The 41,746-nt window shown below is 41.1% G+C and carries 40 protein-coding genes and 2 pseudogenes; 16 read left to right on the top strand and 26 right to left on the bottom strand.

The features are described from left to right. Positions 1 to 130 precede the first annotated feature (130 nt). The 14 genes and pseudogenes from ACEYW6_RS28745 to ACEYW6_RS28680 all read right to left on the bottom strand — a co-directional run bounded on the left by ACEYW6_RS28745 (position 131) and on the right by ACEYW6_RS28680 (position 12,483). A complete protein-coding gene (locus tag ACEYW6_RS28745) occupies positions 131 to 493 on the bottom strand; it encodes an Inorganic pyrophosphatase (RefSeq protein WP_412982431.1) in 363 nt (120 codons plus the stop codon). Between the two features lie 43 nt (positions 494 to 536). Further along, entirely contained in the window at positions 537 to 1,211 is a 675-nt protein-coding gene (locus ACEYW6_RS28740) for an HAD family hydrolase (protein ID WP_412982430.1), read from the bottom strand. Between the two features lie 77 nt (positions 1,212 to 1,288). Beyond that, positions 1,289 to 1,531, bottom strand: coding sequence for a DUF1932 domain-containing protein (locus ACEYW6_RS28735; protein WP_412982434.1), 243 nt, complete (start codon positions 1,529 to 1,531; stop codon positions 1,289 to 1,291). Between the two features lie 430 nt (positions 1,532 to 1,961). After that, the gene (locus tag ACEYW6_RS28730) at positions 1,962 to 2,846 is read right to left on the bottom strand and encodes an ABC transporter permease (protein ID WP_412982429.1); all 885 of its coding nucleotides are present in this window, start codon (positions 2,844 to 2,846) and stop codon (positions 1,962 to 1,964) included. Positions 2,847 to 2,857: 11 nt separating this feature from the next. After that, a pseudogene (locus tag ACEYW6_RS28725) lies at positions 2,858 to 3,643 on the bottom strand (ABC transporter ATP-binding protein). Between the two features lie 186 nt (positions 3,644 to 3,829). Beyond that, positions 3,830 to 4,870 (bottom strand): ABC transporter substrate-binding protein, encoded by a 1,041-nt coding sequence (locus ACEYW6_RS28720; RefSeq protein WP_412982428.1) that lies wholly within the window; start codon positions 4,868 to 4,870, stop codon positions 3,830 to 3,832. A gap of 370 nt (positions 4,871 to 5,240) precedes the next feature. Continuing rightward, the gene (locus tag ACEYW6_RS28715) at positions 5,241 to 6,182 is read right to left on the bottom strand and encodes an ABC transporter substrate-binding protein (protein ID WP_412982427.1); all 942 of its coding nucleotides are present in this window, start codon (positions 6,180 to 6,182) and stop codon (positions 5,241 to 5,243) included. A 282-nt stretch (positions 6,183 to 6,464) separates the two neighbouring features. Further along, the gene (locus ACEYW6_RS28710) at positions 6,465 to 7,229 is read right to left on the bottom strand and encodes a methyltransferase domain-containing protein (protein WP_412982426.1); all 765 of its coding nucleotides are present in this window, start codon (positions 7,227 to 7,229) and stop codon (positions 6,465 to 6,467) included. 97 nt (positions 7,230 to 7,326) lie between these two features. Then, positions 7,327 to 7,764, bottom strand: coding sequence for an NUDIX hydrolase (locus ACEYW6_RS28705; protein ID WP_412982425.1), 438 nt, complete (start codon positions 7,762 to 7,764; stop codon positions 7,327 to 7,329). Then, positions 7,745 to 8,416 (bottom strand): HAD family hydrolase, encoded by a 672-nt coding sequence (locus tag ACEYW6_RS28700; RefSeq protein ID WP_412982424.1) that lies wholly within the window; start codon positions 8,414 to 8,416, stop codon positions 7,745 to 7,747. Before ACEYW6_RS28700 ends, ACEYW6_RS28705 begins: the two co-directional genes overlap by 20 nt. Before the next feature lie 231 nt (positions 8,417 to 8,647). Then, positions 8,648 to 9,601 (bottom strand): DMT family transporter, encoded by a 954-nt coding sequence (locus tag ACEYW6_RS28695; protein WP_412982423.1) that lies wholly within the window; start codon positions 9,599 to 9,601, stop codon positions 8,648 to 8,650. Between the two features lie 290 nt (positions 9,602 to 9,891). Continuing rightward, positions 9,892 to 10,806 (bottom strand): TauD/TfdA dioxygenase family protein, encoded by a 915-nt coding sequence (locus tag ACEYW6_RS28690; protein ID WP_412982422.1) that lies wholly within the window; start codon positions 10,804 to 10,806, stop codon positions 9,892 to 9,894. A gap of 69 nt (positions 10,807 to 10,875) precedes the next feature. After that, complete coding sequence (locus tag ACEYW6_RS28685) at positions 10,876 to 11,763, bottom strand: CmcJ/NvfI family oxidoreductase (protein WP_412982421.1); 888 nt, start codon at positions 11,761 to 11,763, stop codon at positions 10,876 to 10,878. A 48-nt stretch (positions 11,764 to 11,811) separates the two neighbouring features. Further along, positions 11,812 to 12,483, bottom strand: a complete 672-nt coding sequence (locus tag ACEYW6_RS28680) for a glutathione S-transferase family protein (RefSeq protein ID WP_412982420.1) — start codon at positions 12,481 to 12,483, stop codon at positions 11,812 to 11,814. 272 nt (positions 12,484 to 12,755) lie between these two features. On the opposite strand from ACEYW6_RS28680, the gene ACEYW6_RS28675 reads away from it, so the two are divergent. From ACEYW6_RS28675 to ACEYW6_RS28665, 3 genes are all read left to right on the top strand, one after another. Further along, positions 12,756 to 13,505, top strand: coding sequence for an aspartate/glutamate racemase family protein (locus ACEYW6_RS28675; protein ID WP_412982419.1), 750 nt, complete (start codon positions 12,756 to 12,758; stop codon positions 13,503 to 13,505). 68 nt (positions 13,506 to 13,573) lie between these two features. Beyond that, complete coding sequence (locus tag ACEYW6_RS28670; protein WP_412982418.1) at positions 13,574 to 14,206, top strand: HAD family hydrolase; 633 nt, start codon at positions 13,574 to 13,576, stop codon at positions 14,204 to 14,206. A 55-nt stretch (positions 14,207 to 14,261) separates the two neighbouring features. After that, a complete protein-coding gene (locus ACEYW6_RS28665; RefSeq protein ID WP_412982417.1) occupies positions 14,262 to 14,492 on the top strand; it encodes a hypothetical protein in 231 nt (76 codons plus the stop codon). A 79-nt stretch (positions 14,493 to 14,571) separates the two neighbouring features. Here the strand turns inward: ACEYW6_RS28665 and ACEYW6_RS28660 are convergent, their stop codons facing one another. From ACEYW6_RS28660 to ACEYW6_RS28630, 7 genes and pseudogenes are all read right to left on the bottom strand, one after another. Further along, complete coding sequence (locus ACEYW6_RS28660) at positions 14,572 to 15,840, bottom strand: MFS transporter (protein WP_412982416.1); 1,269 nt, start codon at positions 15,838 to 15,840, stop codon at positions 14,572 to 14,574. 157 nt (positions 15,841 to 15,997) lie between these two features. Further along, positions 15,998 to 17,611, bottom strand: coding sequence for an FAD-dependent oxidoreductase (locus ACEYW6_RS28655; protein ID WP_412982415.1), 1,614 nt, complete (start codon positions 17,609 to 17,611; stop codon positions 15,998 to 16,000). Between the two features lie 84 nt (positions 17,612 to 17,695). After that, positions 17,696 to 18,742 (bottom strand): ABC transporter substrate-binding protein, encoded by a 1,047-nt coding sequence (locus tag ACEYW6_RS28650; protein WP_412982414.1) that lies wholly within the window; start codon positions 18,740 to 18,742, stop codon positions 17,696 to 17,698. A gap of 53 nt (positions 18,743 to 18,795) precedes the next feature. After that, positions 18,796 to 19,194 carry a ferredoxin family protein gene (locus tag ACEYW6_RS28645; RefSeq protein WP_190893605.1) on the bottom strand — a complete coding sequence of 133 codons (399 nt, stop codon included), beginning with the start codon at positions 19,192 to 19,194 and terminating at the stop codon, positions 18,796 to 18,798. Next, positions 19,191 to 20,819: pseudogene (locus tag ACEYW6_RS28640) on the bottom strand (FAD-dependent oxidoreductase). The gene ACEYW6_RS28645 and the pseudogene ACEYW6_RS28640 overlap by 4 nt, the downstream one beginning before the upstream one ends. 289 nt (positions 20,820 to 21,108) lie before the next feature. Next, complete coding sequence (locus ACEYW6_RS28635; RefSeq protein ID WP_412982413.1) at positions 21,109 to 21,270, bottom strand: transposase; 162 nt, start codon at positions 21,268 to 21,270, stop codon at positions 21,109 to 21,111. Between the two features lie 166 nt (positions 21,271 to 21,436). Further along, the gene (locus ACEYW6_RS28630) at positions 21,437 to 21,826 is read right to left on the bottom strand and encodes a hypothetical protein (protein ID WP_412982412.1); all 390 of its coding nucleotides are present in this window, start codon (positions 21,824 to 21,826) and stop codon (positions 21,437 to 21,439) included. Positions 21,827 to 22,052: 226 nt separating this feature from the next. On the opposite strand from ACEYW6_RS28630, the gene ACEYW6_RS28625 reads away from it, so the two are divergent. The 4 genes from ACEYW6_RS28625 to ACEYW6_RS28610 all read left to right on the top strand — a co-directional run bounded on the left by ACEYW6_RS28625 (position 22,053) and on the right by ACEYW6_RS28610 (position 26,115). After that, the gene (locus ACEYW6_RS28625) at positions 22,053 to 22,709 is read left to right on the top strand and encodes a class I SAM-dependent methyltransferase family protein (protein ID WP_412982411.1); all 657 of its coding nucleotides are present in this window, start codon (positions 22,053 to 22,055) and stop codon (positions 22,707 to 22,709) included. Between the two features lie 3 nt (positions 22,710 to 22,712). Beyond that, entirely contained in the window at positions 22,713 to 23,936 is a 1,224-nt protein-coding gene (locus tag ACEYW6_RS28620) for a glutathione S-transferase family protein (RefSeq protein ID WP_412982410.1), read from the top strand. A gap of 115 nt (positions 23,937 to 24,051) precedes the next feature. After that, positions 24,052 to 25,761, top strand: coding sequence for an FAD-binding protein (locus tag ACEYW6_RS28615; protein ID WP_412982409.1), 1,710 nt, complete (start codon positions 24,052 to 24,054; stop codon positions 25,759 to 25,761). 12 nt (positions 25,762 to 25,773) lie between these two features. Further along, positions 25,774 to 26,115, top strand: a complete 342-nt coding sequence (locus tag ACEYW6_RS28610) for a 4Fe-4S binding protein (protein WP_412982408.1) — start codon at positions 25,774 to 25,776, stop codon at positions 26,113 to 26,115. Between the two features lie 10 nt (positions 26,116 to 26,125). On the opposite strand, the gene ACEYW6_RS28605 is transcribed toward ACEYW6_RS28610, so the two are convergent. Beyond that, a complete protein-coding gene (locus ACEYW6_RS28605) occupies positions 26,126 to 27,139 on the bottom strand; it encodes an isopenicillin N synthase family dioxygenase (protein ID WP_412982407.1) in 1,014 nt (337 codons plus the stop codon). 299 nt (positions 27,140 to 27,438) lie between these two features. Here ACEYW6_RS28605 and ACEYW6_RS28600 point away from each other — a divergent pair, with 299 nt between their 5' ends. The 3 genes from ACEYW6_RS28600 to ACEYW6_RS28590 all read left to right on the top strand — a co-directional run bounded on the left by ACEYW6_RS28600 (position 27,439) and on the right by ACEYW6_RS28590 (position 30,427). Beyond that, positions 27,439 to 28,476, top strand: a complete 1,038-nt coding sequence (locus tag ACEYW6_RS28600; protein WP_412982406.1) for an NADP(H)-dependent aldo-keto reductase — start codon at positions 27,439 to 27,441, stop codon at positions 28,474 to 28,476. A gap of 83 nt (positions 28,477 to 28,559) precedes the next feature. Beyond that, on the top strand, positions 28,560 to 29,681 hold the full coding sequence (locus ACEYW6_RS28595) for an aryl-sulfate sulfotransferase (RefSeq protein ID WP_412982405.1): 1,122 nt from the start codon (positions 28,560 to 28,562) through the stop codon (positions 29,679 to 29,681). Between the two features lie 80 nt (positions 29,682 to 29,761). Next, positions 29,762 to 30,427 (top strand): glutathione S-transferase family protein, encoded by a 666-nt coding sequence (locus ACEYW6_RS28590; protein WP_412982404.1) that lies wholly within the window; start codon positions 29,762 to 29,764, stop codon positions 30,425 to 30,427. A gap of 158 nt (positions 30,428 to 30,585) precedes the next feature. Here ACEYW6_RS28590 and ACEYW6_RS28585 read toward each other — a convergent pair whose 3' ends face one another. Further along, complete coding sequence (locus ACEYW6_RS28585; RefSeq protein WP_412982433.1) at positions 30,586 to 30,990, bottom strand: four-helix bundle copper-binding protein; 405 nt, start codon at positions 30,988 to 30,990, stop codon at positions 30,586 to 30,588. Positions 30,991 to 32,291: 1,301 nt separating this feature from the next. Here ACEYW6_RS28585 and ACEYW6_RS28580 point away from each other — a divergent pair. The 6 genes from ACEYW6_RS28580 (at position 32,292) to ACEYW6_RS28555 (ending at position 37,857) form a co-directional block, all read left to right on the top strand. Beyond that, positions 32,292 to 32,573, top strand: a complete 282-nt coding sequence (locus ACEYW6_RS28580) for a hypothetical protein (protein ID WP_412982432.1) — start codon at positions 32,292 to 32,294, stop codon at positions 32,571 to 32,573. 174 nt (positions 32,574 to 32,747) lie between these two features. After that, positions 32,748 to 34,493 (top strand): vanadium-dependent haloperoxidase, encoded by a 1,746-nt coding sequence (locus tag ACEYW6_RS28575; protein WP_412982403.1) that lies wholly within the window; start codon positions 32,748 to 32,750, stop codon positions 34,491 to 34,493. Positions 34,494 to 34,539: 46 nt separating this feature from the next. Further along, complete coding sequence (locus tag ACEYW6_RS28570; RefSeq protein WP_412982402.1) at positions 34,540 to 35,643, top strand: aliphatic sulfonate ABC transporter substrate-binding protein; 1,104 nt, start codon at positions 34,540 to 34,542, stop codon at positions 35,641 to 35,643. Positions 35,644 to 35,704: 61 nt separating this feature from the next. Further along, the gene (locus ACEYW6_RS28565; RefSeq protein WP_412982401.1) at positions 35,705 to 36,568 is read left to right on the top strand and encodes a TauD/TfdA dioxygenase family protein; all 864 of its coding nucleotides are present in this window, start codon (positions 35,705 to 35,707) and stop codon (positions 36,566 to 36,568) included. A 243-nt stretch (positions 36,569 to 36,811) separates the two neighbouring features. Continuing rightward, positions 36,812 to 37,057 carry a hypothetical protein gene (locus tag ACEYW6_RS28560; RefSeq protein WP_412982400.1) on the top strand — a complete coding sequence of 82 codons (246 nt, stop codon included), beginning with the start codon at positions 36,812 to 36,814 and terminating at the stop codon, positions 37,055 to 37,057. Then, positions 37,054 to 37,857 (top strand): phosphate/phosphite/phosphonate ABC transporter substrate-binding protein, encoded by an 804-nt coding sequence (locus tag ACEYW6_RS28555; protein WP_412982399.1) that lies wholly within the window; start codon positions 37,054 to 37,056, stop codon positions 37,855 to 37,857. Before ACEYW6_RS28560 ends, ACEYW6_RS28555 begins: the two co-directional genes overlap by 4 nt. Before the next feature lie 72 nt (positions 37,858 to 37,929). Here ACEYW6_RS28555 and ACEYW6_RS28550 read toward each other — a convergent pair whose 3' ends face one another. The 3 genes from ACEYW6_RS28550 to ACEYW6_RS28540 all read right to left on the bottom strand — a co-directional run bounded on the left by ACEYW6_RS28550 (position 37,930) and on the right by ACEYW6_RS28540 (position 41,672). Next, entirely contained in the window at positions 37,930 to 38,454 is a 525-nt protein-coding gene (locus tag ACEYW6_RS28550; protein WP_412982398.1) for a hypothetical protein, read from the bottom strand. 114 nt (positions 38,455 to 38,568) lie between these two features. Further along, positions 38,569 to 40,464, bottom strand: a complete 1,896-nt coding sequence (locus tag ACEYW6_RS28545; RefSeq protein ID WP_412982397.1) for an AAA family ATPase — start codon at positions 40,462 to 40,464, stop codon at positions 38,569 to 38,571. A 23-nt stretch (positions 40,465 to 40,487) separates the two neighbouring features. Beyond that, the gene (locus tag ACEYW6_RS28540; protein ID WP_412982396.1) at positions 40,488 to 41,672 is read right to left on the bottom strand and encodes a GUN4 domain-containing protein; all 1,185 of its coding nucleotides are present in this window, start codon (positions 41,670 to 41,672) and stop codon (positions 40,488 to 40,490) included. Positions 41,673 to 41,746: the final 74 nt, after the last annotated feature.

The raw sequence follows: 41,746 nt of genomic DNA, 5'->3' as shown, positions 1-41,746 counted from the left end.
AAAAGGGCGGCTCATGGTTATTTTAATTTATCGAGTTTGTTTTCTCTATTATATGCAGCTTCATATAAAATTGGTATAAGCTCATAATTATTTACCTGTGTTGAAAATATTAATTGTTTGAATTTCAGACTCAAATCAAATTAGACTCAGCGCGAATTAATAATATTGCTGATTGAGAACCTGTATTGTGGATGTTCAAGATGCCTTGACTCTCACCAGATGTGCAGTCTAAAAGTATCTTGATTTCTGTATCACGCTTTTTTAAGTCCACGCTACAAATAATGGCAGTTACTTTTTTAGCAGATAAACTTCCGATCCAAACGTCAATATTAGCCATATCTCCAGCTTGAGTATCTTGTAAATATCCATAGTCCAAAGGGTAAATAAAAGATGGATATCTGGGGTGTGGGGTTCCTCTTGGACGCTCAATTTTGAGATTGCTAGTGGCTACTAGCCGATCTAGTTTGTGCCAGAATTCATTGCTGTCTGTCATTAGAATGCGAATAAAACATCAATAGCGATTAGATATCGTGCTTTTACTTTCCACTGTTAATAAAAGGTTGATTTTGCTGATCTAGCAGTTTTGGTAATAATTTCATGTCATTAAATACGACAGATGCACCAACTGCTCGTAATTTTTCTGGGTTAATCAGTTCTGCATAACCAAATACTGTCATACCTGCATCAACTCCAGCTCTGACACCTGTGGGTGTATCTTCAATAACTACACAATCCTTTGGGGAAAATCCCATTCTCTCGGCTGCATATAAAAATACATCGGGATATGGTTTGCTACGTGAGACTTCTGTAGCACTAAATATTTTTTCTGAAAAGTAAGGAAGCAAATCTGTTACAAATAAAGCTTTCTGTATCCACTTAGGGCTACTATTTGAAGCAACACAATAAGAAAGATTGAGCTTACTTAAAACATCATGTATTCCCTGCACTGGATGCACATCATTCATGAAAGCTTGCATGGTTCGTTCCTCAAATTCAGTAGCAAAGTTCTCTGGTGGAGATTTGCCAAGCAAATTTTTAACTATTTCTAAACAGCGGGTCGTTGATGTGCCAACAAAAATATCGAACACATCCTCTAAAGTTAGAAATAGTCCTATTTCCTTGAGCATTTCCAACAAAATAGTATTTGCGATTCGCTCACTATCTATCAAAACACCATCACAATCAAAAATAACTAAATTAAATTTGTTCATGAATTTAGTAAAAATTCAAAGTCAACAACAGTAAGGATTTTACTCATCTTGATCAAACCTGAATTAATTTACAAGCTTTAGTTTGGTGCAGTTTCGTCGGAAAGAATAGTAATGATGTCTCTCAATAGGCGATCGCGAAGCGTGTGCGAAGCACTCTCGCGTTCGCACTCTTCTGGTGTCTCCTTACCCAAAGAGGTATCTTTTACCAAGCGGTAAACATCAGCTGCGCCGTAAAAAATCCGCTCAGTCAGACCTAACTCTTTAAAGGTTTCAGCAATCTCTTCCATTTCTCCTATCCAACGATGTGCTTTTGGTGTAATGGATGGAGCGGCTTGTCGTCAGACATCGCCTGCCTCATGTCACCTGGATTTAAAATACCAACTGTTTGGATTTGCATGGGAAAATTTATTTTTACCTGTATTCAGCTTTTAATTGATTCGCTGATTTTGATGATTGAGTTATAAGACAAACTACGGTAGATTGATAAAATTACCGTATTTAGTCTAAGTAGGAACCTAGCATACATCATTCTCTAGAACAATACCTTTGCCAAAATTACTCAGATATTACCGATTTCTCCGCTTCTAAACTTTTGTTGTGCTGCTTTGGCTACGATTTGAGGCTGTAGTTGGAAGAGAAAAAGTTACCTTTAGTCATATAAGAAGTGCTGTTGTTACTGTTACCGAAAGAGGAGTTATGACTCAAGAACTATGGACAGAAGTTGATGCTAATTTTTTCCAGCATCAGTTGTCATAATTCCCCAGGGTTAGGCCGCCAGCGTAAAACGTAAGTTTCTAGAGTGCGAACACCCCAATCGAGGAAAACACTAATGACTGCTAAGACTACCAGTATTGCCCAAGCTTGATCAACGTTCAAAATTCCCTGTGCTGACATCAACAGATAGCCTAAACCCTGAGTTGAACCAACATACTCAGCTACAAGCGCCCCTACTAGAGCCATACCCAAACTAGTACGAATCCCCGCAATTACCCAACTGATCACCGAAGGTAGTACAACCATATACAACATCTGCCATCGATTAGCACCCATAACCTGAAAAGCAGAAATTAATTCGCGATCAATGCTTTGGAGTCCTTGATAGGTTGTAAAAAAAATGGGGAAAAAAGCACTCAAAGCTGCTAGGAAAACTTTAGAAACTAATCCAATCCCAAACCAGATAATAAAAAAGGGCGCTAGGGCAATACGAGGTAGAGAATTAAATACCTGGACGTAAGGAAGAGTTATCTTTGCCCCGCCTGGAGAATAAGCTAATATAATTCCCAGACTGATACCACCAGTCACCGCCAGAACCAGTCCACCCATCGCTTCTTGAAAGGTGACAAAAATATGTTGAAAGATACTACCGCTCAGGAATAGTTGCTTTAACTCTTGAACAATGTTACTTGGTTTACCTACAAGTGCTGGTTCAATAAACTTAGGAATATCAAATGCTCCAGTACCCAGTTCCCACACCAACAAAATTACGACGAGTGGTGTTAGCTGCACCGCTAGTTGTATTAAACGTTTTTGCCAGTTGGTTTTTTGGGGGTTAGCACTCGAAAGGTTAATCTTTTCATTAGTAGGAGAGAGAGCAGATTGCCCGATTGTTAAACTTTTATTGCGGATATTGCTCATGTTATTCTCTATTAAGTTTTAAAGAGTGCGAATCCTCGATCTTGCTGTTGCAATACCTGTGCGGTTAAATCTGACCACATCTCACGCTGGATTTTTTGAAATTGGGGATCTGTGCGAATTGCGATCGCAGAACGTTCTGTTGGTAAATCAATCTGAAATTCCTTGACAATTTTGCCAGGACGTAAACTCAATAAAAATACTCTTTGCGAAAGTGCGATCGCTTCATCGAGGTCGTGAGTTACCAAAATAAAGGTGCATCCCATATCGCGCCATATTCGTAGGAATTCATCCTGTAAAAGAGCGCGTGTTTGAGCATCAAGACTACTAAGAGGCTCATCAAGCAATACAACATCTGGTTCATAAATCAGCGTCCGAATTAGCAAAACGCGCTGCTGCATCCCGCCCGACAATTCTCTAGGAAAACTCTGCTCAAAACCATACAAGCCATATTTTGCCAACAGTGCTAAAGCCTTTTCCCTTCCTTAATTTCGCGCTACACCACGAATTTCCAAAGGAGCAGTGACATTATCTAGGACTGTCCGCCACGGTAGTAAGGTTTGCTTTTGAAATAAGTAGCCAATTTCTTTGATGCCACTATTATTAAAAGTGCCTTTGACATCTGTACCAGGACGAATTAACCCCGCAATCACATTGAGTAAAGTACTCTTACCGCAGCCACTTGGCCCAATCAGCGTGACAAATTCACCAGCATTGATAGTCAAGCTGATATCTTGTAATGCTTCAATTCGTTTACTCTTACTCCAATAAGAAATAGAGAGATTTTGGGTAGTGATCATAGGGGTTGACATAAGCAAAAATCCCAAGGGAAAATTAAACCCGAAAATTGCCAATTATCAATTACGTTTAAGGTGAATTAGATAATGAACCTGATTAAAAACAGAATATTTCAATTCATAGCAGCCATAATTACGAATTACGAATTACGAATTACGAATTACGAATTACGAATTACGAATTACGAATTAAGTTCTATGCCCTGCATACTTATCAAACACTGCTTGAGAGTAGGGAACTAATTTATTAATAATTCCCGCATCCATGAATACCTGCTGGTCTGCAAGATATGCTGCCTCACTAATAGAGGCATTTCTCGGAACTGATTGTTGCAATTCAGTCCTAAGACCGGTCAGAATCGCATCTAGATTAGCACCTTGAAAACGTTTTTCAACTGCATCTAGAATTTTTTCGGGTGAGGTTTGATGCATATATTCAAATGTGCGGTTTACTGCTGCAACCAATCTCTTAACGGCTTCAGGATTCTGAGAAGTAACACGCTCATGACTCAGCCAAGCACGGGTCATTGCTTCAGGAGCGCCAAAATATTTTTTATGAGTCTCCGGTTCTAGAGCATTAACCAATTGAAAAACTGTTCCTTCTTTGAGCAGTTTATGCAAGTCAGGCGCACCAGTCACAGCCGCATCTACCTGACCACTAGTGAGTAGTGTATATGTTGTAGCATTAGTACTTTGCACATATTCAACATCTTTTTCACTCAGTCCATGTTGACGTAAGTACTTAACTGATACTGCCCACCCCCAAGAGCCAATTTCACCGACCGAAAACTTTTTCCCCTTGAGGTCGTTAACTGTCTTAATTTGGGATTGCAAATTAGAACGTACTACTAAGGAAGTATCTACAAGATTGCGGCGATTGGCTACAACATTCAGAGGGACTCCCTTAAGCTGAGATAGATAGACGTGTAAAGGTGCTTGGGCAGAAAAATCGATTTCTCCGGCAATTAAGGCATCTCGCATTTTCCCACCACCTTGAAATTGAATCACTTCTGCACTTAAGCCTACTTCTTCGAAGTAACCCAAATCTTCTGGAATCCAAACATCAATGGAGTTAATCCCGCTTACTGCTCCCAGTTTGACTTTTATAGTTCTCTGAGTTCCTTGATCAGCGATAGATTGACTAATAGTGTTATTGTCACAAGAGATTGTAGTTAAAGCAGTTGTTAATCCTATAGAAGTGTATTTTAAAAAGTCTCTACGTGAAGGCATAGGTTTATTTCAGATATATCTGTTAAGAACTGCGTGTATACCAGAACGAATGAAAAAGGGAGTAGGGAGTAGCGTTTTTGGGGTTGCTGATTGATGGGATGAGTTTTGTTTTGTCCAAAGTCCAAAAAAAGATGTCTTATACCAATTCTGCAAATGAAAGCTACAGATAGAGACCTGAAAAACCAGATTAAATCTCAATACGCTTGGGTTAAGGGTTATTGGTGTAGATAATTGGTCTTTCAAGACGCGATAAATCGCGTCTCTACATCAGGATTTTGTTGCTCATTCTGAACTGTATTGCGTTATATCCGACTCTCTTAATTACGAATTACGAATTGGTATTACTCCCTACTCTCTATGTTCAATTCAGCTAAGAGATAGATAACGAAGCAACTCGGTTATTGACGATCTGCTCGAAAGTGGCATCAGGCTCTATCAGTCCCCAATTCACCATCCAGTTGTAGGTACGACGAAAGTCAGCTTCAGAGTATGGTGCCGGGTCGGCGTAGCGCAATCGGTTACGACGGAAATCTGAGGGTTCAAGGTGTACAACATCCTCTGCTACGTCGTCGATCAGATATTTCACATACTGGAGAGGGTCTTTTTGCAGGTCTTTCACGGCTCGACGGATTGCCCTATTGATCGCCTCGAATGTCTCTTCATCCAAATCGGGGCTACCAATCTCTAGACCTACATAGTGTGCCTCGGCGATAATTTTGTAGCCAAGTTTTTCGGCTACTGTAATCCACGGTTCCATGACGGCAACTGCATCAACAACTCCGTCACGCAAAGCGACAAAGCGGTTGAAACGCTTTCCTTGACCGCCACCATCAATATGTACCACTTTGATTTCTTCTTTAGGTAGGAAACCTTCTAGGGTTTGAATAGCGATGTAGTGTGAGCCGTGGTGAAAGTTAACGCCGACTGGTACGTTAGCTAGGTCTTGAGGGATATTGTAGGGTGAATCGGGTCGCACGATGATTGCTTGGCTGGCAATGGCAGCACGTTTGGCTACCACCTGACCACCGCGAGAACTGTCATAGGTGCGTCGCACCTGTCCCCACTCACAAGCACGGTAGAGGGTAGTTTCTCCCTGCTCAAATAGTGATTTGCCGCCGAAAGAGTTCACTTGGTGATGATCTTCAATCAGTTTAATATCGGGTGCGCGATCGCTAGAGTTGCGTTTAACGAACTCAATATCAATCCCCTCATCTGCAAAGTAGCCTTGATCGCGAGCTACGTAATACGGCAATGAGAACACAGTTCCACTGATCTCATTCTTGATCTTCTTGAGTGTTACAGAGTTACTCATGATCTGTGTTATTCCCTGAACAGGATGTAAATTTTATAAGTAATGTTTATTCTCCGGTATCTGCACGTATTTAGTCAAGATTAAAGTTGTTGAGGCGAGTTAGCGAGTCCGCGTACTCTGTAAGAGTTGCAAGCTACGCCTTTTAGCGTCTCGTAGAGAGCGTCACAGTCCGTCGTAGATATCGCTTCTGTGAATAATTCACCTGCGATCACCTACGGTGGACGGAATGCCATCGTCAACCCAAAATCAATTACGAATTACGAATTACGAATTACGAATTAATTAAATGCGTCCCCACATTAAAATACGTTTGTAAGGGAAAAAGAAAGGTTGCTCATCTTCCAATTTTTCAAATAACTTTTCCCTATACCGTTCTACAAATCGTTCATAAGTCTGGGTATCTAACCGGGACTCGTATGCCGTTAGTAGCGTACCACGATACCATTCCACTACGGATTCTCGTGACGGTAGAACATGACCATAAATCTGAAGTTTTACTTCCTGTTTAATAAACCCCAGACTATACAGTAGTTTGGCATAATTTACTGGAGTAAGCACTTCCAAGCGGCGCACATATCCCCCTAATTCTTGACCAAAATCCTTGGCTGTTTCAAGTGCTAACTGATGTACTGGTTCATCGTCCATCGTTGGAATTTGTACAGCTAGTTGTCCACCTGGACGTAACTTACGGCGTAATTTTTCAAATAAAGCTTCGTGTCTTATTAACCATTGCAAAGCAGCATTAGAAAAGACTAAATCAAACTCTCCTTCTCCTGGGTTATCCTCTATTTTTCCTTGCTCAAACCGTAGTCCATTACCTTCATATTGACGTGCTTTTTGCAGCATATTTTCAGAAGCATCTATTCCCAGAGTTTCTTGTGCTGCTAGTGTATCGTGCAGATATTTTGTTAACTTTCCCGTTCCAGATCCTAAATCTAGAACTCGTAAGTTTTCTTGCCGATGTACCATGTCTACCAAATCATAGAATGGGCGACTTCTTTGAGATTCAAATTGTTCATATAATTCTGGATTCCATTTATCTGGCATCTTGTCACTCTATCTCCTCAATATACAATGACATAAACCTGTCACAACCATATTTTTCTCCTTTTTGGATCGTTGGATTAGCAAATATAATTACCAGCTATTGATTAAATTTTAATTTGCCAAGCTTCTTTAAAGCTAAAAATAATGAGCTAATATGTAATGTCTGCAATAAAATACCGCTTTCAATTTCTTCTATAATCTTTTCTAAAAGCAACAGTAATACATTAATTTGTTCTGTATCATCCAAATTTAAATCAGCTATCTTTTCTACATCTGTTGCTAAAAAACAATGAGTAAGATTATTATGGTTTGCTGGATTGGGGGATAATATGCCAGTTTCCAGAAAATTATCGCTTGTGTAGCCTGTTTCTTCTAATAGCTCACGTTTGGTTGCTGCAATTGGTGATGAATCTTCTACTTCTACAGCACCGCTAGGTAATTCTAAAACTATTTTTTGCAGACCGTGGCGATATTGTTTGATTAAGACAATTTCCTCATTTGATTCTTTTGCTTTTCTAATTTTGGGATCTAACATAATCGTGAACAAGCAATTTGGGAATATCATCTGGAGAATGGGCAATCAAATCAGCACCATGAGTTTTTAATTCTTCCTCAGTTCCGTAGCCGTAAGTGACACCAATTGCAGTCACATGATTGTGCTTGGCTCCGATCATATCGTGTTTGCGATCGCCTACCATAACCGCATGAGAAGGTGAAAGCCTTTCTGTAGCTAAGATGTGATTAATTAAGTCACTTTTTGCACTCCGCGTACCATCAAGTTCACTACCGTAAACGTGATCAAAAAGTGAGGATAATCTAAAATGTTCAATGATGCGCGTAGCATAAATATGTGGTTTAGAAGTCGCAACAAAAATTGTATAGCCAGCAAAACAAATAGCATCTAATGTTTCTGGAATCTGCGGATAAAGGAAGTTTTCAAATAATCCGATCGTGGTAAAGCGGCTGCGATAAAGTGAAATGGCTTGCTCTAAAACTGTGTCATCTGAAGTCTTCAGTAGCAGCGAAAAACTGTCTTTGATTGGAGGGCCAATACACCAATCTAATTCATTAGCATCAGGTGGTTTATAACCGAGTTCAGATAAAGCAAACTGAATACAGCGAGTAATACCTGGCTTGGGATCTGTCAAAGTCCCATCTAAATCAAACAGAATAGCATAAGTAGACATATTTAATAATTCGTAATTCGTAATTCGTAATTCGTAATTAATAACATTTTTAATTACTCTCTATGCCTCTGCGCAACGGACATTTCCTTTTCCTGACGGAGACGCTGCGCATAGCTTGCCATAGGGGTAAAAATCGGAAAACCCGCCTATGGAAGTGTCCTGCTCTGCATGAAATCAAAAATTAAATACTTTACAAATTAATCACTAATTGACTCCTATTGTTGAGCAATTTTATGGGCTACGTCTACGTACAAAGCTTTCTCCACTCAACAGTGCAATTCCTAATGTGACAATACCAATCCCCAAGCTTTGAATCAGGTTTAAAGTTTCGCTAATTGTTGCCCATGCTACTAATGCTGTTAATGCTGGACTGCTTGCGCCGATGATAGAAGCCTTAGTTGCGCCAATCATGCGAATTCCCACATTATTGAAAGTGTGTCCCATGAAACTAACTAAACCAGAAAAAATACTGCCAATCCACAGGGGTGTCCAATCAAGTTGGGTGCTGGGAAGTGGCCAGAATAGTAAGCTTACAGCAGAGAGTAGTAAAGTGCAGGTAAAACTAATCCAGGTGAAGGGAACTGGATGAAATTTTTCTAAACATTTTTGGGCTAGGACTTTATAAAACGCATAAACAACTCCAGAACCAACGCTGGCGAAAATACCAGTAGTAATGGTGTCACTGCTGTAAGCAGCAGAAGATTGAGGAATTGTGAGTACGCCGCCCCCTAAAATAATTACCATTACTAGCCAACGGAAGAGTGTAAGACGTTCGCCAAAAAACCTCCAAGCAAGCAGCGCCGTAAACACGGGATAAGTAAAAAATAGAGTCATGGCAATTCCAGTAGGAATTAAGCCAATAGCAACGTAGAGTAACGCAATATACACAAACATCAATACTCCGCAGCCCAATGCTTGGAGCAAAACATCAGTGCGTTCGCGCCTGAATAAGTCTCGGAATTCTTTTCCAGCAGATGGATATAACTTGAATGCTAAAGATGCCATAAGTGGAACCACCAGTAGCATTCGCATGAACATCAGCAATAATGAGTTCTGCAAGTCCGGTTTAACGTATCCACCGAGTAGAAATAAACCCAGTACGAGATGTTCTGAAAACAAAACTCGCACAGTAACGTTATGAAACGATAAAACGAAAGCGGATAGAAGAACCGTCAGAATGCCCAATTTGCTAAAAGGTTTTTAAAGGACAACCCGATTGTATTGCTAAAACCACTGTTTTTTCTGGTACTGATTTTTCCGCTGTGTAGCAAATACTGAATATCTTTGTGTCTTAGTAAAAAAATCTTGAACCACAAAGACGAGGGCAGCCGTGTGGGAGGGTTCCTCGACTTGTAGACGCATAGCAGCTACTCTTTTCCTGACGGAGACGCTACGCGTAGCTGGCTTCCCCATAGGGGTACGAGTTCCCCGTAAGGAAGACTGCCCGTACAAAGATAAAAAGGTATTGATCGGTTCTAAACTAAAGCAGGTTCACGTCGGTTATATGCAGAAGAATCTCCCTTAATTGCCTCACTCTGCTTACCATCAATACCAACAGGAATATCACCCACAAGTGTGACTCGCTGAACGTGGCGAGGTTGATTGCCGTAGTCTGCGATCGCATAATGTTGAGTAGCGCGATTATCCCAGAAAGCCACATCGCCAACTTTCCAGCGCCACCGGACTGTGTTTTCAGGACGTGTGATGTAAGCTTGCAACAATTTCACGATTTCATCGGATTCATTCTGTGATAAACCACGCAGACGGCGCACAAACCCACCAATAAATAACCCACGTTCACCGGATTCAGGATGGACGCGGACAACTGGATGCAGGGTTTCGTATACAGTCGAGGTGAAAACAGCCCGATGCTCTAAGATTTCTTTTGGCAAGTCAATTGTAGCTGCTGCATAATCGTAAGCGTTGCTGTGTACTGCCCAGAGTTGGTCAGCAATATTACGCAGATGAGTTGGTAAATCTTCGTAGGCAGTTACGGAGTTTGCCCAAATCGTATCACCTCCTGATGGCGGGATGGCGATCGCCCGCAAAATAGAACCAAGAGGGGGACGATCTACAAATGTGACATCAGTGTGCCAAGTGTTGGCACGGCTCACAGTTTTGCCATAATTCAGGTCAAGAACTTCTGGGTTTTCTGGCAATGAGGGAACGGTAGGATGGGCTGTGGTGACTTCCCCAAAGCGACGGGCGAAGGCTACTTGTCCATTAGCGTCGAGGTTTTGTTCCCGGAAGAAGATGACTTTATGTTTGACTAAAGCTTTACGGATATCGCTGATGATTTCATTGCTAAGGTTACTGTTCAAGTCAACACCAACGATTTTTGCACCGATACGTCCGGCGATTGGTTTGATGTCAAAGTGTTGGGAAGTCATAATATTTGTGTCTCCAAGGGTTAGTTTGTTTCACGCAAAGAGTAGGAGTATGAGAGAAGTTTTTGCGATTTATGCGGGGTAAAAGACGAATGTTCGTAGTTCGATGCTTTCTCGTGGGGGAGCGTTGGCTGGGCTAGTGGGGTCTTCAAAGGCTGTATGTCCGGCAAAGCGTGCGCTTCCGTCTTCTGCGGAGTCGAAGCATTTAATAAATAGTGCTTCGTCTCTGTGCATTTGCGGGAAGTAGAACCATTTATGTTTGGCGTTATACGTGATTCCGTATGTCTCACCGACGCGATCGCGGTACACAAGATCGCCAGCTACAATGTCTGTGGGTGCGATACTTTGCGCGTCACACAGTGCTAATGGTGACTCTTGAATTGGTTGTGCGTAGGCGTAGCCCGTCGTAGACATCGCTCGCCAAACATTGATGATGGCAAATCTTTGTTTTAGTAGCACATCAATGTCATCTATGCCTTGCGCTGCTAATTCCAAACGGGCGCGAGTATAGCCTGATTTAGCGGTGAAGTCGTTGTGTACCCGCTTGGCGGGTTCTTTAATATTATTCTCACCTGGCTTTGACTGACTGGCATTACGCAGGGTGTGATCGAATATCACTACCTTAGTTCCGCCTGTCACTTCTTTTAACAATTGCTCGGCTTCTGGATAGTAGACGCGGCGTACTTCGTCTTCATCGTAAAAGTTGCGGACATTAGTATTATGTCCAGTAAATGCAAAACCTTCTCTATCTAACGAGATATTCTCTGAGATAGAACGAGCATTGTAAATTGGCAGTTTGTGCGTCTGATAAGTTGCATTCGTGCGCGGAATCCCTAGTGGTGGTTCGTAAGTATAGTTAACAGGTTTTTCTGCCATTGGAACCAGGTAACTGAGGTTAGCCTCTACGTATGGCAGTTCTGCGGAAATTGGTTTGTCTAGAACTTGGTTATTTAAGCTCATAGGTTATCCCATTTTGGATTTTAGTTAATTTCTGTCAATCCCTGTGTCCTATTTTTGAACTGCACCAACGGGAACAGGGTCACCGAGAACTTTGGCGAATCTTTGCAAATAGAAGTCTACAGGGTTTGCTACTGCTTGAATTGACTGGCGATCGCGTACTAGATTCCACCATGTCTGCAAACGAGGTGTTTCTGCTGGTAATGTGAATTTGCGGAAGTGTTCTAAGAGTGGTAAACGTTCAAACCAAGGATAGAAGCTGATATCAACTAGGCTAAACTGATCTCCTAACAAGTAATCACCTTTGCCTAATCCTTCTTGTTCAATATATAGAAGTGCTTCTGTGAACTCTCTTCGTCCTTGTTCCTGTTCTTGGCTATCTTTACCGCGCAGCAATTTGTTAAAAGCTGGGACAAGGCGAGTATTGGCGTAGTCTATCCAGATGCGAGCGATCGCTTTAGCTGCGGGATCGCGGGGTAATAAAGGTGGCTCCGGGAAGACTTCATCTAGATATTCATTGATAATAGCGGACTCGTAAATTTCAACATCCCCATGTTTGATAGCTGGGACTTTGCCATAGTGGGAAATCTGTGTGTACCCATCTGGTTTGTTCTGTAAGTCAATTTCTATGGGGGTGAAGTCAATACCTTTTTCCAGTAAAACTACACGAGTCCGTTGAGAGAAGGTAGAGGCTTTGGCGAAGTACAGTTGTATGTTGCTCATGAAATCTTTTCCTTGTAATTATCGTGGATGCAGACTATTTGAGATTGCACAACTCCAACTAAAGCAATAAGACAGAAGCGAGATGTGTTATTAGTGCAGTTAAATAATTGACTGGCAGGTATCTACGTCAGTTAGATGGTATATTACAGTTTGTCGGTCGATTTAGCGTATTTTAAATATTATACAGTCTTTGTGAAAATATGCACACCTAATTATTAGTGTAACTAAATAAAAGTATAGACATAATCAGGCTTGTCAAAAAGATGTATTATATGGACTCGAAAGCTGACTCTAATAGGCAGACCCGTTTTGGCTTGCTAGTACCCGCAGGTAACACCACGTTTGAGCCTGACTTTCACTGTGCTTTTTCCAGTCAAGTCAGTATTCATAGCCATCGTGTGATTGCTCAACGCTCACACGCCTATGAGAGCTATGAATCAATGGATGACATCAATGAACAAGCTGTTAAGGAAGTAGAAAAATTAGCCAGAGCCGGGGTACATTTTGGAGCATACGGCTTCACAACAGCAACATTTTACCGAGGGCGAGTTTTTGCTGAACAACTACAACAACGTTTGACACAAGTGCTAGGAGTCCCTGTTGTTGTCCCTGCTCTGGCTCTATTAGAAGCGTTGGCATATCTAAAGATTAAGAAAATTTCTGTAGTCACCCCTTATCCAGAATGGAATAACCAAACGCTAAAAACGTTTTTGAGTGAAGCGCCTTTTGAAATAGTGGGGTTTAAAGGTGATGAACGCTCAACAGAAGTAGCAAAAAAGAATTACCTTTGGCATCAGTCACCCGATGAAGTCGCAGCTTTTATTAAAGAGGTATCTCACAAAGGTGCAGATGCTATTGTGTTGCCCTGTACCGCATGGAGAACATTTGAGGTAATTGAGGAATTAGAGGATGATTTGAATATTCCTGTAGTTACAGCAAACCAAGCCACAATATGGAGTTTAGCAAGGCGTGCTTCTATTGAATCTGCACTTCGTCCGAGAGGAAAACTGTTTGCTATTTAGTCAGAAACAAGGAACGCACTAATGTAAAACCTGATAAATCCACATTTGATTAATAACAATACATACAAGTGCAAACAGAACTGGTTATTTTCGACTGTGACGGAGTGTTGGTAGACAGCGAGACATTGGGTAATCGTATTCTTGTTGAATTTGTCGCCGAGTTTGGCCTGATATTGAAACTTGAAGAAGCCATTTTGTTATTTAAAGGTTGCAAAATGGCTGATTGTCTTGCTGTCATTGAGCAAAGGCTGGGGAAAAAGATGCCACAAGATTTTGTGACTCAACTTCGTACCCGTACTGCTAAGGCATTTGAGCGTGAACTGCTTCCCGTACAAGGAATAGAGGCGGCTTTAGACAAAATAAATTTACCTATTTGTGTTGCTTCCAGTGGCCCAATTGAAAAAATTAAGTTAGCACTGCGTGTGACTAATTTACTGCCACGATTTGAAGGGCGTATTTTTAGCTCCTATGAAATTGGTAGTTGGAAACCCGCACCTGATTTATTTTTATATGCAGCTAAAAACTTGGGAGTTAACGCTCAATTTTGTACTGTTGTAGAAGATAGTATTTTGGGTGTACGTGCAGGTATTGCTGCTGGCATGAAAGTTTTAGGTTACAGCAGTAAAAGTGAAGCTATTCAACTCGAAAAATGTGGAGCGCGTGTTTTTTACTCTATGTATGAACTGCCTGATTTACTTTGATTTATAGTCAGCAGTGTTTATCGATTAAATCATAAAAATATGAACTTTAAAGCTAATGACGTTAGGAACATTCTTGCAAAACTCAAAATGTATTCAAGTAAGAGATAAAGTACTGATTTTACGTCCTACTTATGTAGCCGGAAAATATGGGGTAATTTGTGGTCGAGAGTCAAACTCAAATAATCAAGCAAGCCAACGGTGGTTGATTCAAGTAGAGGATGTGGATTCGTCTAATATTATAGTGTCGTTGATTTTAGGTGAGTTTATCTTGATTAATTCAGAATGAGTTTAAAAGAGCGATGTCTACGATGGTCACGTAGAGCAGTACGGGCTACGCTTACGCATTGGTAAATATAAAATTGAAATTAATTACTTGCCACTTGCTTCGTATTCAAGTGAATTAACTTCGTCATTTGGGGCAATTGTTGCATGAATAGCACCGAACCCAGAATACAAACGATACCACCCAAAATCAGTGTATTCGGAGCTTTCAAATAATGTGCCAGAGTTCCTGCTACCAAGTTACCGAAAGGAGCCATACCCATAAAGCACATGGCATAGAAGCTCATTACTCTACCCCGTTTGCTATCTTCAACAATAAATTGCAGCACTGTGTTACTAGCAGCTACCTGAAGCGTAGAACTCCAGCCAACCAAAACCAAAGCTAACTGAGAAATCCAAAAGACTTGAGAAACAGAGAAAAAGATAAAGCCAATCCCCATGATGGCTGGACAGAAGGCTATGAGTTTCTCTAAACCTACTACGTTTTGCCGAAAGCTGAGGTAAACACAGGCAAACACTGAACCCATTGCGGCTGCGGCTGTTAAAAAGCCCAATGTTTCTGCTCCTCCCTGTAGAACTTCAACTGCAAAGATGGGTAGAAGTGTCGTGTATGACATACCTACTAAACTAGCTACTGCCAGTAATAGAAGGATAGAACGCACAGGCAGGAAATGATAGGCATATTGAAACCCTTCTTTCAACTTCTGCCAAGTATTACTCGTCTGTATTTCTACTGTTCGGGGTGTAATCACCATTGCTGAGATTGCCCAGATAGCTACAAGATAGCTGAGACTATCGTAAAGAAAGCAGAATCCTGCACCAAACTGAGCGATAAAAATGCCACCCAATGCAGGGCCAATCAGACGCGCACCATTGAGGAAGGCTGCATTCAGTGCGATCGCATTTCCCATCAGTTCACGGCTAACCATATCACTGACAAATGCTTGACGTACAGGTACATCTAAACCCTTCAGAAAACCTAACAACGCACTCAGAGTCAGCAATGTCCAAAAATTTGCCCAACCCAAAAATGTGATGACTGTCAAAGTTACAGACATAGAAATACCTATAACCTGGAATAGCAGCAACAGGCGATGTCGGTCATAGCGATCGGCTAAAATGCCTGAAATTGGAGCAAGTACAAATACTGGCAATTGTCCAAAAAATCCTGCAAACCCCAACAGTAAAGCCGAATCAGTCAATTGATAAATCAGCCAGAGAATCGCTACTTGTGTCATGAAGTTCCCTGTCATAGACAAGGCTTGTCCAGCAAAGTAAAGGCGATAATTACGCGATCTAAGGGCAGGTAGTTCAAGATTCAACTTGAATCCAAATTTAGATAATAATTTCATCAACTAAGTACAAAATTTCACAAGTTCATCATGAATAAACACTCTGCGCCCCTCTACGCTTCCCTCAGCGTACCTCTGTGTTTAAAAAAGCACAGAAAAGAGGAAGAAACGAGGCAACAACCTTATTTCTTCCCACTTCAAAGGTTTGAATTGAAAATCACACTGTCACTAATTCCCGATTTGCAACTACTGACTCAGGTTTGACCCAAATTTTATCTAACCCACCACTCAGGAGACGATATTGTTGATTGGGATCTTGTTGCGGGTAATCCTCGCGTTTGTGCATTCCTCTGGTTTCTTGACGTTGTAAACCACTGTTGTACATCCAACGAGCAGTAGCAACCATCGCCGCCGCTTCGCGCGATCGCACAATTTGGCTATCATCTAGTGTTTGGCTATTGCGGATTTCTCGCCAGAGGTCATCCAGTCGATCCAGGGATGCACTTAAACCTGTAGCAGTGCGGAAGAGGTTGCGATCGTATGGGAAAACTTCAGCTTGAGTTGTAGCGATCGCTTCATCTGGTGAGAATCTATTATTACCTTCACCATGCAATCCAGCTTCGCCAACTCCCTGTACACTACGTTGGGTTGCTTGCTCTCCCAAACTCAGGGCATAGCTAGCAGCAGATTGTCCAGACCAATAGCCAGAAGACATTGCCCAGGCTGCATTATGACTACCACCGCCAGTAAAGCCACCACAGATTAACTCTCTAGTAGCTGCATCTCCCGCCGCATAGAGTCCACTAACTGAAGTAGCGCAGGTGTGGTCTGCGATCCGAATCCCACCAGTACCGCGTACAGTGCCTTCCAAGCGTAAAGTTATCGGGAATCGTTGAGTAAAGGGGTCAATCCCAGCGCGATCGAAAACGATAAAGAAGTTAGGCTGAGACGATCGCATCCAGGCTTTTGTCTCTTCATCCATATTTTGATCCAGACGCGCATAAACTGGCTGATTTAGCAATGTTTTAGCAATCACAGAACGACCGCGCTTAGAACCCGCACCTTCAATTACCGTGCCATCTTCGTAAGTAAAAGATGCCCAATCGTAATAACGAGTCTTGGTGACAGAAGAGAAACTAGGGGAAATTGCGTATGCGTTTGAAAATTCCATACCAGAGAAATCTGCACCAGCCTCGGCTGCCATCAATAGACCATCCCCTGTGAGGACATTACAACCGAGAGCTTTACTCAAGAAAGCACAGCCCCCTGTAGCAATCACAACTGCTCCGGCTCGGACTGTCCAACGTTCCCCAGTTTGGCGATTGATACCCTTAGCCCCGGCTACAGTGCCTTCCGCATCCACAAGCAACTCTAAAGCCGGACTGTGGTCTAAAATTTTCACTCCTGCTTGCTTAATCTTTTTCCGCATGAAACGCATATAATCCGGCCCTTGTAAAGAGCGACGGATAACTTGTCCATTAGCATCAACGCTGAAAGGATAGCCCTGATCTGCGAGGGAGTTAATGTTGTCATAGGTGCGATCTAATACCCTAGTCATCCAGTGGCGGTCTGCGAGAAAGCCTCCCATAGCTTCCCGGCTGGCCATTGCCGCTTCCCGTTGCTCTGGGTCTGGTGGAACATACCATACACCATTTCCGGCAGATGCGGCTGCACCACTTGTACCGCAATAACCCTTGTCTACTAAAACAACTTTTGCTCCATTATTTGCTGCACTCCATGCTGCCCAAGTACCAGATGGGCCACCTCCAATAATTAATACATCGGTGACTAAATCGAGGTTAGAAGCATCTTGATGGATATGACTATTCATGAAATTTACTCCTTCTTATAGAATTAAGAAAAGGGGAAGGGCGGAGCTTCCCCAAAAATGCGAGGGTAACTCTTGTGAAAAGTTTTATGGGTTGGGGATTTGCCAATCTTTGATATCAAAATCTGACTTCAACAATTTCTGGTCAGCGAGAAACTGCTTTGTTGAATTTAAGAGTTTCAATCCTTCCGGTGTAAAAGGTTCAGTGGGATACAGGTCTAGTGGATAGGATTCTTTAGCGATCGCTAACGGCACATTCCCACTTGCCACAGCCGCAAACTGATAAAATTCTTCTGGATTAGCTTTGATTTCCTGCAATGCTTGTCGTCTAATCTGGTTCCACTTTTGGGGTAATTCTGGGTGTCGAGAAAGGACATTTTCCGTCACGACGCTTACCCCTGTGCCAACTAATCCCTGATGATCTTTGGCTTGATCAATTGCTGAAAATCCTTGAGAAACTAACGTTGGCCCAGCCCCCATAGCAAATGGATAAGCTGAAATATCTCCCCTCTCTAAAGCAGGTTTGGCATCAGCAGAAGGGATCTGCACTACACTCACATCTTTGGTCAGTCCCTCTTTTTCCAGCAAACCCATCAGATATCGATGCGGATAAGTGCCTTTAGCAACTCCTATCTTTGTACCTTTGAGTTGCGATACTAAACGAGGGCCGTTTTTCTTGGTAAGTAACCAAGCATTCTGACCAACTCTTGTCTGATTAATCAATTTAGTTGGCAGACCTGCGGCTTTACCAACTAGAGCTGGGGTATCTCCATACAAACCCATATCTAATTGACCACTAACTAAGGCTTCGTTAAGTGCAGGGCCTCCTGCAAAGGGAATAAATTTCACTTCCGTCACACCCAGGCTTTTGAGCGCAGGAGTCAACGTCCCCTTTTGCAATGCCCACCCCTCCGGTCCGATTGGCAACTTGCTTTCCGAACTGATGAAACCAACTCGCAAAACCAGGGTTTTCGCCTCTGCCGAATTTGCTCCAGTATTGGATGAAGCTACTGCTGAGTTATTGGACTGGCTTTGTTGAAAAGTACAACTGGTAAGACTCGATAAAAGCGCAACAGTTGCAACTGAAGTTAAAATTCGATGCAGAAAACTGCACTCAATTACTTGGGAACTCATAGATAGAGACTAGGGACTAAAAACTTTCTCAATTACGAATTACGAATTACGAATTACGAATTAGTTTGCTGTGTTCCCCAAGGAAGAATTCTGCCTTGTGCATCTGTAGCGAGATTACTGTTACTCTGCATAACTGGGTAATAGTATGCAGACTTCTCTGTTTTAGCCGCAGGTGTGCGTCCCCTTCCCCAGCCGATGTTTTTTCGATAGCTACCAAGTAACCCAGATGCTACTAAAGTCTCTTCATCCACAGTAACTGATTCATCAGCGTTAGGATCAACATATAGTGCATCTACGGGGCAGTAGAGTTCGCACATATAACAAGTTTGACAATCACTCTGGCGGGCAATTTTGGGCGCATGTCCTGGTACTGCATCGAAAACATTGGTAGGACAGGCAGTGACGCAAAGATTACACTTAATACAGCGAGATTCACTTACTAATTCAATCATCGTGTTACTAACTCCTTATTCACTACTTCCTGGTCAGGCTTTGCCCAAACTGTATCCAATCCACCACTAATTAACCGATATTGCTGGTTAGGGTTTTGCTGGGGATAATCCTGGTGCTTGTGCATTCCACGAGTTTCTTTTCTAGATTGTGCTGAAGTATACATCCAACGTGCCGTAGCTACCATTGCCGCTGCTTCTCTAGCTGGTAATGCTTGGCTGTCTGTTGGGGCAGCACTATGGCGGATTTCTCGCCACAAACCATGCAATTTTTCTAGGGAATCGCTCAAGCCTCGTTCAGTACGGAAGAGATTGCGATCGTAAGGTAATACTTCGGCTTGCACAGCGCGGATAACTTCTTGAGCATTGAAAGTGTGGCTACTCTCAGAAGTAACTGCTGCCTGTCCAATTGAATGCACTTGTCGTTGATTGGCCTTTGCTCCCAATTGACGAGCATATTCAGCCGCTGCTTGTCCTGACCAATAGCCAGAAGACATTGCCCAAGCAGCGTTGTAACTACCACCACCTGTAAATCCACCACAAATTAATTCTCGTGTGGCTGCATCTCCGGCCGCATAAAGCCCTGGTACAGAGGTCGCACAAGAATTATCCACAATCCGAATGCCGCCAGTACCTCGTACTGTGCCTTCCAAACGCAAAGTTACTGGGAAGCGTTGGGTGAACGGGTCAATTCCTCTGCGGTCAAATGGTAAAAAGAAATTGTGCTGGATGGTTCGCATCCAAGTTCGCACTTCTTCTGGGGTTTCGTGGAGGCTACATTATACAGGCTGAGTCAGCAATGTTTTGGCAATTACAGAGCGTCCCCGTTGAGAACCAGCACCTTCAATTACTGTGCCATCTTCATAAGTAAATGTTGCCCAACGATAGAAGGCTCCTTTAGTTACAGAAGCAAAGGCAGGAGTGAGAGCATAGGCATTAGAAAATTCCATGCCTGACATTTGCGCCCCAGCTTCGGCTGCCATTAAATAACCATCTCCAGTCAGGACATTGCAACCAAGGGCTTTACTCAAGAAAGCACAACCACCAGTAGCAATAACTACTGCTTTGGCTCGTACTGTCCAACGTCCACCCGCTTGACGACGTATTCCCTTTGCTCCAGCTACTGCTCCTTCTTTATCTATCAGTAATTCCAGAGCAGGACTATGGTCAAGAATATGCACTCCGGCTTTCTTGACTTGCTTACGCATCAGACGCATATATTCTGCGCCTTGCTGAAGGGAACGATAGTAAGGTTGTCCTTGTTGGTCAGAGGGAAAGGGATAACCCCAGTTACCTAACTCATACAGATTTGCATGAGTTCGATCTAAAACTCGCTCCATCCAAGAACGCTCTGCTAAAAACCCTCCTAGAGCTTCCCGACTAGCCATAGCTGTTTCCCGTTGGTCTGGGTTTGCTACGTACCAGACACTAGTTCCACCAGAAGCAGTTGCTCCACTAGAGCCACAATAGCCTTTGTCTACCAAAATAACCCGGACTCCACCAGCCGCCGCATTGTAAGCAGCCCAAGCACCAGCCGGGCCTCCTCCAATAACCAAGACATCGGCTTCTAACTCTAGATCAGAGCCACTAGCAAATGATTGTTCAGACGCTAATTGATTTGCGCTCACTAGCTTTCACTCCTTAATTCATAGAAAGGAATATTTTTAAGACCACAGACATGACTAGCCAAACTCATCTGTGCATAACTTTTAGAAGACCTGAACGACTTATTTGTAAGGTGATATAGACGTTTTCTATAAAATACTAATCATCGACCGATTTAACGGTGATTAACTTAGCAGTATTGCATGGCACCAAAAAAAATTCAAGCCTTTCGCCAATAAAATATACGTTTACCTAAATTTATTAATCACGAATAGTTAGAATAGCTAAATATAATATGACTTCAGTTTATACTTAATGTAAGTTGACAAAACTTAAACAGCACACAATCCCAATGTTAACGATCGCCTGCATATCAACACTACGTTTTCGACCACCTGTTTTTGGCGCAGGAATTAGCCCTGATAGTAGTTCCCACTGCTCAGAATTCAGATTACTTGGGTACGATGGATTCATGGCTCTCGTAACTCTGTCATACTTAAGTATTTTTTCTAATGACAGGATACAGTTACGTGGGCTTTCTTACTTTTCAGACATCCTCTTAGCCCAAAATCTCTTTCTGGACTGACCGCGTAAGGACTGATGTTGGCAATTATCTCCCACAGATCCCCCATTGGCCTACTCAGTTTTCTGGAGATTGATTGCTTTCGACGAATACGGCTGCTCCACACATCTCATAAAGATTGCGCGGGCTGGATTCCATCTCTGCCGGGGATCTCACAAATGCTGGCATTGAGCCAATGAAGCGATCTGCAAACTGTTCACACTCATTTGCGATCGCTGTAGACTGACGATCTCTCTCTAAAACAGATCCTTGAGAAATGTCTACTTGAATCTGGTGCTGGATAAAGTCAGGTAAAGATGGCGTGAGTACGGTTGCAACCTTGTAAGCACGATGTAAGTCAGAATTAATTTCAGCAGGTACATCGATCAAACTTGCATATTCTTCGATCAGTCTCGCTCTTGCTGAAATTGAAAGTGGTAGGAGTTGAACGGCTTGAATTGGTTGCATAAAGCTCAATGCTTTAGTTGTACATCACGTATAAAAAAAATTTAATCATTGCATATTGTGCGATCGCTCTCTTCAAAAAAGGTTATTACTTTTGCTACAACCATGACACTTGATTTTATATGAATATCTGTGATAATCTGCCTTCATCTACAAACTACAGTTACTCGATAAATTAGCCGTAGTTTATGATTATTACACAGTGTGCATCAAACGGGAATAACCCCTTATGCCAAAAGATTGGTATGAATGGCACGACCTCTACAACACTGAGCCGAAATTGCAGCAGCGTCTAGAAATCGTGCAGGAATATATTGCTTACAGCTTGAATGCCTCACCTGATAGCGCTATCCGAATAGTGAGTGTTTGCGCGGGTGATGGACGAGATTTATTAGGAACTTTAAAAAATCACCCCCGTGCAAAGGATGTTTCTGCACGACTGGTTGAAATAAATTTAAATCTAGTTGAACGTGGACGAGCAACTATAGAGTCTTTGGGTTTAGCCAAGCAAATTGAGTTTATCAATGGTGATGCAACTCTTGCCACTAACTATCTAGGAGGAGTACCAGCAAATATTGTGATTGTGTGTGGTGTCTTTGGCAATCTGGCACAGGAAGCTGAACTCAATCGCTTACTAGATAACCTGAGTTTTCTAAGTAAACCGGGTGCTTTTGTCATCTGGACTCGCGGACACTCTAACGGTATTCCCTACTCTGACAATGTGCGGAAAATTTTAAGTGCATCTGGATTTGAGGAAGTTAACTTTAAGCTTACGGGCACGGGAGACATGGGTGTAGGTCTTCATCGATACCTTGGTGAAAACTTGGCTACACCCAAAGAGCAACAGTTATTTGAGTTTTCCGGCATTCCTAGGAAAGCGAGGTAAAAAATGTCTATTCAAAACACAGTATCGAGTTGGGAAGAAGTTTTAGAGACTGCTAGAAAAAATACTTCTGCCCGTAGGGTAAAGAGGCCCGGACAATCTCCTTCTACTGCACCAATTCCCAGCAGTTTAGAGAAAATTCCCCCAAACACACAACCACCAGTCTTGCTTTATCGAGATACTAATTCCTGGTGTCCTTTCTGCGAGAGAGTTTGGTTTGCTCTGGAAGAAAAGGAAATTCCCTTTGCAACGGAGTTTATTGATTTAAGTAATAAACCTAAATGGTACACTGACTTAGTTCCCACAACCCTTGTCCCAGCAGCAAAAATTGAGGGGAACTTAGTATATGAATCCAAAGATATTGTCTTGGCTTTAGAAGAAAAGTATCCTTATCCATCATTATTGCCGGAAAATCCAGAGGAAAACGCTGTTGCTAGGCAGTTGGTTGAAGAAGCTGAGACTAATGGTTTTAGAGAGATTGCTTACAAATTCCTCAGAGAAGCACCTGTAGATGCTGATGAATTGGCAAACTTGCAAGCAGCATTTGAGGCGAAGTTAGATGAACTTGAGCAAGCTTTGGCTAAATACCCCGGCCCCTACTTTGTCAGTACATTTAGCTTGGTTGACATTCTGTATAGCCCCCATCTAGATAGATTGGCGGCTAATTTACCTGTATATCGGGGATATCACCTCAAAGGAAATCCTCGCTTTCCTCGCATTAATGCTTGGTTTGATGCGCTTAATCAGCGTCCTGCCTATCACAGAGTGAAATCGGATAATATCACCAACAATTTACTTTTGCGTCGCAGATGGGGTGTAGAACCGATTGGAAATCCTTTACCTCTGGATGTAGAAGCAAGTGAGACTATTCAATATCGAGCCGAAGCAGCTGAAAGACTAAGCGATAATCGGGAAGTTGCGATCGCAGATATTATCAAAAATTCTGGAGTCCAAGCTTTAGCCGCAGACGGTGATTATACCACAGTTAAGGACGCTGTTGATTTTCACCTACGACAGCTGGCTGATTATCTCATTCATGGCAATGGTGCAACTTTACCGGGTGGAAGGACTGGTGGTAAAAATAGCAGCATTGATCCTATCTTCGCTGCTGTGGGTGCTATTACTTTCGCATATTTGAGAAATCGCATCTGCGCCCCCCGTGATATGAGTGCTGGTGCAGCAACGGCGTTTCGGGCAGCGATAGATAAATTGTTGACATCTGTTTATTAATTTTGTATGCGTTGCTAATTGAATGGATGAATTTGCCTTATGCAAAGACGCAGCGAAAAGTCGGAGCGCTTCTGAATTCTGACCCTTCGGCAGGCTCAGGGCATCGCTCTGAATTTTGCTGTACTTTGGAGACTTTATTGAGGAAAAGGAATTGCTAACAGTCCATAGTGAAAATGAACTACAGTTAACTGCCGATGTACTGGTAATTGGTGGTGGCCCTGCTGCTGCGTGGGCAGCCTGGGCAGCAGCATCCCAAAGTGTCAAAGTCATCATTGTTGATAAAGGTTTTCTGGGTACGAGTGGTGCGGCGGCGGCTAGTGGTAACGGCATCATGGCTCCTTCTCCAGAAAATTGGGACAAAGTTTTATCGGAGCGTTATCGCGTAGGAAAAAACCTCGCTAACTCACGTTGGATCGAGCGTGTTATCGAAAAAACCTGGCTGAGTTTGCCCCTAGTGGAAAGTTGGGGCTATCGTTTCCCTAAAGAAGATGGGGAATCTGTGCGTCAGAGTTATTATGGCCCTGAATATATGCGGGTACTTCGCAAAAACCTTTTGCGTGTTGGTGTGCAGATTCTCGACCAAAGTCCGGCTCTAGAGCTTTTATTGGCTGACGACGGCTCAGTAGCTGGAGCAAGAGGTGTGCAGAGGCAACATCATCGTACTTATACCGTTCGTGCTGGTGCAGTAGTCTTAGCGAATGGCGGTTGTGCATTCTTAAGTAAAGCATTAGGTTGCAATACCAATACAGGCGATGGACTGTTGATGGCAGTGGAAGCCGGCGGTGAACTTTCTAGTATGGAAGCTTCTAATCACTATGCAATTTCGACCGCTTTCAATGCCACAGTGACAAGGGGTGTCCCCTTTGGCTGGGCTAGTTATAGTGATGAAGCAGGCAATGATCTGGGTGGCTATATCAATGGTCGTCGCGATCCATCGTTTCTCCCTAATGCCCTACTGAAAGGCCCCGTTTATGCTCGTTTAGATCGAGCCACACCGGAAGTTAAAGCAGTGATTGAAAAGTCTCATTTCATTGCTTTTCTACCCTATACAAAAGCTGGTATTGACCCCTATACAGAACGAGTGCCTGTGACACTTGTTTTAGAGGGTACAGTCCGTGGTACGGGTGGGATTCGGATTGTGAATGATAACTGCGCTACAAAGGTTCCTGGCCTCTACGCTGCCGGTGATGCTGCATCACGTGAGTTTTTAGCTGGTTTAGCTTCTGGGGGTGGTGGTCCCAATGCTGCCTGGGCAATCTCCACAGGGCAATGGGCAGGAGTTGGGGCAGCGAACTTTGCTAAAAGTTTGGGCGCTCATGCAAATGAACGGGTTGCGCGTCCTGCTGGTAAAGTGGGATTGCGGTCGCCTTTGGCGGGGCGTAGCCCATCGTCACCCTCACCCACTTCCGAAACATTCGATAGTGAAGCGATCGTGCGCGGTGTACAAGCCCAGATGTTCCCGTTGGAAAAGAATTACTTGCGTTCTGAACAGGGACTTTTGGATTCTCTCGCCAAATTAGAAACGCTGTGGCAGCAAGTACAAGAAAACCCGAAACAAGATACAGTGCGTGATGTGGAATTTTCTCGTCGAGCAGCTGCTTTAACGGCTGTAGCACGATGGGCATATTTTAGCGCGTTACATCGCAAGGAAACGCGCAGCGAACATATTCGCATAGACTATCCTGAAACCGATCCAAATCAGCGTTATTACCAAGCAACAGGCGGCTTAGATAAGCTTTGGGTGAGGCGTGATTGGATTACGGATGCGATTGCTACACCACCAGTAATTACCACTCAAACCAAACCTACTGTATCAAAGTTGTAGCAGGAGCATGTCATGATCGAGCTTGTCAGCCATAAACTCTGTATCAATTGCAATTTGTGCGTTCAAGTTTGCCCTACCAATGTCTTTGACTCCGTACCTGATCAGCCACCTGCGATCGCCCGCAAGGAAGACTGTCAAACTTGTTTCATGTGTGAGGCTTATTGTCCTGCGGATGCACTCTATGTTGCGCCTGAATCTCATACCGATATTGAAGTCAATGAGGATGATTTAATTGAAAGTGGCATCATGGGTGAATATCGTCGCCTCTTGGGTTGGGGATATGGCAAGACAAACAACAGCGAATTAGATACGGCTCATAAACTGCGCCAACTGCCGCGTCCTTATCAAAGTTAATTTGGACTCTCTAAAGCACTTTTTGTTGTAGTTCTGGAAATACTTTAGAGACTTTATTTAAAAGATAATCGCCATAAGTCCCGCGAAATTCGTGGACACTGGCTTTATCCCAGCGATCGCTTTTATCATCATTCACTACTACATCCTTCAATTCAATAGGTTTGACTTCAACGTTGAAATTGGGATCAAAAAAGAACGGGAATGATAGGCGATTACTTGTTGATAAGTTCTGAACGCGGTGGGGTGTTGAGCGATACAGTCCTTGTGTCATGCGATCGAGCATATCCCCAATGTTGCATACGAATGAACCAGGAATAGGAGGTGCATCTATCCAACCAGACTTTGATTTAATTTGTAATCCACCGACATTATCTTGTTTGAGTATAGTTAATACTCCATAATCTGTATGTTCACCAACGCCCCATTTAGATAATGATGAATTAGGAGGATAATTGAAAATCCGAAATAATATTAATGGGTCTTTTGTATAACGGTCTGCAAAGTAGGAATTTTCTAATCCCAAACTCAGAGCAATACCAGCCATTAGGGTGTGTCCAAGTTTGGTCATTGAGTCTATATAATCCAGCACTGTTTCCTTAAATTGGGGAATATTGGATGGAAAGAGATTGCAACCGTGCATTGGTACACCAGCTTTCACGAGTGGGTGATTTTCTTCTAGTTCTGTGCCGAAGTAAATACCTTCTTTTAAGTCAGGTTTACCTGATGTCAACTCGTTACCAACAGGGAAATATCCTCGCCATGCTCTACCACCAAGAGCCATACGAATCTTCAGTTTGGTTTCGACATCCTGTGCGAAGAACTGTTGGCTAAGATTTTCTAGTTTCTCTTGTAGTTTTTCATCAACTCCATGTCCGACGATATAAAAGAAACCGTAATTTTGGCACGCTTGTCTAATTTGGTCTGCAACTACTTTAGAAGAGTTGCTAGTTTGGGAAATCAGCGCACTAATATCAATTATGGGAACTTGTAAAAACTCTTTGTCTACAACCTGTAAGATTGTCATGCTCAGGTTCTCCTAGTTATGCATAAACTAATATCTAGGCTACACAGAAAATTATATCGGTAACCATAATGTTGGGTATGGCGATCGCTAGCCTTAGCCAGGTGCTTAGATAAAGTATTTTGAGTATAAATTTATAAATTTTATTTTAAATACGGTAATTCGATAGAAATAGTGTATTATTATCTCAAGGATTCTCATTATTTCTGCAAATAACAATAAATTACTAAACAATTAGTCATTTATTGTTAAAAAATTGTGTAAAAATATTGACAATTTAAGAACAAACATAATCCAGATATATGCGGTACAATCAGCTAGGTAATAGTGACCTAAAAGTTTCAGATATTTGCCTTGGCACAATGACTTATGGGCAGCAAAATACTATTGAAGAAGCCCACCAGCAGCTAGATTATGCCACTAAAGAGGGAATCAACTTCATTGATGCGGCTGAGATGTATCCAGTACCAACCAGTGCTGAAACTTATGGCTTAACCGAAACTTATATTGGAGAATGGTTAAAACATCAACAGCGAGATCAACTAATAATTGCTACTAAAATAGCAGGGCCTGGTCGAGGCTTTAAGTGGCTACGTGATGGAGCTAAAGCCATTGATAGAGACAATATCAAACAAGCTGTAGATGATAGTCTGAAAAGATTGCAAACAGACTATATTGATTTATATCAAATCCATTGGCCAGACCGTTATGTACCACGTTTTGGACAAACAGTTTTCGACCCTAATCAAGTTGGGGAAACAGTTCCCATCACTGAACAACTAGAAGTTTTTGCCGATGTCATAAATGCAGGTAAAATTCGCTATATCGGCTTAAGTAATGAAACTCCTTGGGGCATTGCACAATTTAGCCATGTAGCTAAACAATTAGGATTACCTAAAGTTGTTTCTATTCAAAATGCTTACAATTTACTCAATCGAGTTTTTGATGGCGCTCTTGCAGAAGCAGTTTATTACGAAAACGTTCCTTTACTAGCTTATAGCCCTTTGGGATTTGGCTATTTAACTGGTAAATACCTCAATGGTAAACCAGAGAAAGCAAGAGTTACTTTATTTGAAAACTTTGGTCAGCGATATTTAAAACCAAATGTTAGCAAAGCAGTAGCAGCTTATGTAGAAATTGCCAAACGCCATCAACTAAGTCCTGCACAATTAGCGATCGCATTTGTGCGGAGTCGTTGGTTTGTTGCTAGTACGATTATTGGTGCTACCACACTAGAACAACTCAAAGAGAATATAGAAAGCATCAATGTAGTTCTTGATAAAGATATCTTGGCTGAATTGGATTCAGTTCATACTCAATATCCGAATCCAGCACCATAAGAGTGCTGATCTATCAGAAAACTATAGATCCCCGACTTCTCGAAGAAGTCGGGGATCTGAATAAAGCAAATGTGTAGAAAATTATGACGATCGCAACAGCATCAGTTGACCAAAATACTATTCGTCGCCGTGGTACTGGTTTAAGAGCTTATAATCCTGACAAAGCATTCAAGGGTTATACGCTTTTTACACCACTTACAGGTAAGGGAGAAGTATATCTTCTGAACCTAGAAGGAGAAGTAGTACATCAATGGAATTTGCCATATTCACCGGGTTTATATGGTTATCTTTTACCCAATGGCAACCTTTTTTATAATGGTAAGACGCTAGATATTCCGCCACATTTTCCTTTGTGGGCTGCCTTTAAAGGCGGCGTTGTCTTAGAAGCAGATCCCAAAGGAAATATTATTTGGGAGTATAAACATCCAGATCATCATCATGACGGGCGCAGACTACGCAACGGGAACACGATTTTATTAGCTATTGAAAAGATACCTCAGTCTTTGATTCCCCGTATTAAAGGCGGTGTACCGGGAACGGAAGCAGACGGTGATATCTATGCTGATGTACTTTATGAAGTTACTCCTGGGGGTGAGATTGTTTGGACATGGCACGCCCATGAGCACTTAAATCCAGATATTTTTACTATCACTCCCCAAGATCAACGACACGAATGGACTCATGGCAATACTGTAGGCGAACTCGCTGACGGCAATATTATAATCAGCTTCCGCAACATCTCTTCCGTCGTAATTATTGATCGCCAAACAGGAGAGATTATCTGGACACTCGGAGATGAGGTATTAGCACAGCAGCACTTTCCTAACGAATTAGCTAATGGCAATATCCTAATTTTTGACAATGGCGCACATCGCCGTCATACTGCTCTCAATTTCTCTCGTGTGATTGAAGTAAGCCGTCAAACGAAACAGATAGTTTGGCAATACACTGACAATCCACCTCAAAATTTCTTCAGTTCGTATATATCAGGCGCGCAGCGTCTAGCGAATGGCAACACTTTAATTACAGAAGGTGCTTTCGGTCGCATATTTGAGGTGACAGTTACAGGAGAGATTGTTTGGGAATATGTCAATCCTCACTTTGCGGCAAGGAATCTTGGTGAGAAGTCAGCAGTAGCTAGTGGAGAGCAAAATTCAGTCTTCCGTGCTTTTCGGTATGCGCCTGAAGAAGTGCCTTGGCTTTAGTTCAATTTTAGATTTTGGATTTTGGATTAAATTAATTTCCAAAGCTAATAAACCAATCCTATTCATACAGGAACATTAACATGGCTGAAATCAAGATATATAGTGCGGTTGTTTGCCCTTATGCTCACCGTTCGCGTTTGGTACTTCAAGAAAAAGGCATCGACTTTGACTTGATTGAGATTAATTTGCAGAATAAACCGGAGGGATTTACAGATATTTCTCCTTATGGAAAAGTGCCTGCGATCGCACACAATAATCACCGAGTTTGGGAATCGGCAGTAATTAACGAATATCTCAACGAAGTATTTCCCAATCCACCGCTTTTACCTAGCAGTCCCATTGCTAAAGCACAAGCTCGCATCTGGATTGATTTTGCTAATACTAGATTCGTTCCAGCTTTTTCTACTCTCTTGCGTAGTCCTGAGATCCAACAGCAAGAAGCAGCTAAACAAGAACTGTACAAACATCTAGAATTTATCGAGAATGAAGCATTAGGGAAGTTATCAGGAGACGGCCCTTACTGGTTTGGTGAATCCGTCAGTCTGGTTGATTTCACCTTTTACCCCTGGTTTGAGCGTTGGGCTGCACTGAAGCACCATCGAGGCTTTGCACTACCAGAGGAATTTACTCGTCTACGTCAATGGAAAAAGGCTTTAAAACAACGTGATTCTGTGGTGGCGATCGCTAATAGTAAGGAGTTTTACATAGAGCGATATGCTAGATTTGCTACGCCCGTTGCTGCCTAGCACTGCTTTTTGGTAGTCAAAAGAATTGTATCTTTCCCTAAGTTTTCGCCGCCCAAAAAGATTTTGAGCGGCGAAAAACCAAAGATACTGGAGAAACTATGAATTTAGGTATAATCGCAAGTCTGCTATAAATTGGGCAACTTAATCCTGGGGAAAAACTAGCTAGATAGTAGTGAATCTTCTGTCACCAAGCTTGATCTGCGGAAATAGGAAGCAGAATTGAGTCCCATTGCATTGCAATGTTGAGCGCACTTGCGGCAAATAGTGGCACAGAACATCATTGTGGCATCGCTGCTCATTTGTTCACAAGCTAGGGCGGTGCGATCGCAAATTTGGGCGCACAAACTACAGGTGTTTCCCATAAACTCAGAACCGTCATTAATCATGTTGACGCACATCATGCACATTTCTGCACAGTCCCGCAACATGGACATCATAGCCATATCCATGTATCTACCACCCTGACTCTTGCAGTATTTGAGGGTATCAATGCAAGTAGTCTGGCATTCAATAGAGATTTGTTTGCAAGCTTCCATTTCAGTGAGTATAGATTCGGTTGTCATCATAGAAATAGTCTCCTTGTTGTCGCAGTTAGTGGTGTGGCTGACTTAATTAGCAAGGTAAAACTTTATTTTTGATAAATCAATAGATTCTGGAGTTCTAGCAATTTGAATGCCCCTATACCTATATACTTGACGTAAATTAAGCGGCTTTTCATATTTCATTGGGAGCTACTTGGCTAAAATCCTTATCTATTAAGGGCTGAGACTCTTTTGTTAGTTATACCGAATTACTTAATTGAAGTCAGCTATCCCTTAATATCCAGAATTGACTGTCGGTTTGTTTGATTTGTCCGCCTACTAAATCAAAAAACAGTTGAGAGATAATACCGCTTTTATTTCCTAGTTCCTAAACCGTCAAAGCCTTGCCTAGTAAAGATTATAGCTATATTCATCAGTAAAACAACTCATTAGTTGAAAAAATGCTATAAGTATATTTTCTTATATTTCAGTAATATCAAAGTTTCATGACTTTATTAAGCCATAGTTCATTATGTAGTGGTGGCTTTGGGAATCCGAAGGGCATTCTGACTGAACTTAATTGAATTAAGGATGTTGCTGAATTTGAATATGAAACTCCAAAATTAACTCTTCCTCGCTGGGACATTAGACTTCTTGCATAAGTCGGGAAAAGGGGAAAAGGTTCTGTATTGTCCCCTTCCCCTTTAACCTTTTCCCCCTCTTGCAAAAAGCACTTTTGCAAGAGGTCTATTGGGTGGCAGTTACTACAAGTCGGGAAACCCTCCCACGGCACTGCCTTGCCTCTGCGTGATCCAAATTCAGATTTCCACTCAGCAACACCAAATTTTTTTTACAAAATGTACTTGCCTTTTACAGGCAACCATGCAACACTGCTATATTAACAGCAAACTACTAAATACATACCAACTTACAGTAGTTTGACTCAGTTTATCTTGCCACTACCAAAATAGTTATTTTGTAAAAGTGCTTGCTGGGTAAGGATTTAAGATTAAGCAGACTTAATAGAATTTAAGGAGAAGTAGTGTTGATTCAACGAAAGGTAAGGGGGCATGGGGCTATAGAGAAGAGACAAGGAAGAGACTTGTTCAAGAATTCCCTTTGTCCTCCTTGTCCGCCTCGTCCCCTAATCCTTTCCTGCTCCCTTGCATCTCCTTGAATCAGCAATGTCAAGGATTAAATCTTGGGAATTGGGCGAACTATACCTCCTCGTGTCGCAACTGAATCCTAACTTCAACATGTTCCAATTCCCATTTCCTCATCCATACTCACCACAAGGAGAAAATAGATAATGGTGCAACTATTAGTTAAACAAGAATCCAAAGATTGGATTAAACAAAGAAGTTAACCTGACTTTTAAAGAAAGGGGAGAAGTAGCAGTTTCCGTTTTTGCAGTCAAGGCTTTTGCTACTCGCGTTGGTTTGAATCTCACCACAGGTATTTTTGAAGTTATGGGAACTCGTTCTACGGGTAGTAAATACGGCTTTGACCGTTACTGGCGAGATTTACGTACTTTCACGCTTCATGACCCTGTAGATTATAAGCTGCGCGATATTGGCAATTGGGTGCTGAATGAAGAATTACCCCTAGTCACGCAATATTCCTAAAGTTTCCGCCACAGTAGACCTCGAATCGGTTGCTTAAGGTGGGTAAAACCACCTTAATTCCTTTTTTTCAATGGCGGATGTAGTTAAGTAAATAGATCAAATCTCATGCATTCGCCATTAGGCGGTAGCGTTGCGTAGCAAAGAGTAGGCGCAGAAGCGCAGAGATATACAATTATGAATCAGAGAAAATCCAAAGTTATTGTGAGTGCAGCTAGTAGACGATCTTTTTTGTTACATACTGGTATCTTTACTGCAAGTAGTATTGTAGCAGGGGCAGTGGGTTTAAAGTTTTCTACTCAAAAAGGTCAGGCACAAGAGCAGGTATCTTCTGCTAAGAACAAGTTTACGGAAAAGGCTTATCGCATACGTGTTGCCTCAGCCGAGGCTAATCGTCAAATTCCCATTGCGCCCAATCCTACTAATGGCGATGAGGAACGGTATCCTAATAAGATTGGCTCTGATACTAGGGGACTACCACACAACAAACAGAGTGAGGTTGATCTCAAAGCCTATGACTCTTTAACTAAAGCCGTAACAACCCATGACCATGATGACTTTGAAAAGGTCATTTTAGGTGGCACCAGAAAATTGATTAATGCTCAGGGGCCTCTCGCGGTCAGTTTAGAAGGATGTCATGGGGTGCAGGTAGCAGTACCGCCGCCACCAACTCTAGCTAGTTCAGAACGGGCTGTAGAAGCTGTTGAACTGTATTGGCAAGCCCTATTGCGGGACGTACCTTTTCATAAACTACAGAACAACACCGACGATCCTTTGGTATTGGCAGCGGTTGAAGAACTTAATCAGCTTTCAACGTTCAAAGGGCCAAAACAAAATGGACGTGTCACTCCCCAAACCCTGTTTCGTGGTAGTGTCACCTACGTTGATCAAAGTGACAAATCTGGCAGGACAGCAAAACACGTAACTCCGCCAGGAGTATTAGTTGGCCCTTACATTTCCCAGTTTGCATTGTTAAATATTCCTTGGGGCGTTCAGTTTATTCCACCTGTGATTCGGACGGCTTTACCTGGTAATGATTTCCTCACTGATTATGAAGAATGGCTGAATGTACAGAATGGTGGTACTCCTAGAACTATTAAGTATGACCCAGTACGCCGTTACATATCGACAATTCGTGACTTATCAGAATTTTCCCATGCACCAGGCGCAGCATTTTCTGGTGCTGCTCTCATTTTGGGTAGTAGTCGCAAAGCTAACGACCCTTTAAGTAGTGGAATTGGCGCACCCTTTAATTCAGGTAATCCCTTCGTTAAATCAAAAACCCAACAGGGGGGCAATGGGTCATTTGCTCTGGGACATTTAGAAGCTTTAGTGTACTTGGGTAGATCCCGCGCTATTAGAGCTGCATACTGGCAGAAGTTTTATGTACACCGCACTCTGCGTCCAGAAGCTTATGGTGGGCTAGTTCATAACAACATTGTCAATAAAACTGAATATCCGACTCATAGAGATATATTAAACTCCCAAGCTTTGGCTCAGAGTTTTAGTAAATTTGGTTCCTATCTTTTACCGCATGGATACCCAGAAGGCGCACCCATTCATTCATCTTACGTTGGTGGTGCAGCTGCGATCGCTGGTGTCAGTGCCACATTGTTAAAAGCATACTTTGACGAAGATTTTGTCATCCCTAATCCCGTAATCCCCGATCCTAATGACCCCACTAAGGTGATTCCCTACAAAGGAGAGCCTTTAACCGTGGGTAGAGAATTAAACAAACTGGCAGCTAATTACACCCTTGGTCGTGGTCATGGTGGTATTCACTGGCGCACAGATGGTTCTGCTGGCATAGCTTTGGGTGAAGAGATTGCCATCAGCATCCTGAAGGATGAGAGGTTGGGTTACAACGAAAAATTCAATGGCTTCACATTCACAAAATTTGATGGGACGAAAGTCACAGTTTAAATTTTTAATTTAATAACTTGTTTGATAATTAGAGGTGAATTAATTCATGAAAGATTTCATAAAACAAATTGCATTCTGGCAAAACCGACACATCACCCGTCGTCACGCCTTATTTGCTTTTGGTTACAGCTTAGTATTATCTACCACAGTATTTAGTTGCAGTAATTCACCAAATAATTCTCAGCAACAATCACCTTCATCGGCTTCTAATGTAGCTAGTAGTAGTAATACTACTGCTGAGAAAGTAATTAGAATTGTCCGCTCTAAACAACTGACTGCCCTAGCCGTCTTAGAAGAAAAAGGTATTCTAGCAAAACGATTAAAACCTTTAGGGTATAGGGTAGAGTGGCCAGAATTTGCTGCCGGGCCACAACAATTAGAAGCTTTAAATGCAGGCGCACTTGATATTGCCTCTACAGCAGAATCTCCTCCTGTTTTCTCTCAAGCAGCCGACGCACCTCTTGTTTATCTAGCGGCTAACTCTTCTGATGGGCAAGCAGTTTCACTGTTAGTTCCTAAAAACTCTCCTATTCAAAGTATCAAAGATTTAAAAGGGAAAAAAGTAGCTTTTCAAAAAGCATCAATTGGTCATTATCTTATACTTAGAGCCTTAGAAAAAGAAGGTTTAAAGCTCAGTGATATAGAATCGGTTGGTATAGCGCCTCCAGATGCTAATGTAGCATTTAGTCAAGGGAAAGTAGATGCTTGGTTTATTTGGGAACCATTTGTTACAAGAAATGTCCAAAATAACACGGCGCGGGTTTTAACTGATGGTGGTAACGGCTTGCGAGATACTAACAACTTTATATCCACAAACCGCAAATTCTATCAAGAAAATCGAGAAGTCATCAAAGTCTTTCTAGAAGAACTGCAAAAAGCCCAAAATTGGTCTAAGAATAATCCTAAAGAACTTTCCCAATTGCTCTCTGCAATAACTCAACTTGATCCACCTACTTTAGAGATTATGCACAAAAAGTATGATTTCACGCTTATACCAATTACCGAAAAAATTATTAATAAACAACAAGAAGTTGCAGATAAATGGTACAACTTGGGACTGATACCTAAGAAGGTAAATGTGAGAGATGGCTTCTTGACTCCTGAAGAATATGCCGAAATCACTCCTCAAGAAGTGCTTGCAAAAAAATAATATTTGGGGCATGAATTACTAGTTATTATACGGAAATTGTGGAAAACTTTAATAGTTGATTATGTCTACACTCACCTTAAATAACTTTCAAATTACTGGAATTAATGCACCTCTAGGCGCTGTAATCACGGGACTTGATGCTAGCCAACCGATTAAACCTGAAGTTATCTTACAACTAAAACAAGCATTACTTGAACACCACATCCTTATCTTCAAAAACCAAAATCTAAATGATGAGGAATTCTTAAACTTTGCTTTTCATTTTGGTTCTCTATTTGTTCCGCCAGATGACATCCCAGTTCTTGCTTCTCAGCCAGGAGTCACACCCGTAATAATTCCCGTTTCTAATGTTGATGGTGGCTATACTGGAACTGGTGAACTAACTTTTCATTCTGATCATAAGTGGACTCCTTATCCTTCCAGTGGTTCTTTACTCTATGCTTTGGAAGTACCCACTGAAGGCGGAGATACTTACTGGTTAAATCTGAATTTAGCCTATGAAACTCTGGATGAGTTTACAAAGCGTCGGATTGCAGATTTGCAGTTAATTACATACAATCCGTTTTTAAATAAACCAAATACACCTCGTTCTAAATACCGTCTAGACAAGAGTATTCCCCTAATTAGTCCTGTATTTCCTCACCCACTAGTACGGACACATCCAGAAAGTGGGAAAAAGATTTTATATTTAGATTACGCCACAGAAGTAGAAATTGTTGGTCTAGATCCGCAAGAAGGATCTGAATTAATTGAACAGCTGCGATCGCATTTACATCAACCTCGGTTTTATTATCAACACAAATGGTCTGTAGGCGATATTGTCTATTGGGATAATCAAGCAACTTTGCATTATCGTCAAGCATTTGATCCCAATCAGCGCCGAGTGATGAAACGGATAAGTTTAGCGGGTAGCCGTCCATTTTGAGGAAAAATCCCATTTGTTTGAAAAAATAAGTTGCGATACAATAACTCCGGTTTCTTGAATAAACCGGGGTTTTGTACTTTATGACGATTTAAGTTTTATTAATTGAGAATATATGAATATTATCTCCAAAATTATTAACGTCAATTATTCAGATTTTTTGACTAACTTAGATAATATATATTATAATCTACATTAAGGTTATCGGATTACCGTTCTTTGTTTGGATTGAAGGCAGAAATCGAAATGGCATTAGCTCAACACATCAATATCCAAGACGCTAAAAAAGTAAATGATTATTTCTTGTGGAAGATATTACTACTTGGTACAGATTTGTTAAAGCAGCTATGGTGGCACACTAAAGCATACACAACAGTTTTGGGTGTTATGTTGTTGACCTTTGCCAGTCTCGGATTTGTATATATACATTATTTATCTGGAAAAAATTTAAGTCGATTTTTTCAACATGAAACTGTTGTAGAACAAAAATGACTATATATAAAAGATTGCAGATTACATCTTATCTAGCTCCCAATTGGTTTAGATTTTATCAGGCGATCGCAGCTTATTTAGGTAGTGTTTTAAAAATAGAATTCCAAATACAACAAAGTGAATATGATCCCTTAGAAGATGCCTTCTTATTTCAAGATCAAATAGATTTAGCTTTTATCTGTGGATTACCACTGATTCGCTATAGTCAAATAGTTTCAAATCAATTTCAGACTTTAGTTGCGCCAGTAATGCAATCATCACGATATAGCAACTGCCCTGTTTACTATGCAGATGTTATTGTCAATGCTAATAGTAATATCAAAAAATTTACAGATTTAGCAGGAAAAATATTTTGTTATAATGACCTGGGTTCTAATAGTGGTTATAATTTACTTTCTCATAAATTAGTTCCAGAAAAATATCCTGAAAATTTCTTTGGCAAAACGCTACAATCAGGTTCACATCAGCGTTCAATTCGCTGGGTAGTTGAGGGATTGGCAGATTGTGCAGCAATTGATAGTGTGGTGCTAGAACAGGAATTAAAGGATTTTCCTGAATTATCACAGCATTTGCGTGTGGTGGAAGTGCTGGGGCCTTCTCCAATGCCACCATTGGTAGTAGCACAGCGTCTAGGTATATCTTTAATTCAGCAAATGCAGTTGGCATTACTCCAACCAGATGCAGAGTTGCAAAGAGTGATGAAACAGTTCGGAGTCAGACGTTTTGCCGCAGTGAGATTGGAAGATTATCAGATATTAAATCAGATTTACAGCGATCGCTCTTGTGTTAGCTTGTCTTGATATGGTATAGACTTTCCAAAAGTATTATTTTTGATAGCATTTCCAATCAAATTAGCCAATCTGATTATGCAGCTATTGATTAAATTTATTTTCTTGGCTAACAACTCTACCTGCGTACTTAATTTTGTCTAAACCCTTTTTGAATTCCTCATAGTCATCTCTCTCTATAATCTTATACATTTCTATTTCGAGCTTATAAGTATGGAGTAAATTTTGAATTTGCTTTTTTATCCTTCCAGTTTCTTCTGTTTCTTCTAGCAATAAATCTTCTATTGTTGCTAGTAAATTTCTTGCATCTTCACGCCTAGTAGATAGTGGATAATCTCTGAAAAAACGTCGTTTATATCTCTCTACCCTATCTGAAATACTCTCATCAGTTAGTTTTTCTCTAGCTTTACGTATCTTATCATTTAAATACTTAAATAGAAATTTGAAATTAGTTTCAAATATCGCTAGTTCACTAAAAAGGCTATCTTTCCCCCCATTTTTCCGAGATAAATTAAGTATATTAATTAAATTAATGACACTTCTTGATAAGCTGATTTTATCAATATATACTTCTTTAGAAATCAACTTTTCTCGAAAGCAAGCTTCCATAGCATCGAATATTGTTTTTCCATCTATAATTTTCTTTAAAACAGTATCTTCTTTGATGAGAGCAACATCTTTATCTGTTGCCCCATATACTTCCTTTGCATGTCTTCGCGCTGCTTATACGCAAATTGGTAGAGGAATTAAATCCTCTAAGTCTGTCAATGTAATACCGTGAGATAAAGTTATGCCTGATTGCATCTCAGCAATTTGAATTATAAACTCTTCTGGTAGTAAATTTTTTCTACTAGGCACGCCTTTTCTTAATTGAATTTTTGCATTATTACCACTTTGATTGCTATCCAGAAGTACGATAACTGCTGGTTGTTCAACATCTCTACCACGAGCAAGATATACCAGATATGGAATTTGAGATACAGAATCAGCAGGGACTATAGTTACAGTATTTAAGTCCAACGTTTCTATTTTGGTTTCTGTGCAATTACGTAGATATGTTGCTGCTCCTGCAATTAAAATCTGATCAGCAGCACCTTCAACCATTAAATTACAATTACCAATTAAAGTTGTTTCGCCTACAAATGCACCAAAGGCTGATCTCAGTGGTTCATAATGATTTCTAGCAATATCTTTAACTACTCTTGTTCCTTCGTCATTCTTCCCTTTTTCTAAAACTCTAATTCTTTCCGCATGATTTTTGTCAATAAGAAAAGGAGAGTGAGTTACATACACTACTTGAATAGGTCTAGTGATGTGCGAACCATCTTGAGGATTTGAGAAAGCATCAAATATTTTCAGCAGATCCTGTTGTGCTTGACTAGATAAATACGCATCTGGCTCATCCATCAGCAAGATTTCATTTTTTTCGGGATGCGGTTTATGCGATAAAAATTGGATGAAATAGCTTAGAAAATATGTCAGTCCATTACTGCGTTCAGTAATAGAATATTCAGTCCCAGTTTTATCTCGTATAGTAAATACTAGATCATAGTCTCTGGGTGCTATTCTCAAACAGAATTCTTGGTCTTGAACCCACCAGCGAGGAAAGTTTAATCTTTCTGCTAATCGAGAATTAATCATTTCAATAATTCCATTAGCATACCCCTCTTTACCATTTATTAGAGCCTCAGCGAGGTCAGACAAAATTTCTGGATCTACTTCAGAAACATCACATAGCAAATCGTAAGCTAATTTAAATCGTTTATCTTGCTTTTTTAAAAGATTCTTTCCTTTTGTAAGTTCAGCAACTATCTTAGAAGTTATTTCATCTCGATATTTAGATATTTGTTGACTTGCAGATATTCCTTCTTTTTCATTTAAACTATCAGGATTCTCAACAAGATTTTCTATTAATTTAAGTATTTCATTTCTTTGTTGTCTTTCAAAAATTTCAAGTTTTGTTTGTATTATATCATTGTCGGCTAACTGTATTTTTTTGTTCTGATTTATAAGCCTTCTAATTGGTATACTTGCAGGAAGCGCAACTTGTGAATTGATTCTAAATATGTTAGGTAAAATGCTTGAGATAGACTCTAAGTATTTTTGTGCTACTTTGTATTGTCTGTAATTATCTTTATCTTTAATATATACATTTAAATCATTTTTATTTACTCGAAACAATAAAAAACTATTAAATGTAATTTCATCAGGCAGATTGCAACATTCTCTTATTTTTTGTTGATCTGGCTGAGAAACGTCTATCCACTCAGTACCAAAACCAGGAAATTTTAATTCACCTTTTTTAATACTAAAGAAATGTGAATATCGGCAAAAATCTTCGCGTTTAATTTCTTCAAATTCGGCATCCTTACCTGAAATAAGTGATTTTCCCGAAATAGCTTTTTCTATAGCGCTCAATAAATGAGACTTACCAGACTCATTGGCTCCAACAATTGTTGTTACTTTAGTGGCTGTCTCTATAGAAACTTCTATATATGGATACCATTTATCATCTATAAAATCCCAACTTTTTGATGGATCGGGTTCTTGATCATTTTGTTTAATATAATCAAAATTAAAAGATTTATAGAAACGAATAAAGATAGTTTTAAGCAACATAATATTTGAATAATACTAATATATTAATACCCACAAACTTCTAAACGAGAAAATATACCGACCATAAATAAGTTGAAAAACCTTACCCAATTCAGTTGTATTTCATATTTTATGGCTGCCTCTTCCTTGTTATAAAACACTACAGGTAGGTATCCAAAAGTACTATTTTCTACTAGAACAAAGTTTATATCTTCATAACTTAGCCAGTTATTGTTTTTGTACCATCCTACGGATTCGCCAAAACGCAGAAAATTTTGCTTCACTTCTTGACTTTGCCAGATGCGTCTCTGAACACTGAAACCGAAACGATTCAAACTATATCGAATCCATAGCTGATCTATTTCATAAAGAACAGTACATGAAAAATTATCAATATCTTTCCTATCAAGAATATTTTTCTCTCCTTTACCTGCTACTTTCAACATTACAGCCTCGGTTTCTTGATTTGCTTCTCTCCATTTTCCTGCTGCAAGTAGCTCTTGTAGTTTGCTATAGTCAACTAAGCCAAATTTGTGGTAGTTTAAAAGCTGTGCAATACTCTTTTCTGATGCTTCTTGTTGGTTATTTGTAGTATTTATCAATTCTAAATTCTGAGTTTCTTGCTCACTTAGCTTAGACAATACCTTATTCAATACTGCCATAGGAATCATAAAGGCAACTTTAGTTTCTGGGCGCTTCATTTCTGCTGCTACTGCCATTCCGACTACACCCTGTAATTCTTCATCCCAGATAGGCGCACCACTAAAACCAGCCTCTAGCTTATAGCCTGATTGTTTCAAATCTTCCAACTGCACCCAACCGTTAGCTCCTCGTCCTCGTAAAACCCCAGAAGCCCAGACCCCATTTGATTGTCCTGCTGGAAAACCGAATACTCGAAAAGAATGTCCCCACAAATTGTCTAATTTAATTAATTTTGCAGATTGAACTTTTTGTGGAGGATTACTTTCTAGCTCCAATCCTACAATGTCTTCTACCTCTGCATAGGGATTTACAGGTTGCCAGAAAACTACCTTAGCTTTTAGGTATTGTTTAGTTGCTACTAATGGAAAGTCTAAGGTAATAAGTTCGTCAGGTTTTTCTATAGTTGTTCTGTTAATTCCTAAACTATCGCACACCACATGAGCGCAGGTAAGGATATGCCTTTGAGAAACTAAAAAACCAGCACCAGTAACTTTGCTGTTGTTAGAGAAAATCCTGACAATAGACATCGGTGAGAGGTTAGAATGATTGCACTTTTGTCAAGAGGGTGCAGGAAAAGGCGATAAATCCAGCTTGGGGACTG

The sequence above is a fragment of the Nostoc sp. UIC 10607 genome, from assembly GCF_047228265.1.
Taxonomy (GTDB): domain Bacteria; phylum Cyanobacteriota; class Cyanobacteriia; order Cyanobacteriales; family Nostocaceae; genus Nostoc; species Nostoc foliaceum_A.
This window is presented reverse-complemented; position numbering and strand designations above follow the sequence as displayed.

Coding starts and splice junctions, on each gene's coding strand:
- ACEYW6_RS28655 (WP_412982415.1), bottom strand. CDS start 17,611: ATGAATAGTCATATCCATCAAGATGCTTCTAACCTCGATTTAGTCACC.
- ACEYW6_RS28665 (WP_412982417.1), top strand. CDS start 14,262: ATGACGTTAGGAACATTCTTGCAAAACTCAAAATGTATTCAAGTAAGA.
- ACEYW6_RS28560 (WP_412982400.1), top strand. CDS start 36,812: ATGGCATTAGCTCAACACATCAATATCCAAGACGCTAAAAAAGTAAAT.
- ACEYW6_RS28555 (WP_412982399.1), top strand. CDS start 37,054: ATGACTATATATAAAAGATTGCAGATTACATCTTATCTAGCTCCCAAT.
- ACEYW6_RS28605 (WP_412982407.1), bottom strand. CDS start 27,139: ATGACAATCTTACAGGTTGTAGACAAAGAGTTTTTACAAGTTCCCATA.
- ACEYW6_RS28595 (WP_412982405.1), top strand. CDS start 28,560: ATGACGATCGCAACAGCATCAGTTGACCAAAATACTATTCGTCGCCGT.
- ACEYW6_RS28550 (WP_412982398.1), bottom strand. CDS start 38,454: ATGGAAGCTTGCTTTCGAGAAAAGTTGATTTCTAAAGAAGTATATATT.
- ACEYW6_RS28730 (WP_412982429.1), bottom strand. CDS start 2,846: ATGAGCAATATCCGCAATAAAAGTTTAACAATCGGGCAATCTGCTCTC.
- ACEYW6_RS28600 (WP_412982406.1), top strand. CDS start 27,439: ATGCGGTACAATCAGCTAGGTAATAGTGACCTAAAAGTTTCAGATATT.
- ACEYW6_RS28740 (WP_412982430.1), bottom strand. CDS start 1,211: ATGAACAAATTTAATTTAGTTATTTTTGATTGTGATGGTGTTTTGATA.
- ACEYW6_RS28630 (WP_412982412.1), bottom strand. CDS start 21,826: ATGCAACCAATTCAAGCCGTTCAACTCCTACCACTTTCAATTTCAGCA.
- ACEYW6_RS28635 (WP_412982413.1), bottom strand. CDS start 21,270: ATGAATCCATCGTACCCAAGTAATCTGAATTCTGAGCAGTGGGAACTA.
- ACEYW6_RS28625 (WP_412982411.1), top strand. CDS start 22,053: ATGCCAAAAGATTGGTATGAATGGCACGACCTCTACAACACTGAGCCG.
- ACEYW6_RS28680 (WP_412982420.1), bottom strand. CDS start 12,483: ATGAGCAACATACAACTGTACTTCGCCAAAGCCTCTACCTTCTCTCAA.
- ACEYW6_RS28620 (WP_412982410.1), top strand. CDS start 22,713: ATGTCTATTCAAAACACAGTATCGAGTTGGGAAGAAGTTTTAGAGACT.
- ACEYW6_RS28540 (WP_412982396.1), bottom strand. CDS start 41,672: ATGTCTATTGTCAGGATTTTCTCTAACAACAGCAAAGTTACTGGTGCT.
- ACEYW6_RS28570 (WP_412982402.1), top strand. CDS start 34,540: ATGAAAGATTTCATAAAACAAATTGCATTCTGGCAAAACCGACACATC.
- ACEYW6_RS28575 (WP_412982403.1), top strand. CDS start 32,748: ATGAATCAGAGAAAATCCAAAGTTATTGTGAGTGCAGCTAGTAGACGA.
- ACEYW6_RS28565 (WP_412982401.1), top strand. CDS start 35,705: ATGTCTACACTCACCTTAAATAACTTTCAAATTACTGGAATTAATGCA.
- ACEYW6_RS28710 (WP_412982426.1), bottom strand. CDS start 7,229: ATGCCAGATAAATGGAATCCAGAATTATATGAACAATTTGAATCTCAA.
- ACEYW6_RS28650 (WP_412982414.1), bottom strand. CDS start 18,742: ATGAGTTCCCAAGTAATTGAGTGCAGTTTTCTGCATCGAATTTTAACT.
- ACEYW6_RS28700 (WP_412982424.1), bottom strand. CDS start 8,416: ATGTCTACTTATGCTATTCTGTTTGATTTAGATGGGACTTTGACAGAT.
- ACEYW6_RS28745 (WP_412982431.1), bottom strand. CDS start 493: ATGACAGACAGCAATGAATTCTGGCACAAACTAGATCGGCTAGTAGCC.
- ACEYW6_RS28675 (WP_412982419.1), top strand. CDS start 12,756: ATGGACTCGAAAGCTGACTCTAATAGGCAGACCCGTTTTGGCTTGCTA.
- ACEYW6_RS28690 (WP_412982422.1), bottom strand. CDS start 10,806: ATGACTTCCCAACACTTTGACATCAAACCAATCGCCGGACGTATCGGT.
- ACEYW6_RS28720 (WP_412982428.1), bottom strand. CDS start 4,870: ATGCCTTCACGTAGAGACTTTTTAAAATACACTTCTATAGGATTAACA.
- ACEYW6_RS28685 (WP_412982421.1), bottom strand. CDS start 11,763: ATGAGCTTAAATAACCAAGTTCTAGACAAACCAATTTCCGCAGAACTG.
- ACEYW6_RS28610 (WP_412982408.1), top strand. CDS start 25,774: ATGATCGAGCTTGTCAGCCATAAACTCTGTATCAATTGCAATTTGTGC.
- ACEYW6_RS28660 (WP_412982416.1), bottom strand. CDS start 15,840: ATGAAATTATTATCTAAATTTGGATTCAAGTTGAATCTTGAACTACCT.
- ACEYW6_RS28590 (WP_412982404.1), top strand. CDS start 29,762: ATGGCTGAAATCAAGATATATAGTGCGGTTGTTTGCCCTTATGCTCAC.
- ACEYW6_RS28545 (WP_412982397.1), bottom strand. CDS start 40,464: ATGTTGCTTAAAACTATCTTTATTCGTTTCTATAAATCTTTTAATTTT.
- ACEYW6_RS28645 (WP_190893605.1), bottom strand. CDS start 19,194: ATGATTGAATTAGTAAGTGAATCTCGCTGTATTAAGTGTAATCTTTGC.
- ACEYW6_RS28585 (WP_412982433.1), bottom strand. CDS start 30,990: ATGACAACCGAATCTATACTCACTGAAATGGAAGCTTGCAAACAAATC.
- ACEYW6_RS28715 (WP_412982427.1), bottom strand. CDS start 6,182: ATGAGTAACTCTGTAACACTCAAGAAGATCAAGAATGAGATCAGTGGA.
- ACEYW6_RS28705 (WP_412982425.1), bottom strand. CDS start 7,764: ATGTTAGATCCCAAAATTAGAAAAGCAAAAGAATCAAATGAGGAAATT.